31 protein-coding genes and 1 pseudogene (2 of these 32 running past the window's edge) are annotated in these 57,671 nt (G+C 51.0%); 9 read left to right on the top strand and 23 right to left on the bottom strand.

Annotated features, from left to right (window positions below; all coding sequences use genetic code 11):
* Positions 1 to 1,127: the 5' portion of a VapE domain-containing protein gene (locus E0E47_RS01575; RefSeq protein ID WP_130892688.1), read on the bottom strand. The gene continues 193 nt to the left of window position 1, outside the view; the window shows 1,127 of its 1,320 coding nt (coding positions 1-1,127); the start codon lies at positions 1,125 to 1,127; its stop codon lies beyond the left edge, outside the window.
* Positions 1,128 to 1,504: 377 nt separating this feature from the next.
* Here E0E47_RS01575 and E0E47_RS01570 point away from each other — a divergent pair, with 377 nt between their 5' ends.
* From E0E47_RS01570 to E0E47_RS01545, 6 genes are all read left to right on the top strand, one after another.
* Positions 1,505 to 1,762 carry a hypothetical protein gene (locus E0E47_RS01570; RefSeq protein WP_040602684.1) on the top strand — a complete coding sequence of 86 codons (258 nt, stop codon included), beginning with the start codon at positions 1,505 to 1,507 and terminating at the stop codon, positions 1,760 to 1,762.
* Positions 1,759 to 2,223, top strand: a complete 465-nt coding sequence (locus tag E0E47_RS01565) for a MaoC family dehydratase (RefSeq protein WP_008626352.1) — start codon at positions 1,759 to 1,761, stop codon at positions 2,221 to 2,223. Before E0E47_RS01570 ends, E0E47_RS01565 begins: the two co-directional genes overlap by 4 nt.
* 161 nt (positions 2,224 to 2,384) lie before the next feature.
* Entirely contained in the window at positions 2,385 to 2,909 is a 525-nt protein-coding gene (locus tag E0E47_RS01560; RefSeq protein WP_008626351.1) for an RNA polymerase sigma factor, read from the top strand.
* On the top strand, positions 2,887 to 3,378 hold the full coding sequence (locus E0E47_RS01555; RefSeq protein WP_008626349.1) for a hypothetical protein: 492 nt from the start codon (positions 2,887 to 2,889) through the stop codon (positions 3,376 to 3,378). The genes E0E47_RS01560 and E0E47_RS01555 overlap by 23 nt, the downstream gene beginning before the upstream one ends.
* Positions 3,375 to 3,812: a DUF4252 domain-containing protein gene (locus tag E0E47_RS01550; RefSeq protein WP_008626347.1), complete on the top strand. Its 438-nt coding sequence runs from the start codon at positions 3,375 to 3,377 to the stop codon at positions 3,810 to 3,812. The genes E0E47_RS01555 and E0E47_RS01550 overlap by 4 nt, the downstream gene beginning before the upstream one ends.
* Before the next feature lie 12 nt (positions 3,813 to 3,824).
* Complete coding sequence (locus tag E0E47_RS01545) at positions 3,825 to 4,289, top strand: DUF4252 domain-containing protein (RefSeq protein WP_130892687.1); 465 nt, start codon at positions 3,825 to 3,827, stop codon at positions 4,287 to 4,289.
* A gap of 105 nt (positions 4,290 to 4,394) precedes the next feature.
* Here E0E47_RS01545 and E0E47_RS01540 read toward each other — a convergent pair whose 3' ends face one another.
* The 4 genes from E0E47_RS01540 to purL all read right to left on the bottom strand — a co-directional run bounded on the left by E0E47_RS01540 (position 4,395) and on the right by purL (position 9,979).
* Entirely contained in the window at positions 4,395 to 5,033 is a 639-nt protein-coding gene (locus tag E0E47_RS01540) for a MarC family protein (protein ID WP_130894302.1), read from the bottom strand.
* Positions 5,034 to 5,054: 21 nt separating this feature from the next.
* Positions 5,055 to 5,630 (bottom strand): chromate transporter, encoded by a 576-nt coding sequence (locus tag E0E47_RS01535; protein WP_008626338.1) that lies wholly within the window; start codon positions 5,628 to 5,630, stop codon positions 5,055 to 5,057.
* 7 nt (positions 5,631 to 5,637) lie between these two features.
* Positions 5,638 to 6,186 (bottom strand): chromate transporter, encoded by a 549-nt coding sequence (locus E0E47_RS01530; RefSeq protein WP_008626337.1) that lies wholly within the window; start codon positions 6,184 to 6,186, stop codon positions 5,638 to 5,640.
* Between the two features lie 88 nt (positions 6,187 to 6,274).
* Positions 6,275 to 9,979, bottom strand: coding sequence for a phosphoribosylformylglycinamidine synthase (gene purL, locus E0E47_RS01525; protein WP_008626336.1), 3,705 nt, complete (start codon positions 9,977 to 9,979; stop codon positions 6,275 to 6,277).
* Between the two features lie 276 nt (positions 9,980 to 10,255).
* Between purL and E0E47_RS01520 the strand changes: the two genes are divergently transcribed.
* Entirely contained in the window at positions 10,256 to 12,052 is a 1,797-nt protein-coding gene (locus E0E47_RS01520) for a hypothetical protein (RefSeq protein WP_130892686.1), read from the top strand.
* Positions 12,053 to 12,080: 28 nt separating this feature from the next.
* Positions 12,081 to 13,538 (top strand): DUF5723 family protein, encoded by a 1,458-nt coding sequence (locus E0E47_RS01515; protein WP_130892685.1) that lies wholly within the window; start codon positions 12,081 to 12,083, stop codon positions 13,536 to 13,538.
* Positions 13,539 to 13,659: 121 nt separating this feature from the next.
* Here E0E47_RS01515 and E0E47_RS01510 read toward each other — a convergent pair whose 3' ends face one another.
* Positions 13,660 to 16,515: a glycoside hydrolase family 2 protein gene (locus E0E47_RS01510; protein WP_130892684.1), complete on the bottom strand. Its 2,856-nt coding sequence runs from the start codon at positions 16,513 to 16,515 to the stop codon at positions 13,660 to 13,662.
* Positions 16,516 to 16,595: 80 nt separating this feature from the next.
* Positions 16,596 to 19,010, bottom strand: a complete 2,415-nt coding sequence (locus E0E47_RS01505; RefSeq protein ID WP_420873305.1) for a glycoside hydrolase family 2 TIM barrel-domain containing protein — start codon at positions 19,008 to 19,010, stop codon at positions 16,596 to 16,598.
* Between the two features lie 283 nt (positions 19,011 to 19,293).
* Here E0E47_RS01505 and E0E47_RS01495 point away from each other — a divergent pair, with 283 nt between their 5' ends.
* The gene (locus E0E47_RS01495; RefSeq protein WP_130892682.1) at positions 19,294 to 22,194 is read left to right on the top strand and encodes a family 43 glycosylhydrolase; all 2,901 of its coding nucleotides are present in this window, start codon (positions 19,294 to 19,296) and stop codon (positions 22,192 to 22,194) included.
* Positions 22,195 to 22,290: 96 nt separating this feature from the next.
* Here E0E47_RS01495 and E0E47_RS01490 read toward each other — a convergent pair whose 3' ends face one another.
* From E0E47_RS01490 to E0E47_RS01415, 16 genes and pseudogenes are all read right to left on the bottom strand, one after another.
* Entirely contained in the window at positions 22,291 to 24,408 is a 2,118-nt protein-coding gene (locus E0E47_RS01490) for a hypothetical protein (protein WP_130892681.1), read from the bottom strand.
* Positions 24,409 to 24,483: 75 nt separating this feature from the next.
* Positions 24,484 to 28,533: a glycoside hydrolase family 98 domain-containing protein gene (locus E0E47_RS01485; protein WP_130892680.1), complete on the bottom strand. Its 4,050-nt coding sequence runs from the start codon at positions 28,531 to 28,533 to the stop codon at positions 24,484 to 24,486.
* Between the two features lie 33 nt (positions 28,534 to 28,566).
* Positions 28,567 to 30,399 carry a sialate O-acetylesterase gene (locus E0E47_RS01480; RefSeq protein ID WP_232038512.1) on the bottom strand — a complete coding sequence of 611 codons (1,833 nt, stop codon included), beginning with the start codon at positions 30,397 to 30,399 and terminating at the stop codon, positions 28,567 to 28,569.
* Between the two features lie 82 nt (positions 30,400 to 30,481).
* Positions 30,482 to 33,079, bottom strand: coding sequence for a glycosyl hydrolase 115 family protein (locus tag E0E47_RS01475; protein ID WP_172604627.1), 2,598 nt, complete (start codon positions 33,077 to 33,079; stop codon positions 30,482 to 30,484).
* A 483-nt stretch (positions 33,080 to 33,562) separates the two neighbouring features.
* Entirely contained in the window at positions 33,563 to 35,923 is a 2,361-nt protein-coding gene (locus E0E47_RS01470; RefSeq protein ID WP_130892678.1) for a glycoside hydrolase family 127 protein, read from the bottom strand.
* Positions 35,924 to 36,363: 440 nt separating this feature from the next.
* The gene (locus E0E47_RS01465; RefSeq protein ID WP_130892677.1) at positions 36,364 to 38,955 is read right to left on the bottom strand and encodes a glycoside hydrolase family 2 protein; all 2,592 of its coding nucleotides are present in this window, start codon (positions 38,953 to 38,955) and stop codon (positions 36,364 to 36,366) included.
* 29 nt (positions 38,956 to 38,984) lie between these two features.
* Positions 38,985 to 41,414, bottom strand: a complete 2,430-nt coding sequence (locus tag E0E47_RS01460) for a glycoside hydrolase family 95 protein (protein ID WP_130892676.1) — start codon at positions 41,412 to 41,414, stop codon at positions 38,985 to 38,987.
* A gap of 65 nt (positions 41,415 to 41,479) precedes the next feature.
* On the bottom strand, positions 41,480 to 43,813 hold the full coding sequence (locus E0E47_RS17480) for a CE1 family esterase (RefSeq protein ID WP_232038289.1): 2,334 nt from the start codon (positions 43,811 to 43,813) through the stop codon (positions 41,480 to 41,482).
* A 32-nt stretch (positions 43,814 to 43,845) separates the two neighbouring features.
* Positions 43,846 to 44,691, bottom strand: a pseudogene (locus E0E47_RS01450) (sialate O-acetylesterase); the annotation flags it as partial.
* Positions 44,692 to 44,805: 114 nt separating this feature from the next.
* Entirely contained in the window at positions 44,806 to 46,434 is a 1,629-nt protein-coding gene (locus E0E47_RS01445; RefSeq protein WP_130892675.1) for a glycoside hydrolase family 43 protein, read from the bottom strand.
* 41 nt (positions 46,435 to 46,475) lie between these two features.
* A complete protein-coding gene (locus tag E0E47_RS01440; protein ID WP_172604742.1) occupies positions 46,476 to 47,786 on the bottom strand; it encodes a glycoside hydrolase family 43 protein in 1,311 nt (436 codons plus the stop codon).
* A gap of 61 nt (positions 47,787 to 47,847) precedes the next feature.
* Positions 47,848 to 49,218 carry a glycoside hydrolase family 43 protein gene (locus E0E47_RS01435; RefSeq protein ID WP_130892673.1) on the bottom strand — a complete coding sequence of 457 codons (1,371 nt, stop codon included), beginning with the start codon at positions 49,216 to 49,218 and terminating at the stop codon, positions 47,848 to 47,850.
* A 15-nt stretch (positions 49,219 to 49,233) separates the two neighbouring features.
* Positions 49,234 to 50,286, bottom strand: a complete 1,053-nt coding sequence (locus E0E47_RS01430; protein WP_130894299.1) for a glycoside hydrolase family 43 protein — start codon at positions 50,284 to 50,286, stop codon at positions 49,234 to 49,236.
* A gap of 105 nt (positions 50,287 to 50,391) precedes the next feature.
* Positions 50,392 to 51,558, bottom strand: coding sequence for an alpha/beta hydrolase-fold protein (locus tag E0E47_RS01425; protein WP_130892672.1), 1,167 nt, complete (start codon positions 51,556 to 51,558; stop codon positions 50,392 to 50,394).
* Between the two features lie 68 nt (positions 51,559 to 51,626).
* A complete protein-coding gene (locus E0E47_RS01420) occupies positions 51,627 to 54,569 on the bottom strand; it encodes a glycosyl hydrolase 115 family protein (protein WP_130892671.1) in 2,943 nt (980 codons plus the stop codon).
* A gap of 379 nt (positions 54,570 to 54,948) precedes the next feature.
* Positions 54,949 to 57,671 carry the 3' portion of an ATP-binding protein gene (locus E0E47_RS01415; RefSeq protein ID WP_232038288.1) on the bottom strand. The gene runs 1,318 nt beyond the window's last position, so the window shows 2,723 of its 4,041 coding nt (coding positions 1,319-4,041); its start codon lies beyond the right edge, outside the window — the gene reads right to left on this strand; its stop codon occupies positions 54,949 to 54,951.

Raw genomic sequence — 57,671 nt, 5'->3', positions numbered from 1 at the left:
GACAGGGCCTCTTCACCCGGACGGGCGGCACGGAAATGACGGGCGAATGCTTCTTCCGCAGGGCAAGTGCGGTAGAAGGCCACGTTGGCACGTTGGATTTCCGCCTCTTCTTCCGCCGTGAACCAGTAACGCTCGCCGCCGAGGAGCATGGCCTTCAGTTGAGCGTAGATCTGGGCATGGTCGATGCCCGTGCTGTCAATGGGACGCTCCACCTCCACGCAGAGGAAGCGGCGGCTGCCAGAAGGGTCGGAAAGCAGTTCGTGGCTGTTGGACGTGGTGATGAAGGAGGCGATGCGCGGCAGGCGGAGCGTGTCGCGCCGGTAAGCCTTGCGCACTTGCAGGGAGGTGAGCTGCATCACGTTCTTCAAGGCCGGATGGCGGCGGACGGGGATGCGGTCGAACTCGTCCAGGTTGATGAGCCCCATTTCCACCAAGAGCTGTTCCATACGGGCGGTGTTCGCCACGTCAGCGCTGTCGGTGTAATAGGCGGACAGTTCGGGTGGCAGGAGGTTGCGGCAGAACGTGGATTTTCCCAGTCCTTGCCGACCGCTCACCAATACCGGGGCCACACTGTTGGCATGGCCGTCGCCCATCCCCATCCACTGCGCGGCCACGGCCAACATCCACCGGCGGAACCCGCGCACCCACGGCGCACTGTCCGACACGCGCCGGGCCAACGCGTCGAGGCGCTCCTTGCCGTCCCACGGCGGCAGGCGGTCGAAATAATCGCGGAAGGGATGGTGGTCGGGCAGACGGTCAGAGGCCACGAAACGCGACACGTCGCGGTCCCAGCACGGGATGCCTGCCTCGTGGGCGGAGAGGCAGAGGGAGTTGAGGTCGCGTGCCGTGAGGGGGAGGAAGGAGGCCGCATCCTGTCCCTTGGGGCGGAACTCCGCCTGCCCCGTCAGCAGGTTGTGGCGCAGGTCGTAACGCGCCTCCGCGAAAGCGGCCAACCGACGCTCAAGGGTGGCAGACGTGCGGTCTTTCGTGCTGTATGCTTCCGCCTTCCTTTTTAATAAATCGCTCCCACTCGGCAAAGCCAAGCGAGCTTGCCTCTGCGCCCGCTTACTCGCGATTTTCTCCACCCACCGGCGTACCGCCCTCTTTACGATCTGTTTCAGTTCCATGTGCTTCGGTTTTACGGCAAAGTTAGGGGGCCGCACGGCGGAGGTTGCACATTTGTGCGCGTTTCCGCTCGTTTGCGCACATTTCTGCACATTAGTGCACGTTTCTGCGCTCTCCGTGTCGTCCTTCCTCAAAGAAACCGGATAGCCGTCGGACTCGATACTCCCCATGCCTTTTCTCCTCCTCCATACTTTTTCGGAAAATACCTTTCATCTTTCAGGATACACTGTAACTACCTCAATACAAATCGGATACACCCTGAACTTTCAACCTGTAGTCTTTCAGCCCATGTCAGCTACGAGCTGAGCCGAATGCCGCTTTCCGTTTGGCGCACATCCGAAAATCGTTCGGCTTAGATCGAAAAATCGTTCGGCTTAGATTGATTTTTGGTTTGGCGCACAACGGTAGCAGTCCGTCACCTGAAGAACGGCTGAAAGATGGCACTTCCATCCTTCAGGATACTAATATGCTTAAAGCAAGATATTTACAGCGTATCCTGAAAGATGAAAGGCTTTTTTCTAAAATTTCCGGAGAAGAAAAAACAAAAAAACAGCCGGATTATTGTCCGGAAACACTTTATTCTGTATATTTGCTTACAAATAACAAATTACATAAACTTAAATCTCAGGGAACATGAGTAAATTAGTAATTAATTCTTTCGAAGATTTTGAAAAATATGTAGGGCAGCCTTTGGGCGAATCGGAATATTTGCAGGTGGATCAAGAACGTATCAACCTCTTTGCCGATGCCACTTTGGATCATCAATGGATTCACACGGATGTGGAGCGTGCCCAAAAGGAAAGCCCGTTCAAGAGCACCATCGTACACGGCTATCTGACCCTCTCCCTCCTACCCTACTTATGGAACCAAATCATTGAGGTGAACAATCTGAAGATGATGATTAATTACGGTATCGACAAGATGAAATTCGGCCAAGCCGTCCTCAGCGGACAAAGCGTGCGTTTGAGTACAAAACTCCAGTCTTTAGCCAATCTGCGCGGTGCCGTCAAGGCCGAAATCAGATTCACGATGGACATCAAAGAAACCGGAAAAAAAGCATTGGAGGGTACGGCTATCTTCATTTATTATTTCAACTGATACGACAAAGATAGCCAGACGCTTTTTAGCGGATACATTACCGGCACACATTCTAAAAACTGCGGCACTCGTCTTTTTAAATAGACTACCGCAGTTTTTTTTATTTCCTTTGTTGCAAAAACGCTTCCCTTGCGTCTTCTTTATAAAAACATAGCCCTCGCATGAACAAAGAAACCTTCAAACAGACCTATTTACCGTTGTCTGCCTCCATGTATCGCACCGCCTACCGGATATTGGGAAATCCGGAAGACGCAGAAGACATGGTGCAGGAAGCCTATATGAAATTATGGAAACAACGGGATACACTGGACGGAATCCTTGATGCCAGGGCGTACGCCGTAACAAGCGTCAAGAACCTGTGTCTCGACACCATACGGAAACGACACCTCTCATACGAAAACTACGAAAAAACAGAACGTACCATAGCTGCGGCATCCACTCCTTATTCAGAGACCATCCACTCGGAAGAAGCCGCACTGCTGCACCGATATATTGATAGTTTGGAAGAGCCCCAACACACAGTCATCGTCATGAGGGACATTGGCGGATACAGTTTTGAAGAAATTGCAGCCGCCGTACAGTTGAAAGAAGCCCACATCCGGATGATACTCTCCCGCGCCCGTCGAAAATTACGAGAACTATATATAAAAACAAAGCACCACCATGAACAGAAAAAATACAGTTGATTACCAGGAACTCTTGAAGCGGTATTACGAAGGAAAAACCACTTTGGAAGAAGAGAACCTGCTCCGGACCCACTTCCTTTCCCATACGGAAGAGAGCCATGCCGACGCTACCCTCTTCCGCATCTTGGCGGAAGAAAGCCAAGCCCTCCCGCCTGACGGAATGGAACAACGTCTGGAAGCTTGGATAGACCGGCAATCTGTCGTCCCCTCCCGTAAAAGGCGCTTTCTTTTTTGGGGACCAGTGGCCGTGGCAGCCGCCTTGCTTTGCTACGTGGGTATCACGCATGTCCTGCAACAGCATAACGAACTCACTCCCCAAGAAACCCTCATTGCCAAAAAAGCACTGGGAAGTACGCTCAAATGTATAGAAACGGGCGAACAAAGCGTCCTGCGCACCCACGAAAGATTAAAATACATCAAAAGAGACATCCATAAGAATATTCACGAACTTAAAGACATTGCCTTATGAAAAGACGACTTATAGTACTATTGGCCGGACTGGCATACATCATGCCGGCCGTAGCCCAACAAACGCTTTTCGACCGTTATGCCGAAAAGCAAGGAGTGACTTACGTCAACATAAACGGCGAAATCATCAAAACCTTATTGCCAGACATGTCGAACATATCCATTAAGGAAATCAACATACTGGACATAGACAACCGAGAACTCCTCCAGTCCATCGACAGAGACTTGCAGCAATGCATCAAGGACGAAAAGTACAAACAACTCATCAAAACGGTAGACTCCGATGAAAAGGTCTGTATCTTAAAGAAAGAAAAATCCTCTGACAGCCCAAGCGCATTTCTAATCACCGTCCAAAGCAAAGATGACACGCAGTTGATTTGGATTATAGGAAACATGCGGAAAGAAGAACTGGAAAAACTATTAAAAAACCTCTAAAAAACAAATATCATGAAACATTTCATCCTTATCCTTGCATGCCTTTGCGCCATGTCGTGCAGCAGGCAGACCACCGGAATAGACGCATTCGTCAACCAATACGACCAAGCATCCGTACGTATGCCGGGCATACTCATGCCTTTGGTGAAAAAGAAACTCCACAAGGCGGGCATCAACGTGAGAAGCATAAAAGTACTCACGCCCGAGAAACTGCAAAACGACTCTGCTCTTCTCAAACGTTACCTCGCTGATTTGGAAATGTTGGACTTTAAGGACTATTCCAAAATGGTAGAAGTAAAGGAGGACGATGAACACATCCGGGTATTTTTCAAAAAAGACAAGGAAGTCATTCACCAAATCGTAGTCGTCATTCGTTCAACAGAAGACTCGGAAGAAGACGGCATACTCGTACTCCTCAAAGGTGAATTCAATATAAAAGACATACACAAAATCATCAAAAACGGCACCTTTAAATAAGGGATACCCTTTCTCTCATAACCCACTGACCAAAAGACGGCAAAGGATTATGCCCGATTTGCCACTATCCTTTGCCGCCTTTTTTCTTTTACCTCCAGGCAGGCTCTAACTTCCATGCAGGATCTCCGTCAGGATGGGGCGCGCCCCACTTACGAAACATTCCACTGCAATCACCATCAGGATCAACCCCATCAGACGCATCATCACATTATTTCCTGTCTCACCGATGAACTTCACTAAAACCCCTGCCCAACGTAAAAGAACGAACGTAATCAGATAAACCAAAATAATGGCTACTATCACCGCCGTCTTCATCTCAAAGGAATAGGCTTCCTGCATCAGCACGATAGCATTGGCTATTGCCCCCGGCCCGCATAACAAAGGAATTCCCAAAGGAGCCACGGATACATCGTTGGCATACTCCTTGATTTCTTCCTTCCGCAAGTTCATCGGAGTGTACTTGGCTTGCAACATGTCGAAACCGATACGAAAAATAATAATTCCACCCACAATGCGGAAACCGTTGGTGGAAATACCAAAAAACTTGAATAAGAACTGACCTGCCAATACAAACAGCAACAATGCACAACAAGCCACCAAAGTGGCGCGTATGGCCACTGCACGCCGTTCTTTCTCATCCAAAGACTGTGTCATCGTCAAAAACACCGGCATCGTACTCAAAGGACTGGTGATGGTAAACAACGAAGTGAAACACAACAACGCAAAAGGAATTACCGTATCCATCATACTCATATTATTTAACGGTTAAAACAGAATCCATCCCGCCAACCCGCAAAAGCAAATCAACTTGATAGGATTCATCTTATACACCAGACTGCCGATAAAAGCAAAGGCAAAAAGGAAAATACTGATATAGAACTGCCACGGATTGTCCGGTGTACTGAAATTCTCAGGTGTGAGCAACAGCAAGGCTGCCGCCGCCAACAGCCCGACCACAGCCGGACGCAAACCCTGGAACACATGTTCCACCACAGGATGGTTCTTGAACTTCATCAGGAACTTACTGATAAGCAACATCAGGATAAACGACGGAAGCACCACGGCAAAAGTTGCCGTTACACTACCCAATACCGCCCAACCATGCCCGTAACCGGCATTGACCACACTGGTATAGCCCACATACGTAGCCGAATTGATGCCTATCGGCCCCGGTGTCATCTGGCTGATAGCCACGATATCCGTAAACTGCCCGCTCGTCAACCAATGATAACGGTTGACCACTTCCCCTTGAATCAAGGAAATCATGGCATAGCCTCCCCCAAAACCGAACAAGCCGATTTTGAAGAAGCTATAGAAAAGCTTTATATATAACCACCACATATCTTTATCATTTACTTTCCGACGGTTTGACATAACGGCCGTACAGGTAACCTCCCAAACCGGCCATTATAATAATGTATATAGGAGAAACACCCAACAGCCAAATCAACAAGGCACTCACCACCGGTATCCACACATTGGTCATCCCGATTTTGGCACTCTTCCCCATTTTAAACGTAGGGGCGGCTATCAGTGCCACCACTGCCGGACGGATACCCTTGAAAATGCTCTGCACGGTCTCATTATCCCGAAACTGTTGGAAAAACAAGGCTATGCCGAGAATAATCAAGAAAGAGGGCAAGATGGTACCCAAAGCACAAACCACGCTACCGGGTACGCCTTTCAGCTTATAGCCGATAAAAATGCTCATGTTAACCGCAAAAATCCCGGGGCAACTTTGGGCTATGGCCATCAAGTCCAGAAAGTCTTCACGGCTCACCCATCTGTTTTTGTCCACCACATCCGCTTCAATCAACGGTATCATGGCATATCCCCCGCCTATGGTAAACAAACCTATGCGGAAAAACGTACGGAAACTGTTCCAATAAATATTCATATTCCAACTCTTACACGGGATGCACAGACAGCACACGGGGCTGCGCCATGACATAGGCACAGCCCCTTTGCATGCCGTCCGGACATGATTATTTCTTATGAGCCTCCACCCACTTACGGGCATTGACAAAAGCTTCCATCCAAGGCGTGACCTCATCCGCACGGCGGTCTGCCGGATACCAGGCGTTCTGCCACGGGAAGATGGCACGCTCCAAGTGGGGCATCATGGCCAAATGGCGCCCGTCGGCACTGCATATACCGGCCACACTGTAATCCGACCCGTTCGGATTACCGGGATACTCATCATAGCTGTATTTGGCAATCACATTATACTTATCTTCAGGATAAGGCAACGAGAACTTGCCTTCGCCATGAGCTACCCAGATGCCCAACTTGTTCCCGCTCAGCGAACCGAACATCACGCTCCGGTTCATCGGGATGGTCAACCCTACGAACTCCGATTCAAACTTATGAGAGTCATTGTGCAACATGTGCGCCTTCTTCGTAAATTCCGGATTAATCAAATCCAGTTCCACCATCAACTGGCAACCGTTGCAAATACCCAAAGACAGCGTGTCTTCACGGGCATAGAAATTGTCGAGTGCCGCCTTGGCCTTCGGATTATACAAGAAAGCACCGGCCCAACCTTTGGCAGAACCCAACACATCCGAATTGGAGAACCCGCCACAGAAGACAATCATATTGATATCTTCCAACGTCTCCCGTCCGCTTATCAGGTCGGTCATCATGACATCCTTCACGTCGAATCCCGCCAAATAGAGCGAATAAGCCATTTCGCGCTCACCGTTCGTTCCCTTTTCACGGATAATGGCGGCCTTGATGCCCGACGGGGTACGACGGTCAGGGTTCAACCCGTACTGCGCCAACTTGCCCGTGAAATCCTTATTAAACACCATTTCGAGCGGCTGCATCTTATAATTCTCAAAACGAGCCTTGGCGCGTCCGTTCATACTCTGCTTCCGGTCGAGCAAGTAGGAAGTGCTATACCATACGTCACGCAGATAATCTATGCCGAACTGGTACTCCGCACCGTCCTTTGTCACTTGAACAAGGCGTTCGTCCGTAGGATGTCCCAACTTGAGATAACCCACACCGGCATCGTCCATGATTTTCTTGAATTCCGCCTTATGTTTGTCGGCAATTTGCACCACCACACCCGGATTCTCAGCCAAGAGAATCTTCACGATGTCATGATGTCCGAATTTGTCCAAAGAGATTTCCATACCGCCTTCCATATTCGCGAAACACATTTCAAGCAAAGTGGTAATCAAACCTCCGGCCGAAATGTCATGACCGGCCAAAACCAAGCCTTTGTTTACCAACGTCTGCACGGCATTGAAAGCATCACGGAAATATTCAGGATTCTTGCAGGTCGGCACGTCCGAACCCACCTTATTTAAAGATTGGGCAAAAGCCGAACCACCCAAACGCAAATCGTCGAAGCTGAAATCGATATGATAGAAAGTGGTCTTTTCCTTATTGACCATCACCGGCGAAACTACCTTTTTCACGTCGCTTACCTCACCACCGGCACTCACGATGACCGTACCCGGCGAGATGATTTTCTCGCCGCCGGGATACTGCTGGCTCATGGACAAGGAATCTTTTCCGGTAGGCACGTTGATTTCCAAAGCACAACAGAAATCGGACAAAGCCTGTACACCTTGGTACAAACGGGCATCTTCGCCTTCCTGAGAGCGGCACGGCCACATCCAGTTGGCAGAGAGAGACACGCTGTCCAACCCTTCGGCCAGCGGTGCCCATACGATATTAGTCAACGATTCGGCCACCGAAAGCACGGAACCTGCGGCCGGATCGGCCAAACCGGCTTGGGGCGCATGCCCGATAGCGGTAGCGATACCGGCCTTTCCACGGTAATCCAAAGCCACGACACCGCAGTCGCTCAACGGCAACTGGATTTCACCTTGGCATTGCTGTCGCGCCACTTTGCCCGTCACGGAACGGTCTACTTTATTGGTCAGCCAATCCTTACAAGCCACGGCCTCCAAACGCAACACACGAGCCACGTATTCATTCAACTTAGCTTCATCATACGTCACGTCCTCATACTTACGCTCCACCGTATTGTCGCGCATGTACGTCTTAGGACTGTGACCGAACATCTGCGACACATCCAAATCAAACGGACGCACGCCATCGGCCTGCTGGAAAGCAAAGTGCGCGTCGCCGGTCGTTTCACCGACCACGTACATCGGTGCACGCTCGCGTTCGGCTATCTTACGCACGTGTTCGATATGTTCTTCCTGAATCAACAATCCCATGCGTTCCTGCGATTCGTTGGCTATGATTTCCTTAGAAGACAAAGTCTTGTCACCAATCGGCAATTTGGACATATCTATCAATCCACCGCACTCCTCCACCAACTCGGAAAGACAGTTCACATGTCCGGCCGAACCGTGGTCGTGTATGGAAACCACCGGATTCACGTCCTCTTCGCACAATGCACGCACCAAATTGTTGGCACGCTTCTGCATCTCGGGATTCGCACGCTGCACGGCATTCAGTTCGATGCCGGAAGAATAGCGTCCCGTATCCACCGACGAAACAGAACCGCCGCCCAAACCGATACGGTAGTTGTCACCGCCGACCACTACGACCTTGTTGCCTTTCTGCGGCGTTCCTTTCAAACAGTCGCGCTTTGTGCCGTATCCCACGCCTCCGGCCAACATAATCACCTTGTCATAACCGTAACGTTCGCCGTTCTCCTGATGTTCAAATGTCAGTACGGAACCGGTAATCAGCGGTTGCCCGAACTTGTTACCGAAGTCGGAAGCCCCGTTCGATGCCTTGATCAAAATCTGTTCCGGAGTCTGGTATAACCAACGGCGTACCGGCAGGATGTCCTCCCAATCACGACCCTCATCTGTACGCGGATAAGAGGTCATGTAGACCGCCGTCCCGGCTATCGGCCATGAACCGACACCTCCGCCCATACGGTCACGTATCTCACCGCCCGTTCCCGTGGAAGCTCCATTGAAAGGTTCCACCGTGGTCGGGAAGTTGTGTGTCTCCGCCTTGATGGAAATCACAGACTCGATATCCTTGATTACAAAATAGTCGGACGTGGAATGGTCTTTCGGCGCAAACTGTTCCACCACCGGCCCTTGTGCAAAAGCCACATTGTCCTTGTATGCCGAAATGATTTTATGCGGATTTTCCTGTGTAGTTTTCTTAATCATCTGGAACAAAGAAGACTCCATTTCCTTCCCGTCGATGATGAACGTACCGCCGAAAATCTTATGACGGCAATGCTCGGAATTGATTTGTGCGAAACCGAACACCTCCGAATCCGTCAGCTTACGCCCCAACTGGCCTTCCACCTGATGCAGGTATTCGATTTCCTCTGGCGAAAGAGCCAATCCTTCCTGTTCGTTATATTCTTCCAGATTCTCTATATACACGATGGGAGCCGGTTGGATATCAACCGTAAAAATATCCTGGTCCAAACCCTTATACATACGTTGCAGCATCGGATCGTGCCCGGCATGTTCATCTTCCACTGGGAAATACTCTTCTATACGAGAAATACCGCTGAGGCTCATGTTTTGAGTAATCTCAACGGCATTCGTACTCCACGGAGTAATCATCTCACGACGCGGACCTACGAAACAACCTTTCAGTCCGTCTTCGGTTTCCACGGTGGCACCACCGTAAAGCCAACATAATTTTTCGATTTCCTCCGCATTGAGACGATGGTCCGCCTCTGTAGCGATGACGCTCCCGCCGGGAGTTCTAAAAAATGAAATAGACATAACTACTATTTGTAACAGATTAGAATAAATACTTGTGCTGCAAAGTTAAGCAAAAAAGCCCGATTGCACGTCCTGACATCTTAGAAAAGTAATCTTGATAATATAAAATAAAGAATCTCTGCCTATAAAAATAAAACTTCTTCCAAAATATTTCATGAAATATACTTATATTATATTTATTTTAAATATCTTTGTGGTCGATTAAGCTAAACAAATGGTCAAAAAGACGTATTGGCATTATTTAGATTCAGAAATAACTTCAAAACATTATTAATTATGAACAAACGAAGACTCATCAAGGCATCGTTATGGACAACCGCCTTATCTCCGTTCTTCTTCGCATCTTGCGTGGATGACAGTTATGACCTCACCAAGGACATTGACATGACTATCACCGTGGGCGGAGACCTCAGCATTCCGGGTAGCGGAACGGAAGAATTCACGTTGGAAGAAATTATGGATTTGGAAGACAACAGTGTCGTAAAAGCTGACGCACAAGGGAATTATGCCCTGAACAAAGCCGATACCACAGAAACCGACGTGGAAATAGACCCCGTACATATCAACGCCCCGGCAAGTAACCCGACGACGACAACACTGTACTTCAACACACCGGCAGCCACAAGCGAAGAAGTGGAGGCCCAAGTAAACGATGTGACCACGGACTTCCTTTTCTCGAAAGACGACGTAACAACGGACATCGTGTCGCTCACTTCCACCGATGTGGATTTCACGGCCTATCTGACCCTTAGTTTCAGCCAGACAAGCCAAAACGTGGAGGTCATCACCCTGAAAAAGGGATTCTCCATAGAAATGGAATTGGAAGGCCAGACACAACCCAACGGTTTCGTTTTTGAATTGGACAATACGGGAAATTATGGTATCAAAGAAGGAGAAGACCAGACCATAGAATTCCTGCAGGATCAAGAAATCCGCAAAGGTATGACACTGAAAATTCCTGTATATTTCAAGCGCATCCAAAATTTCCCCGACGGCCAAGGAATATACGAACCGGGACATTTCAAACTGCAAACGCATGTCATAGCTAACGGTACGGCCACAACCCCCGGAGTTCCGGCCGGAAACATCCAAGTAGACCTGATTACCGACACGGAAGTGCCCGACATCACGTTGCAGAGTGTAACGGGTATCGTTGACCCGAAAATTGACATCAACGTAGACCCGATCACCGTAGAAGGTGTACCTGATTTCTTGAAGGATGACGTAAACTTAGACCTGACGAACCCGTACATCAAACTGAGGCTTGAGAACGGAAGCCCGGCTGACGTAAATTTGAAGGCACGCATGACATGGACCAAAGACGGTGTCTTCAACGAAGGTTTCCAAATCGGTACGGACTTGGGCAGTACACCTACGGACCAAACCATCACACTTGCAGGAAGTGCAACTTCGGAATATTATCTCTCACGTATCAATATGGAGAATTTGCCCGCAGGCGCCAAGAATATTGTATTAGGTGACAACCTGTATGAACTGATACGCACCATTCCTGATGAAATCAAACTTACGGACGTAGAAGCCAAGGCACTGCAACATGACACGGAAGTGGAACTCGGCAACGATGGTGCCTATTACGAAGTAAACACCATTTACGAACTGAATGCCCCGCTGCAATTCGGAAACGAACTGAACATAGTTTATAAAGATACCATTAACGATTGGGGCGGTGACCTGGAAGACATCACCATCAAAAAAGCCATCGTAGAAATGGATGCCTTGAACGGTATTCCACTCAATTTCAAGCTTAATGCACAAGCCATAGACCGGAACGGCAACGTATATCCCAACGTAACGGTTAATCCGGTCAAAAACACGATTGCCCCGGGTCTGAAACTGACAGGCGAAAATGGTGAAACAGCTACCGAGAGTCCCATACAATTGGAGATCGTATGCGAAAGCGGAGACATGAAAGACCTTGACGGACTGATTGTCAATTTCACGGCCGACATGGAAGGTGTCAACCAAAATGCCACGCTGAACAAAGGCATGACCCTGAAGCTTTCCAATATCCGCATCCGCATCAAAGACGGAGTAACGGTAGACTTGAACTAATATCTCATTTTTATAACGGAATAAAATTATGAAAAGAAGAAATAAAATCGCAGCAGCCCTGCTTTTTGCGGTGTCCTTACCCACGGTATCTACTTTGGCACAAAACAGTTTGCGTTCGGCCTATTTCCTTGAAGGCTACACCTACCGCCACCAGATGAACCCGGCATTCGCCAATGAACGTAACTACATAAGTATGCCCCTCATCCCATTAGGTAATTTCAACGTAGGCCTACAATCCACTGTCGGAGTGAAGGATTTCATCCATAAACTCCCCGACGGAAGCCTCACCACGTTCCTCAACGACCACGTGGATGCCGGAGAGTTCTTAGATGGATTGAAAAACCGCAACCGCCTGAACTTAGACCTCGATATGACCATTCTGTCTTTCGGTTTCCATAAATGGGGAGGATTCAACACATTCGACCTTTCCGTAAAGAGCGGTACGCGTATGAACCTTCCCAAGGATTTATTCGAATTCGCTAAGGTAGGCATGGCTAATGGGAACAGCGAATATACTCTCGAAGACATGGGTATCTATTCTAACAACTATGCGGAAATCGCTTTCGGACACTCACGTAAAATCATGGACAAACTGACAGTGGGAGCCAAAGTAAAATTCCTTTTGGGCATATATAACGCAGACTTCCACGTCAACGACATGAAACTGACCTTGACCGATGACAAATGGGCCGTGTCTGGAAATGGTGAATTTTCTTCCGCCGGCATCGTGGACATTCCGACCAAAACTAAACTCAAGGATGTAGTAGACGAGAACACGGGAGCCGTAGTAGGACAGAAAGAGGAAGAAGAACTCGACTTTGACAACATCGAAACGGGCAACGCCATCGGTGGTTTCGGCATGGCATTCGACTTCGGTGCCACATACCAATTACGCGAAGATTTGGAATTGTCCATGGCCGTACTCGACTTAGGATGGATAAGTTACAAGAATGCCACACAGGCTACCATGGCCGCCGAGCCTTGGGAGTTCGACGGTTTCCATGACATTCCGTTCGATTCGGACAAAGCGGCTCCGGGTATGTCTATCGAAGACCAAATAGACAATCTGACAGATGATTTGGAAGACTTGTTCCAAATGAAGGCGCAAGGTACAAAAAAGCATACGCGTGCTTTGGGAGCCACACTGAACATAGGTGCACTTTACACTTTCCCTTACTACGACAAACTGAAATTCGGCTTCTTGGAATCCACCCGTATCAATGGACGTTATTCTTGGTCTGAAGGCCGTTTCTCAGCCAACGTGGCCCCGGTAAAATGCTTCGATGCCTCCATCAGCTACGCCATTTCATCTTTCGGTTCATCTTTCGGATGGGTAGCCAACTACCATGGAAAAGGTTTCAGCCTCTTCTTGGGTAGCAACCACCAGTTCTTCAAGGTGACTCCGCAATTCATTCCGGTGGGAAATGCCAATATGAACATCAGCATCGGTATTAATTTCCCGTTTGGAGACATCAAGTCCTTGTAACTTCCGATAAAAATCCTTTATAAAAGCCTGCCCGTGCCTTTCGTTACCAGTATGGGCAGGCTTTCTTCTCTTCTCCGCAACCTCAAGAGCTAAGTTCTGGACAACAGTCCCACAAACAATACTATTCAAAAGATATATTCCTCAACTCTTCCCGCTTTGTTTCCTCAGGCCTCATTTGGAGTAACCGAAGCAATTCACCGCTACTTACAGCGGTCTTCGGATTGAAATCACCGGATGCCATATAATCCAACATGCTGCGATACAACTGACGTACTTCAGGCTTGTCATCCACCGCCTCAAGATCCGACATGCACACCAGCAATTTCCCTTTCCCTACCGCCAATTCGAATATCAGCCCCAACTTATGGTTCCGCTCGATATTGTCGATAACCTGTACGATGGGACGGTAGCCCTTCGGAAAAAGATCCAGAATCAAGGGATAACTCTGCTTCACAATAGGGAACCATTGCCAATTCGTATGGAAATCCGTAGGAAAGGAACGGAACAACGGATGGCTGGGGTCGGTCAGCATCCCCATCGTCCCAGGAGAGACCGGTTTCCGGTTGTTGCGGCTGATGGTCTCAAACATCCTGTAATTCCAATAGTCGGTCTGGAACAACCCGCCTACCGTTTGGGAGGCATAGCAACCCCGTTCGGGAAACCATAATACCTTCCCGCCGTTTTCCAATGCCGAAAGCACGTGGCCGTCCAACCGTTTGGCCACCGTGATGCCCGGATGGCTTTCTTTCGTGCTCCGGTCCTCGGGATAGAACCAAAGCAGATAAGTATTTTTATAGTCCGTACCTTCTATGGCCAATTCCAGATTCAACCTCCTCGCCTTGCCGGTCACAGGAATCGGTTGCCGGATATCTCCGACCTCCAGCAATCCCCGTCCGGAAGAAACTATGGGGCATATGCCCTTCCCGATAACGTGTCCTTGTTCGTCCCTCAACGTCCATGCCAGTCCGGTTCCCTGCAAAGAACGTGCGGCGTAATGGGCAACCTTCACCCGGGCAGTCAACGTCTCTCCCTCCGTCCAACAGAATTTTTCCGTCAGCAGCAAGGGAACCACTTCGTTGCAGAATCCCTTCCAACGCTCAGGCGAAACCAGTCCCTTGCTGTCCATAAAAGCATCCAAGATACCGACATAAGCTGAACCCTGCCCCGGATAATCCTGCAAATCCAACAACTGGAAGCCGGCCAGTCCTTCCGTGCGCAAGTCCATTTCGATGTCGGCCTTATAAAGCTCTGCTGCCCACCGCCCAGAAGCGAGAAAGAAATCTTCCGCCTGTTCTGACATCCCGGCACGGGCCAACCTGTCCCTGAAGACTTCCATATTATAAGGGTACAAGACACCCGTGTACTTGGCCATCTCGCGATAATCGGGATATACCTGAAACTGTCCCGTCTCATGGCTCACCACTGGAACATCCGCCCGCGCCACGGCTCTGGAAAAGTCCATCACCGTATTGGGATAGGTATGGTTGAGATATCCTCCGTCGTATGCATCGGCAAATGAAAACGAGCCACGGACATGCGTGTCGAGGCTCTGCGGCTTTTCACCTCCGATACGGCACGTCACCAAATAGTCCTCACCCGGAAGCTGCCCTTTGAAACCCAAGTAATTATTGGAACCGTAAGCATACAAATGCCGGCGGTCTGCCTGCCGAAAAGTATCGACCAAAGATTGCATGACTTCAAAATCTCCGGACAGTTCATTGCCCAACGCAAACATGACGAAAGAAGCATGATGGCCGTATTCCTGCTGAATGCGCAAACCCTCTTCGCGCAGATACGAAATCAAACGGGTGTTGTCCTTCCCCATCCATCCCCAGAACGGCAGTTCGGCCTGCAAATATATTCCTTCGATGTCGGCGGCTTCAAAGCAGGCTTCGGGCGGACACCAGGAATGGAAACGATAGTGGTTGATACCGTAAGATTTGGCCACCCGGAAATAATGCCGCCACGTCTCCACATCCATGGCCGTATGTCCTGTCAAAGGAAACACACAGGCGTCATGTTTTCCGCGCAGGAAAGTGGTCATACCGTTAATCGCGAAATGCTTTCCCTCTGCACGGAAGTCCCGCAAACCGAAATCGACGGATAGCCGGTCATACCCGGGCAGTTCGACCTCCAACCGATACAGCGCAGGATCGTACTCGCTCCACAACAAAGCTTCTTCGCCCAACGGGAAATCGAAGTCGTACTCTGCCTGCCCTTTTCTCAAACCGAATTTAAGCGGACGGGCGCGATGCGCCTTCTCCGTATTCCATGCCGTAGCGCGCACTTCCAACCGCATGCGGTTCCGAATGTCTTCGGGCGAAGCCAACCTCACTTTCAGCCGGACCGACTTTTTCTCCGCATCGGGATAAACCTGCACACCGGCCAAATGCAACGGTTCTTTCGCTTCCAGGAAAATGTCGCCGATGATACCGTTCCAATTCGTTTGTGTGGATTCCGTATAGGCATGTGAAGACCCGAGCAATTCCGGCGGCACGGACTCGCCATTGTCCACCCTGACGGCTATTTCATGCCGGCCGGACGTGAGAAAACGGCAGAGGTCGTACACTTGGCGCACGGAAATGCCGTCCCGGCTTCCGGCTTCCTTGCCGTCCACCCACACGCGAGTGGGCTTCGTGCGTTCCAAAGTCAGTGTCACGACTTTATTTTTCCAACTTTCCGGTATGTCCACCACTTTCTTATACCAAGCCCTGCCCACATAAGCGTGCAACCGTGTGAGATAAGTGGTTTCGTCCGTCCTTGTGGGCCGGAATCCTTTTCGATTCGTGTCTGTCGTACCCGGAAGCATCACTTCCTCAGCAAACGGTGCTGTGGCAAAACCGCTTTCTTCCCCTTTTCCCCTGACATCCAACTTGAATGCCCATTTGCCTTGCAAGTCCATCCGTTGGCGTTGGGGAAACATCGCGCACGAAAAAAGCACGGCCCATACCCATGCACACATCCTTTTCTTCATCATGTCTTTTTAATGGTTTAGGTTTATCGTAAGGCAAAGGTAAGAAAATCCAAATTGTCCAGTTATATCCCACCCTGCACTTTTTACCGAAAACTCGGGATGTCGGATACGTAATCCTTAGGTAAGGCTTCCGAAGTCAGCTCTACCCACACAGGTTCATCCCATCCTTCCACGTCGAAGCGTAAACGGATTGTCCCTACCTTCCGGGTAGACTGCACAATGGCCATGGCACGCCCGAAATACGTCTTGTCTTCATGGGAAGTGAAAGGAGTCTTACGCCGCAAGTCACTGCTGATGAATCCCACTAAACGGCCCTCGCCCTCAATGGAGGCTTTCACCCGGCGGTCTGCATGCTGCACGAGTGTTCCGTCTTGGTCCAACAACTCCACCTGCACATAACTCAAATCTTGCCCGTCGGCCATCAATTTTCCACGGTCGGCTATGGCTTTCAACCTCACGGCATCACCTGCCGTACGTATTTCATGCACAGCCACCGTATCCGTCCCGTTAATGCCTTTAGCCACAAGCGTCCCACGCCGGTAAGGCAGGCACCACGTTATCGTATGGTTCGGGTAATCCGTCGTCCGGCGTACGCCCATCTCGTTGCCGTTGTGGAACAGAGCCACACGCTCGCAGTTGGTCGTGGTGTTTACTTCGATGACCAAACCCTCGTAAGCTCGGGGGAAATTCCATATCGCCGCCATGTTCGGCCATTGCCAAAGGTCACGCCCGTGGTCGATGTCGAGCGCATTGTCTCGTACGGCGATACGCACCATTGGTTCGTCGTTCCACATCGCCCGATGGAAAGCCGCACGCGGCTTTTCCACCATGCAAATATCGAAAAGTCCCGCAGGCCAACCGTGGCTCGGCCAACCGGCTTCACCGATGTAGTCCGTACCGGTCCAAAGGAAACCGCCCGCGATAAAATCGTTCTCGGCAATGATGTTCCACGGATTGTTCGTGTCGTAACTACGGATATTCCCTTCCGCCCCGCAGTAATAAGGCAACTCCTCCGTCACTAAAAAGCGACGCTCGGGAAATTTCTTATGGTCGGAAAGCATACGTGCCTCCAGATAATTGTAGCCCACGACATCGGTCACTCCTGAAAACTTCTCGTTATGGCGGTTCTGTGCCGCAAGGCAAACCTGCCGCGACGGTTCGAACCCGTGCACGAAGTCCTGCAACATAGCCGCCCGTCGGCATCCCGTATCCGACCCGTCCCATGCTTCCTGCAATTCATTGCCGATGCTCCATAATACGACACAGGGATGGTTGCGATCGCGCACCAGCATGTTCTTCAAGTCCTCCTGCCACCACGCATCGAAATACTGCGCATAATAGCCGGACTTCCACTTGTCGAACGCCTCGTCGATAACCACAAACCCCATGCGGTCGCAAAGGTCGAGAAACTCCGGCGAGGGTTGGTTGTGGCTGCACCGGATGGCATTCACTCCGTACTCCTTGCAAATCTCCAATTTGCGTTCCATGGAACGCAAAGGCAGTGCCGTCCCCAAAGAGGCATCGTCTTGGTGCAAACAGAAACCTTTCAACTTCAAGGGCTTCCCGTTAAGCAGGAAACCACGGTCGGGAGTGAACTCGCACGTACGCACGCCGAATACCGTTTCGTAGGTATCGACCAGTTTGCGCCCGTCATATACAGCAGTATGCAAAGTATAAAGATAAGGATGTTCCGTGTCCCACAACTGCGGACAGGGGATTTTGAGCGTATGCTCTGTGTCAGCCGTCTGCCCGGCAGCCACTTGCAAGGGTTGTTTACCGGATTGCACCACTGTACGTCCCTCTCCGTCCGTAATCTGTTGGCAGACGGACAAAGTCTTGGTACGCTCCGCCTCGTTCGCAACCGACGTACGGACACGAACCTCCGCCCGTTCCGCCGTCACCACCGGAGTCGTGACGTAAGTCCCGTAGGAAGCCACATGAACTTTGGCTGTTTTCACCAACCAGGCATGGCGGTAAATCCCCGCACCGGTGTACCAACGTGCCACACTGTCGTGTTCCAATGGATTGTTCACCCGGACTGCCAACACGTTTTCAGCTCCATAAATTAAATAAGGTGTAAGATTGTACTCCTGATAACAGAAACCGTAGGGACGGAATCCCAAATGATGCCCGTTCACATACACGTCGCTACGGCTGTATATGCCGTCAAACAGCACGGCGATACGCCTTCCTTTGTCCTCTTTGTCCACCCGAAACGTCTTCCGGTACCAACCGATGCCGCCAGGCAAATGCCCGTTGCCTCCGCTCAATTTCGGATCGAAATCCTGCGAGATGCTCCAGTCGTGCGGCAACTGTACGTCCTGCCATCCGGTTTCCGACACTTGCATACCGGCATTTGCCCGGTCGTCGGCATTCAGGATGAACTTCCAATCGAAATCAAAATTCTCTTTTTCCCTCACACGGTCGTGGGCTGCGGCCATGAATGGCCAAACCACCGCTAACGCCAGTATCCACCGGCTCCATAATCTCTTCTTCATCATACGTTTTCAAGTTTTTCATGATTCTCGCAGCAAAGTTAGGAAAATCCCAAGCAAGGGACTTTATCGCATGTTACCAATCTTTGCCCTGAAAAAGCTTTTTCAAGGTCTATGTTACATACGCAAAAATATATGTTATACAAAAGAAAAGGATGTTACTTGTACGAAAGTATCCGCTATTGGAGCGAAAATGCGACAGGCTGAAAATCCGTAACTTTGCTTGTCGTCATGAAAAAAGGATGAGCCATGGGCTTTATCCTGCAAACTTTAAAACAAAAAACACATGAAAAGAATGATTACCCTCTTGTATGCAACGGCCCTCACGGGATGCATACCGCTCTGCGCACAGCGCACGGCCAGCGTAAGCCTCGACCCCGAAACGAAATTCCAAAAGATAGACGGATTCGGAGGCTGCGGAATGAACGGACAATGGGCTGACGTCTACACCCAAGAACAAGTGGACCGGTTGTGGGGACCGGACGGAATGGGCTATAACATCATGCGTATCCGTATCAACCCCGACGAAAGTAACTGGAAGAGTTACGTGAACGCTGTCAAATGGGCCAAGGCACACGGTGCCATCGTTTTTGCCAGCCCGTGGACACCTCCCTTCCGTTTCAAGGTCGGTGCCGAACAGACGTGGGGAGAATCCTCTAACCACGGACATATCAATACGGACAGCATCGACTCATACGCCCGATGGTTGGAACGCTACCGCCAGTTCATGGAAGACCAGGGAGCGGCCATAGACATCCTATCCGTCCAAAACGAAAGCGACTACGACCCGGAAGGATACGAAGGCTGCCTCTACACCGTCGACGAAATGACCCGCATGGTAACCGCCCTGCACCAACACCTTTCCCCGGAATGCAAGGTCATGGCACCGGAATGCTTCGGATGGGACAGCCACAAATACAACCGGGAATTGGTAAAATCGGCGGCCATGCGCAACAGCATCGACATCTGGGGTAACCATATCTACGGTGTCAATGACATGACCTACGTGGACTACGTGCGCAACCTGACGAAGCGCCCCATGTGGATGACTGAATATATATTCGATGAAGACAAGGTGGGCACATGGGAAAGTGCCTGCGATTTCCAAGAACAGATAGACAGTTGCATGCGGGCCGGCTTCAGTGCCTATGTTTACTACAATATGATAAACCACATGTTCGGCGACGGGAAAGGAGGTGGCAACGCTTCGGAATTAAGTACTTTCGCCTACGTGCTAGGGCATTATGCCCGATATGCAACCGGAATGACGCGCATCAAATCCTCATTCTCCGACAAAGGAAAAACTCCGGTCAACGGTTCGGCATACGTCAGTGAGAACGGCGACACCCTCAGTCTGTTCGTCCTCAACCGCTCTTCCGAACCAGTAAAGTTGAAAGCAAACCTCCCGTTTGAAAGCCGGCAGGTATACGCCGTTCTGACGAACGCCACGCGCAACCGCTTCGTGCAAGATGTTAGTACGCAATATGCGGGAACGGCCTCACCGGAAATCGACCTACTCGGAAACGCTTTCTATACCCTGCAATTTATCCGGACGGAAGCAGAGACACCCGAACCGAGTGAACCTACCGTCATGGAAGCCTACAAGAAAACAACCGAGGTGAACCCGCTCAACCCCTACCGTTTCTGTGCCGACCCGACATCCGTCGAATATGAAGGGCGCCTCTATGTGTACGGAACGAACGACCAACAGGAATTCGACGCGACAGGAGGCCTGACCTCCAACACTTACGGAAAGATCCGTTCCTTGGTCGTGATGTCTACGGAGGATTTGGTCAACTGGACTTACCACGGCACCATAGATATGACGGCCGTCTGCGGACAATGGCTGAACGCTTCGTGGGCACCTTCTATCGTCTCCCGTGAAGAAGCCGACGGGAAAACCCATTTCTATCTATATTTCTCCAATAGCGGAGGAGGCGTAGGCGTCATTACCTCTACTTCTCCTCTGGGGCCATGGGCCGACCCGCTCGGCAAAAACCTCATTTCCGGCAGCACACCCGGACTCGGCCTTTGCAGTACACCTTTCGACCCAGGTGTCGTCATCGACAACGACGGTACGGGGTGGTTGGCCTTCGGCGGCGGAAACCCGAACGCGGAAGGAACGGAACTCATGCCGGGCAATGCCCGTATCGTACGCCTCGGTAAGGACATGATTTCGCTTGACAGTGACATCATGCCGATTCCTGCGCCTTATCATTTCGAAGCCAACGAACTGAACGTGATGGGCGAAAAACTGGTCTATTCCTATTGTACCAGTTGGCGCGAACGTACGAACTGGCCTTCATACGGCGGTATCTCTGAAGCTCCTTCGGCATGCAGTATATGTTACATGACGACCGACACGCCCCTTGCCCCGGACAGTTGGACCTACAAAGGAGAATACTTCGCCAACCCCGGCACATTCGGCTACCCGTACGGTAACAACCATTCACACCTGCAAAAATTCAGTAATGCTTATTACCTTCTTTACCACACGCAAGGATTGGAACAACAAATGGCCATCAACGGAGGTTACCGTAGCATAGCCATGAACAGATGTACCGTAGTGGAACGCTCGCAACGCATCAATGCCGTGACGGCTTCTCCGACCGGCGTTATGCAACTCACGGCCAAACGTGTAAACCCGTTCATCCTCCAACAAGCGGAAAACTTGTGCACGGCAGCCGGAGTGAGTGCCGAAAGCTACGGGAAAACGGGCAATACCCGTATCACTATCCCACAATCCGGAGGTTGGACTATGGTAAAAGGTGTCATGTTCGGCACGGAGGGCATCAAAAAGTTCACGGCAAACCTGCAAGGGGAAGGCACGTTGGAAATCCGTCTGGACGACATAGAAGCCGAACCCGTGGCCACCCTCGACTTCTCCACACCGGAGGCCACAGAAGTATCCGTCGACTGTCCCATATCTATTACCGGGTCGCATGACGTGTATTTCCTTTTCACGGAAACACGGGGCGAAGTGAAGTTCGACACATGGCAGTTTGCCGGGAAAGGTTCCGATGCCATCACAAATACCGAAATGGAAGACAGAACTCCCGTACGGTATGAATATTACCACCCCAACGGTATGCGTCTTACAGAACAACCCGCCACAGGCATGTATTTCCGTAAGACGTATTACAGTGACGGAAGCGTGAAAACCGACAAGAAACTCTCCGAACATTAAAAAAGGAATGCAGATGCAAAAATAACGGGTGCGCCGCTAACGCACCCGTTATTTTTGCACTTAAGAAACCGGAAACGGTATCCGGAAGCAAACACCTTATTTATTCCCCATTACCACAAAAGAACGGGAGAATACCACGTTATAGGTCTTGACCATCCCCTGATAGTCGAACGTCACCACGGCTGTCTCTGCATCCGGACGAGCCTGCTTGACTTCCACTTTCACGTCCTTATTATCGGAAGATGCCGACACCTTAGGCAGACGGGCAGTCTCGGAAGGAAGCACGTATACCACTTCATACGTCCCATAGCCGGTTATGCCATTGGCATTGGTGGAACGTACCGGAGTCTTAGGCAATTCAATAGCCTTCCCGTCCACCGATATGCTGACAGAAGGTACGACCGGACGGGCTATCTTCTTCCCGACCGAACTGAATCCCAACCCTGTCAAGTCGAAAAGTTCCTCTCCACTGCCTCCTTCTGCCACCAAATAAATAGCATGCTTCCGACCCAGTCCGTCCACATGGGCCGAGACATCCACAGTAAACTGTGTGACTTCCTGCGCCGAACCGGCTGGTACCTGGATTTCTCCTATCTTCTTGCCTTTCCACGTAGCGTTGTCCCAAGGACCATCCATCCATACGTTTACTTTGAAAGCTTTGGACGTTCTTGGGGTCAGGAAAAGATTGAAAGCCGTCTGGTTTCCTTTCTTCGTCCCCTCAAAGGCTTTCAAACCCAACTGGTCCTTTTTCAAACCTCCGAAACCAAAATATTTATATCCGATGATATTTCCGTTTTTCACACCGACAATCGGGGCATGGTTGTCCCAAATGTCCCAAGCATCTTGCTGAAGACGTATATCCGACAAGTAACAGGCGATACCGGCAGAATAGTATTGGTAAGGGTCAAGCCCGAAGATGTGGAAACCTTCCGACGTGACTTCCGCCCCTTTGTATTCGTTACCTTGTTTGTCCTTGGCCGTCCACACATGGTTCTTGGCATACGGGTCGTAAGCCCGGATGGAGACTTTGCCTCCCTTGGCTACCGGCTTCTCATCCCATTCCACCTGAATGGGGGCTACCATGGCCTGACGCGCAAAACCGAATCCGCGCGGCGGACGGTGGTAGAACACGTACCATTGTCCGTTAATTTGCTCAATACTCCCATGCGTATTGTGCCCGGCATTGGTGGTCTGCAAACGTGAACCGTCTTCGTTCAGCACCGGAGCGCGGGAATCTACCAAGACCCCACCGCTCTTCCAAGGTCCCAACGGGCTATCCCCATAAGCATAACGCAAAGTGGAATTGGAATTTCCTATGCCGTAATCAGGGCCGGAATATCCGCTATATATCGTCACATATTTGTTTCCCACCTTACGAATGGAAGAAGCCTCGAAGAAGTTGAAAGCCTTGGGATCCTGCCCTTCAAAAAGACAAGGATATTCAGTACCTTCCGGATCACGGACACCTCCCTGCGGAGTACCGGCAGGCATGAAATACGGAATCACCTCCGTACCCGGCCGCACGGAATACATCGTATTCGGGTCAAGCTGTGCTGCCGACGAACGTTGGAAGCCCCAATAACCGTATGCACGGAAGCCGATTTCGTAGTCGGGGTCTTTCGGGTCGGTGATTTGCTCCACATAAATAGACGGGTCGAAACCCAAGATGCTGCCCGGTAAAGTCTTGGTGCCGTCGGCATTCAAATTTATAGGTTTGAAAGGCCCGTCGGGACGGTCGCTCTTAGTCACCATCGCTTCCCGGTTACGCCCACGGCTGTGCGGATACAGGTAGTATTCCTTCTTTCCATCCCGGCGGCGCACTTCCACCAAGTCAGGCGCATACATCACGTCCCACTGTCCTTCAATGGGATAAGTAAAGATAGGGCCTTCGTCACGCCAACTGGACAAATCCTCTACCGGTGCCGACCACATCCGGATGTCCGGCCCACAATAACTGTTCATCCGCAAATCGTGGGAACCAATGATGTAAGCGCGGTATTTCCCGGGATTGTCCGGATCTTCAAACACGCGCGGCTCACCATCGGGCAAATGTTCCCACAACGGCAAATAAGGGTTTCCCGCCCCATGAAACACATACTCCTGTACATCCGGTTGCCCGAACGCATCCACACCTACGGTCAAAGAACAGCATGCGGCAGCACACCACAATGCCACCCAATGTCCTCTTCCCAAAATCATTTTCTTTTTTTCCATTGATTTTATCTTGTTTAATATCTGGAAAGAAAACGGCTAAACATCCTGTTTAGTACCGTTTCTTTCCAGAAAAATTCATCGTTTCAATATCTTATCCACCTTGACCGTGCCATCCGACAGGTAACTGCGGCGAATGATTACTCCTGTCGTGTTATCGCCCGGAAGTACCCTACGGCCTGACAAGTCGAAGAACTCTTCTCGCTCCACCGTTGCCGTAGTTTCCTCGGCCGAGTAAATTCCGTTCTCCACACCCTCGTCATACGTAATGCCCTCGAACGATATGTCATCTATGAGGAAATTACCTTGGGATGCCGCCAAGCCCCATACATATTGTGTGGCTCCCTGTTGGAATTCACCACCTTCATCCGTGGTGGAAGTCCCCAGATGCCAGGTTTCCCCGTCGGTAGAGTACTCTATTTTCAAAGTCACCTTGGAAGAACCCGAAACCGAAGCCCGGTACCAAATGCTTTTGCCCGAAGCCGCCTGCAAGGATACGCTCGCGCTGTTGAACATGTTCAATTGCTTGGAAGACGTGGACTTGTAAATGCGGAAGTCGGTAACCGTACCGTGGTTGTACACATTCATATAATAACCGGCCATGATACCCGGAGTATACCCCTGGTTGGCGTTCCCTATCGTGAGCGTGTCACCGCGAAGAAGCACTCCGTTCTTGTAATCGCCCGATGAAGTCACGACCTGCCGCCACGTCACGCTGTAATCCGTACTTTTGCGTGTAAACCGCTCCAAATCCAACACTCCGGTGCCGTTCGCACTCGGTGCCGTGTACACCCGTAACATCTTGCTCGTACGGTTCTCCGAATCCGTATAGTTCGACACCCCTGCCGTACAAAGGTTGCCCACGCCACGGGTAATCCCCTCGGCCGGTGGATTGGAAGCCCCGGAAGAAACGGCATCATCCTCGAAATCATAATACGTGACATAATTGGCAGGAGTCACGCTCCCTTTCAGGTTCACCTTGCGTTCTTCCATATAAGAAGTAGCGATGGTCATCACGTCCTCGTAGTCATCCACGGCCATCTCCGGTTTCAGACGGACGAATACACGCACGGCACCTTGCTCATTGGTCAAGCGGTTGGACTCAACAACCAGTGCGCCGGTATATTCACCCAAGGAGTCGAGCGAAAGCCCAAAGGCATTGCCTGCCAAAGAAATCTTCACATCACCCAACAAATCCGTTCCGCTGATTTCCAAACTGCGGATGACCGCATTCGTTCCACCATAAGTCATGTTTATGTCCTCCAAATCCGTCTGTGACATCGTAAGCCCGGTATTATGGAAACGGATGTCGTCTACCGTCATGGCTGCTTCCCAACAAAGACGTGTTTCACCACACGAGAACGTGGCATCTTCCGCAGACAGCATATTCTGCCATTGTACCCCGTCTACAGAACCGTCAAAGTATAATTTCCCATCAAGCAGCGTGGCACGGTAATATGCCATCCCCTCGGCCTTGTCTCCCTCGGCTAAAGTTTTGCCCACACGCAAAGTCCCGTCTTCGTCTTCTTCCATCACAACGAGCGATACTTTACCACCTTGCACGCGGAACAGATAACCGCCACGGAGCAACATGCCTGCATCGCCTTCCAACTGGTGCCATGACACACTATAATCCACGGCATCACGCGGGAACAACTCCAACAGGGCTTGCCCCATTCCGTCCGTACCGGCAGCATAGGCATGCAATGCCTGATTGTCTTCAATGGCAACCACGCCGGCTTCGCCTCCCATCAGGGTCAGCATTTCAGCCGCCGGGTCTGTAGCAGACGTGCCCGATTTATCATCTTCAAAATCGTAAACATAAGCATTATCACGATTTATCTTGATACAATCCACCAATACGTTTACAGGCGTTGAAACAAACTTCAATTCCACTTCGTTCTCCCCGGCCTCCAACTCTGCCTCGACAGATGTCTCTGCCCAAACACCATTGGTGGCACGCATCGTCAGAGAATTTCGTTTGCCATTTACAATCAAATACATACGTGCACTACCATTCGGAACCTGATAACGGACGCTTATGGTATAAGTTCCATTCCGAAGCACTCTTACCGTGTCACGGATGGAAGCCGAACGGTTCGTGCCCATTTCCACGAACCCTTGGCCTTGGTAGCCCGGATAGCCATTATAATAAGCATTGGTACGGCAAGCCCCGATATTCTTGTAATCGAAAAATTCGGCTTCATACTGCAACGTACCGGCATATACGGACGGACGCTCGGGCACTTCTATCCGTGCCGGTGTCCATTCCGTCAGACGTCCGGTAGCTTTTCCCTTACACTTGATGCTCAGTTCCACCGGACCGTTATGGCCTACTACCAATGTCAGCACACCGTCTTCCCAAATCTGTTTCACTTCGCTGGCACGATGGTCGGCACGGTCATACCACTCCACGACCGGTTCCTCCGAGGCACCATAGATGCGTACCGTGTCGTTGGCATTTTCGGCTTCAGCAAAAGTTCCTCCGTTGTTATTACCCGTCTTGGAATTCCGATAATTGGTCATATAAAGCATCACACTATCGGAAAACTCTTTCATCACCGCCATGGAATAGGGCGAGATATCCAATGAAATGCTGTCTGCCGTATTATAAAGAAAAGGTATGCAACCCTCTGCGCGACGTTCGGATATGTGGCGTGAACGCACGCCACCCACCACCTTGTCCTCATATTGATAGGGATTATACGTCATCCATGTATTTTCTGCATGAGCTGCATAAATGTCTCCCGTATATTCCTGTGGAAAAAGTTTATTGAATTCGGCCACTTTCGCTGATTCATCCGGCCAACGGGTATCGTACTCCGACACCTTAACCACCTGAAGTTTGCGTGCCGTTTCATCTAATAAGTCGTACACTTGTGGGATAGATGGATAACGGCCGGTGGATTTCAGCCACCACTTATTTTCCAACCAAGAATTATTGTATTTTCCATCGTTTCTATCTCGGTCACAATTCGGACGATACAATCCGTCATAGAGTGTAGACGGAGTCAGATAATCGTCAAAAGTCCCGGTACTCTTGTCATTTTGCAGACAGATTTTCGTCCGTTCTACAACCTCCTCACGCGAAAGGATACGTACTGTACCATCTAAAATTTTTCGGAACTCATCAATATTGATATTGACGAAATGTGGAAACCATCCCCAATTTCGCCGTGTATACCCGTCAGGAGTCACAGAAGTGTTGATTTCTCGTGAGACTTCCACCGGAATTGTTTCCGGCCCGTCAATGACAGTCTGTCCCGTCAGCATAACATGTTCCATGATAGGCATCGCGCCCGAAGCTTTTACAAAAGGTTCTATCTCCTGATCATTCTCCGTGGCCGAATTACCATCGTCAGTACTCCACCCACACGCATCAAAACGGATGCCATATTGTCCGGCATATCCTCCGAGCCATGCCCCAAGGCAGTTACTTTCAATGTCGAAAAAGCCATTTTGCATCGTGTACTTCTCACAACAGATGAAATGCTCTGGGTGTTCCGTCAGCAGACGGTTCACTTCCGGATTTCGTTTCATATAGGCTATTGGCATCATATCAGCCGAATAGTAAGCCTGTGTAAAACTTACAACAAGATATCCCCCGTATCTATGGCAAATCTTCAAAATGTCACCAAAAAGAGATAAACGCTCTAAAAAAGAGGGCGTTCCTTCCTCCCCGAATCCCCAAAATTGCTCAGCGAAATTCCAACCGATAAAATTCGGGTACTTGCGGAAATAATCTTCGTACACACTCAAATCATGGTCGGAGAATCGGCTATGCCCACCACTGGCACATTGTACCATAGACCATACACGTTTCTGTGCACAGGCCTTCAACCAAGAATCACACACAGCAAAACCATCATTACAAATGGCATCTGTGGCAGACAATGAAAGGCTGAACACCACATAAGGACGAATATCTTCCGGTACCATCTCTATAATCCTTTCTGGATCCGGCGTATTCCACGTATCCACATGTACAATCCACAACGGCCGTTCCGGCGAGATAGGCCGTCGCAAGGGTGCATCGGCCTTGGCTTCCACCAAGCCTGCCCCAACCATCAAGACAAACGAAACGCCCGCCAAGAACGCCCGTTTGCATTTCAAATAAAATTGTTTCATAAAAGTAATTGTTTGATTTTTAATTATAATGATTTACCAATTATCCGTACGGAAAGGAGAAGCCAAAAGCCCGTCCTTGTTACATAAGTTCGCCTCTTCGGGGTTGTTGCTCCAAGCATAACGCACGGCCACAGGATGTTCTACCTCCGGACTGCTCACCACCACCTTGCCGCCTTTGATTACGGCATCTGCCCATACGAACTTACGGTCTTCACCCGCAATGGCAAAATGCTTCAGCCTTCCGCCCCGGCACGACAATCCCCGTCCGGCATCGTCGAATGAAAGGATAATGCGGTTGCCTTTCGTCTCCATACCTTTATATATAGGACCCGAGGCCGCCACCTTTTCGCCATACACGATTTTGCGTGCCCCAAGGAACAACCGCCGGGCCACCGTTTTCTTGTCCAAAGGATGGATGTCGTTCCATTCCCCGGCATCGTATGTCACGGCCAAAGCCGTATGGGGAACGTTTCGGGATACTTGGAACTGTGCCTCGCGCAGGCGTGCCCACCCGCTGTCGGAAGGCTTGTCTTGCTTTGCCATATAGTTAGGCAACTGCACCAAGAGGAAAGGCATCTCCGGCCACCCCCATGTCTCGCGCCAGTCCGCTATCAGGGAAGTCAGCAACGGGGCATACTCTCCTGCCCGTCCCGCATTATTCTCTCCTTGGTACCATATCGCTGCCTTCACTTTCCAGTTACGCACAGGGTAAATCATGCCATTGTACAATCCGGAACCGGCATGCCTCAGGTTGGCCAGACGTTGCTCGTAAGGTTCTGCCTCGGCACGGTCGAATCCGACCTTGTATTTCCACACCCCGGACAATTCCACTTCGTCGTCATCCCCCTTCAACTTATACACCTTGTCACGCACGATTTCTCCATTGCCGTTCAATGCCGTCAGCTTCAGGGTCACGTTGTTCACACCTTCCACCAATACGCCTGCCGGAACATCATACTTGCGCGGCGGTCCGAAATACGCCGTCGTACCTACGAAAGTGCCGTTCACGAACACCGAGTCACAATCGGACATGCGCCCCATATAGAGTTTCGCATGCCGTCCCACCATGGAAGACGGAAGACGGAAGTTCTTCCTGTACCATACGCTTCCCTTTACCCGGATACCCGTCTCGCGCCAAGTGCCCGGCACGTCCACTGAGTCCCAAGCGGAATCGTCGAAATCCCTCCGGTTCCATTTCCCGGTACCCTTGTCGCGCTTGGCTTCGGCTGCGGCCTCTAATGCCTCGCGGTCTACCCGCAGCTTGGGGAAGTCCTTCAGATGTTCCTGGCTGATCCAAGATTCTATGTCCATCCCCCCCTTGCTGGAAACTAACATGCCCACCGGCACTTTATAGCGGTTGTACACTTCCGTGGCAAAGAAATAAGCCAAAGAAGTCCAGTTCATCACTTCGGAAGCCGTAGCCGAATGCCATACCCCACTTCCGGCCAGATTCTCCTTCACGCCTCTCACGTCGTCCTGATAAGGCACTTTGAAATGGCGGATCATGTGATTGTTCGACACCGGTATTTCAGGAAATTTCTCCACCAACCGTTCTATCGGATTCTCTTGGTTCGATTGTCCCCCGCACAAGAAAACGTCGCCCACGAGCACGTCACGTATCACCTTTTCGTTCACCTCCATGAGGAAAGGCCCTCCCGGCAGCTGCGGAGGCAGCATCACGTGCCACCGCCCTTGGCCGTCAGCCTCGGTATAATAATGCGCCCCCCGGAAACGCACAGTCACCTTCTCGCCCGGATCGGCCCATCCCCATATTTTCAAATCCGTCTCGCGTTGGAGCACCATGCGGTCACCCACCAGACTGGGCAGTTTTACTACAGCCCCGGCTTCATTGCCGACACAGGACATCCCCCCAAAAAGCAAGCCGAGACATAGCCGCCTTGCCACTTTTCCCATTTCCATTCTTATTTTATCTATATTGTTATTCCATTCATTCTCCACGAACCAAAGACAAGGCCGGCCCCACATACGTATCTTGCAGTCCGCCCCAATCCACCACGACCCGTTGTACCATTACACCCGGATCGCCACATACCACGGCCAGTTTGTGCCGCCTCCGTTTGGCATCTATGGGAAAACGGAATGTAGCCACAGCACCGTTACGCAACACCTGGTCTTTCCACACCTTGGAAAACTCCTTGGGTAGGTTTTGAGCCACCTGGACGGGATGGCCGTCCACGGAAATCCCGAAACGTGTTCCCTTTCCTTTATATATAGGAAAAAACGGTAAAGTATATACATGCACGGTCACGCTATCGGCAGCCATGTCCGGAAGTGCATATTCCACATGCGGACACCTTGGGTCTTCAGGATTGACAGAGGCCTCCACAGCCTCGCCCAACTGCAAAACGCACCCGTCGTAACCGATGCCTTCCACCACTTTCAGACTATGAGTCCCCTCACCGTCCATCCGGGTATATCCGGCCAAATCCACCACGGTACAACCTTCCAAACGCCCTTGCTCCTCACAAGGCATAATATCCACTTCTTTTTCCCCCACTTCATCCGACAAGGCCAAGCGAGGCATGTTTTGGTATTTGGCCACCCACCCCGGTGCCAACATCATCATGTGGTTCCACTTTCCATCCAACAACCGATTGTAACGGTCGTTCAAGCGGTTTATGCTGTCGTAAGCCTCCCGAGACTGTCGGGCCGCCCAATTAGCCTCTTCCATCCGCCCCTGTTCAGCACGTTCGTGGTTAAGTTGCGCCATCAGAAACTTCCGGTTCATCTGGTAAGAGGCCATGGCTGGATAGCCCAACATCTCAAAAAAGGACGCACGGTAGGATTCCGGCAATCCGGCCATGGTTTTCTCCGCCCAATCGGAAATACGCCGGTAATCGGCCAACCGTTGACGTGCGTCATTATACACCTCAAAAGAATATTCCGTGTCTGCCAACTCCTTATATTCAGGGGCATCCCATTCACGTTCCCACCCCATGAACTCCGGCTTACGACTCCAAGCCAGCCGATAGTAAGTATCGAGTGCGTCCTGGAACTCGTCCTGATAACGGTTGCCGAACATCCCGGCCATGAATTCGGCCTGATGCCGGTGAACCCGCCCATAGTCATACGCGTCCAAGTCCCAAGCCAAATCGAAAAAAGTCTTGATGCCCAATTCCATCGGTTTGATGTCGCCCACATTCAGCAACCAATACCGGTCGGCTCCCGTATCATACGCTTTTTTCAATTCCTCATACATCAACACCGGCGGCGTGGTACACAGCCACAGGTAATCATGAGGGCCACCTAAATAAGAAAGGTGGTAATACACACCGGAACCACCCGTGCGCTTCTGCTCCTCAGGATTACTGAGCCGCTTCAAGTAACCATAGTTATCGTCCGGCCACACCAATGTCACATCCTCCGGCACTTCCAACCCTTTCTCATAGAGTTCCAACGCTTCTTTATAAGGAACGAATATCTGGGGAATCTCCTCTAACGGTTTCCTCACGTACTTCGACAGGATGCCACGTTGGTCGGTAATGGCCTCATGCAGCAAAGCCACCTTGCCTTCTTCCGTCAGGTCACCCTGCATCCCGGCATCGTGCAAACCGCGCATGGCCAACGTATATACATTCTCATAAGGGGCAGCCTCACATACCCGTTTGTCCAACTTCCCTAAAATGGTCTCCTTGTTTCGCGTATAATCCCATGCCCCGTCTTTCTTCGTGTCCCACTCTTTATTGGAAGCGTTGTTGAACAGAAGCGGCTCACAATGCGAAGTGGTCACCATGATGCCGTATTCATCTGCCACGCGTTTGTTCTCCGGATGAAAATAAAAAGGGTCGGAACAACCATGCATGGCTGGGGCGAGCATGTTCCCTTTCAAGCGCAAGACAAGTTCGCACACCCTCGCATAGGTTTTCGGACCGATATTACCCAATTCTTTCTCGAATGTCTTTGCCGCCCAAGGATTCAGCCCCCATCCCTCATCGTTCAGGAAAATGCCGCGATAACGGACGGATGGTTTGTCCGAAACATAATCTGCCTTGACCCACAAACGCGCACGGCGTTCCACTGGCACGTCGGCCCACCAGTAGAAAGGAGAAACGCCCATGGCCTCGCTGAGCGTAAAGGCACCGTAAGCCACCCCACGACGGTCGCTGCCCACGATAACCAAAGCATCTTTCACTCCGGGCAATGGATTTTCCACCCGCCGGATAATGAATTGCTCGCATCCGCCTTCAAGCGATGAAACATCCAACCGTCCCTCTTCCACCATACGGCTTATAAGTCCGTTACCCTTCCCATGTATACCAAGAATCACCGGATGCCCCCCGGCTACCTCCGTACGTATGCCGACTTTTTTCCCCGTGACCCTGAAGATGTCTTCCGACAATAGCCCAGTCACTTTCTCTACAGTCTTCCCGTCTTCGGGGGCATATACCAAATAAGCTTCGGATATAGGAAAACTTCCTTTCCGGGGTTCTCCAAAGACACGTAACGTATTCGCTTTCGCATACACGGCAAAGGACATCGCCCATGCCATGATTCCCAGACACAACATCCTTATTCTTCTTCTCATCACCTTCATATATACTATCTTGTTCTTTACACGCAAAGATACGGCATTCTGCATGTAACCCATTTTTGCCTATGTAACATATTTATTCTCCTATGTTTCATTTACCAAAAAAAATTCCATCACGTTTCATAAAACAAAATATATGCTACTTATTCAAAAATGAAAAAGGAAATATAACCTTATCTTTGCACTATAAGGATAAAGGCAAAGCAAAATAGGTTTCATAATATAATGATTAGGTTAATGTTGGTTTTTCAGGTGGTTTTGCCTCAAGGTAAAGATTGCACAGGATGGTTTTTCATAATTGGAAATTAGGTTAATGATTGGTTCTTAGGTGTTGGTATTGTTTAAGGAAGGAAGATTGTTATCATGGAAACACAAACAGCTGGAAAAATAACCGGCTATGTATCAAAAACCGCTGGAAGAGTTCCTCCTCCAGCGGTTTTGCATTTTACTTGCAGGACAAGCCCTGACACTCTTGTTTTACTCGTCAGCCACCAACAATCTTATTTCATAGACACGCGGTGTCGAACTTTTCCCGGAAGGGGCAAACCGCACGGTCAACACGTCTTTCCCGGACACACCTTCCGGCAAATCAAGGAAAACCGTCTGCATACCCTTGCCATCCGGCTGTCCCAATATGCCTGCCGCCTGCCCGTCCACCGAGACTGTAGCAGCCACGTCTTTACCTTCTGCCGCATAAGTCACCCGCAAACGGGCCACTTCGCGCCCATTCGTTTTCATACGGTACGAAAACCAACCTGCCCCGTCCGCAGCACGCCAATGGCGATTGCCCTGGCTTCCCGTACGCGACTGCTCCGACTGGATGAAATGGTCGCTCTCCGGCTGCTGTTCCCCACAGATGACCTTATCTGCCGTCGCAGCCTCCAAAGCATTCCGTTCACGCTCCACACGTGCCAGTTCCTCCTGTTGGGCTTTCAGTTTTTCGGGAGAAATCACCGGCCAGTACACCATATAACGGCATTCATACAAGCGATTGAACGGTTCCAACACCATCCCTTCATAACGTTCGGGACGCACACCGCGAAGCTTGAATTCCAATGGTTTCCCTTCCACCTTTTCGATATGTGACAGAAGTTCGTCCTTGTCGCCCACAATCACCGGCATGTCCTGCAAAGGCCACTGCGGCCCGCCCGCGATATGGCCGCCCCGGCTGTCATCGGCGAACAATCCGACCTGCTCCTGTTTACCCATACGGGAAGCCAAGACCACCGGACCATACATGAACGAATAGTTGTCCGACCCGTCAGGCAAAACCACAGCCCGGAGCGACATCGGCAAAGTCAACCGCACCTCGTCCCCGTCCGTCCATTTACGGCTGACCGCCACATAACCGCCGGAAACCGAAACAGGTTGGGCCGTCCCGTTCACCGTCAACTCCATCCGGGAAGCGTCCGTCCACTCCGGCACACGGAATTTCACTGTAAACGTCTTAGCCTTGCTACACGACAGGCGAAGGGTGGTCGCTTCTTCATAAGGAAAAGACGTCCGTTGCTCTACACGCACCTTTCCCCACTGCAACACCGAGGGTATGAACAGGTTCACATACAAATCATCCCCGCCATGGGCATAAATCATCTCCCCGTATTTCGCATGGTTCTCCATTCCGGAACCTACGCAACACCAAAAGCTTGTTTGTGGTTGGGAATACACCCGGTAATGCCCCGAACGCATCGGCGTGAAATATACGAAGCCTCCTTGCACAGGATCGATGGTAGACAAAATGTGATTGTACAACGCCCGTTCGTAATAGTCCATGTAATGTGCGTCCGCACTGGTCTGATACAACATCTTGGTCAACCGCAACATATTATAGGTATTGCAGGTCTCCGGTCCCTGTTCGCTCGTCAGCATGCTGGAAAAGTCTTCCGAGGGATGGAAATGCTCACGCACGCTGTTGCCACCTATGGAGATACTGCGCTGATCCACCACCGTCTTCCAGAAGAAACGTGCCGCATCGTCCCAACTTTCGTCCCCTTCCAAGTCCGCAATACGCTTGTAACCGATGACTTTCGGGATTTGGGTATTGGCATGCTTGCCCGTCAGTTGGTCTTCCTGCTTCAACAAAGGGTCGAGAATCTCACGGTGCGAGAAACGGCGGGCCAGTTGCATATAGCCGTCCTTTCCCGTCAGGTCGGCCACATCGGCAAACACTTCGTTCAATCCCCCGTGTTCGCTACGCAACATATCTTGTATTTGTTCATCGCTCAGGTCTTTCGTCAGGTTCATCATCCAATCGGTCAACTTCACCAACATGTCCTTGGCTTGCGCACAGCCTGCCACCACGTAGGCGTCACGCAAACCGGCATACGTCTTATGGATATTGTACAAAGGCACCCACCCTCCGTTCAGTCCGAAAGAAGAAGCCTGTATGTCCCCCTTAGACACGGCATCCCATATCTTGCGCCCGTTCGGCGCACCACAAAGGTATCCGTCACCGGCAGCGTCCTGCGCCCTTTTCCATTCGGACAACATGTAGTCTAACCGTTGTTTGATTTCCTCGTTCCCGGTGGCAGCGTACATATAGGCAAGTGCCGAAACGTAATGCCCCCCGATATGGCCGTCCAGACCGGTATTTTCCCAGTTGGTATAATTGTCGGCTTTCGGTTCCAAGCCCGCACCTTTCAGATAAGGTGCCAACAGGCGGTCGGGATCCAACCCGAGCAGATAACGGATATCCAAATCCTCCGCATGCTTAAACGGACTCTGCATCAGTCTCACGTCACTCAACGGGAAAGTCTCCACTTTCACCGGAATCCGGGCATCTGCCGAAGCCATCACCACCAGCAATGATGCCGAACATAATGTTTTCAATACATTCATATCTCTTATATCATTTTCTAATTTTAATCCGACCTCACCCACTCTCTCACGGATGGGTGTCATTCTTACACGCACAAATATACGAATTTACTCCAACCGGCGCAACCATAACCGTCCACATCTTACTTATTTTCCCGGAATGCCATCCCTTTCGTCCATGCGACTCCCAGACACCGATTCGCACCGGGATAAATATCCATGACATGTACCCTTTCGTAACGCCTTGATTACCCCAAGTATTACACATTCTATTTCAACAACTTACATTGTTCCGCAGAATCGAAAATCATTCTCAGGAGAACGATTTTTCATTCTCAGGAGAATGATTTTCCAATCTGCGCCAAACAAATCCGTAATCTCAGCCGAATAAACCCGGAATGAATAAATATTTACTTTCCAAAGATTTCCACCTACGGCACGCCCCTGCATATCCCGTCCACTCAACGGGCATCCACTTTGCCATGTACTTCTATCTCGGCCACGGCCGACCGCTGTCCGTTCCCTTCCGACGGGAAAGAGAAACGTACGAAACGGGCTTTTTGCGGATGCGCCAACGTCTTCTCCCATGATGTCCCTTCTGCCACAACTCCATCCGAAACCAGAACCCATTCCACGTTGTCCACAGAGAACTCTACATTGAAACCCTGACGGGTTTCCGGAGGAAACTGGGCTTTCACAGAATGCACCTCCAATGTCCGCTCCATATCGAGCGTCAGATAAGGAGACGCGTCGCTTTCAGCAGGCTTCCAATAAGTCTTCCGGTCGCCATCTGCCGCAAAACCGGGAGAATGGCCCTCAGACGAGCTACTGGCAAAGGTGGGACTGTCCGGACCGTAAACCTGAAGCACGGACTCCACATGGCCGGGAGTGAAACGCACGTAAGGGCGCGAAAGCACTTGGACCGACTTGCCTTCCTCATATTCCGGCGCACCCGTAAATTCAAGCTGCACCCGGGCGGATTCCAATCCGGACGAAGAGGCCTCCACCACCGTACGGCCTGCATAATAAGATCTCAGTGCCATGGCAGCCTTGCCGTCCGCAATCCGTATGTCGCTGTCGGCCGAGAACGTGATGGAACGCCCGGTCGGGAACTCTCCCGGACCGGAAATGACGGAAAGCGTCACATCCGGACTATTGCTTAACTCGCGGTCTTCCTTATCCAATACCGTGAGCACCAACTGTACATCGTCCGTACCGTCGGCCAAGATGCCTCCTGTCTTCGAAGCTTCCAGACGTAGACGCGCAGACACGCCTTCTTGCGGCCACGACGGAGGCAACCGGTGCCCGTATTCGTTACGATACCAATACCACGAACGCTTGGGCAGGCGGAAATAGTCCACAATGCCCAACCGCGCCATGCTCTCTCCGAAAATGCTGCCATGGTCGAACCCGCACCAAATAGCCTGTCCGCTCCGCCATTCACGTCCTTTCCAACCTTCGTCACGGGCCAAATCGCCCCATCCGGCCATGTATTTGCCGGGACGCTCGGCCAACGTGCTGCCGTATTCCGTCACGACACTGGGAATGCCGGGCCGTTGGAAGTCGACAATATTGGCCCCGTCGCCATTATACCCGGCCACATCGCCTATCTTGTCTATACGGTCGTCTCCTAACGGGCGTTGTGCCCCTCCGACGGCCGCCATGCGCGTAGGGTCGAGGCGGTGCACCGTGTCCACCATCTTTTTCAACAGGGCCTTCACAGCCGGAATCGTCTTCCCGTCGGTAAAGAACGGTTCGTTGCTCACGCTCCACACAAATACGGAAGGATGGTTACGGTGGATACGTATCATTTCTTCCAATTGCGCAAGCACGTTGCTCTCGAATCCCGCAACGTCACTCTCCTTCACGGGATAGGCACTGGCGGTCCAACTTCCGTCCTTTTTCGGCCCCGCCGTACCCCAAAACGGGGTTTCGGACCAGAAGAGCATCCCCTCCCGGTCACATGCCTCTGCAAAAGCTAGAGCATGGGGATAGTGGCTGCCACGAATCATGTCGAAGCCGGCTTCCTTCATCATCCGCACGTCTCGCCGCATGGCCTCTTCGGTCACGGCATCGCCCCAACCAGCCTGGTCCTGGTGGACATTCGCCCCCCGGAAGAAGAAATGTTCCCCGTTAAGGAAAAAACCTTTGTCGGCTGTCCACTCGAACCACCGGAAGCCGAACGCCACTTCTTCGCTGTCCAATAACTTGCGCCCTTTGTACAGGCTGCACACCACCGAATACAAATGAGGATGCGACGGATGCCACAAGGCCACGCCCTCTATTTCATCAGTAGACAAATCGAACCGAGCCATACTTTGCGCTTCCACGCGCCGGACAGCCCTTTGTCCGGACACGACACGCCGGTTTTCATCCAATACCTGTATCTGCAATTCATACGTTCCCACTTGGTCCGTCAGGTTGCGCACGTCGGTTTGTACACGGACGGAGGACGAACGTCCCTTATGCGCAGCCAAGGTCGGCGTGGTCACAAACGTGCCATACCAATCGATGTGCACGGGGTTCTTCTTCACCAGACGCACGTTACGGTAGATACCTCCACTAAACACATGTTCACCTCCACGCGGAGCCACGTCGCCCCGCCACGAGTTGTCCACCCGTACGGCGATTTGGTTCTCTCCCTTTCTCATGTATGGCGTGAGACGGACGTTGAAACCGGTGTAGCCCCCTTTATGCGTCGCGGCCAAACGGCCATTCATATATACTTCTGCCACTTGGAACACTCCGTCGAACTCCAAAAAGATTTCCCGCTTCAGGTCAGCCTTGTCCAACACTATTGTCTTGCGATACCAACCGTAACCGGTATAAAAGTCCTTCCACATGAAATAGGGAATGCTGAACGAATGGGGCAAGCCGACGTGCTCCCATCCTGAATCGTCATAATCTGCCTGTTCGGCTCCCGGATAATCGCCACGCTGATAAGTCCACTCACGGTTCAAATTCACCACCTCGCGGTTATCCGTCTTCTTGGCCTGTACCCCCAACGTGATACAGCTAAGCCAACACCAACATATCCATACAACCTGTTTCATCCTTATGTGATTATTTTTTTAGGGGAAACCTACAAATTCCCTATGCGGAATTTATAAGTCTTCCCGGGTTGGGTTTGCACATCATATTCATACACTTCGGGAACGGAAACCGACGGACGTGCCTTCAGTTCGGACGAGTACAAAGGTTCCTTGATTGTGGCTGGAGCCAACAAGCTATTGGGACACACGCCCGAAGCTTTCTTCAAGCCCTTGCCTTTCAACGGTACGTAAGAACGCAAACGCAACGTACCCCCTACGGTGGAACGCACGGTGGCAGACGACAGACGGCCATCGGCCCACTCCATGTCCACTTCGTATCCCCCGCGTGCCCGCAAACCTTTCACACGGCCTTCTCTCCACACATCGGGCAAGGCAGGCAACAGATGCACCGCCCCGTCGTGGCTTTGCAACAGCATCTCTGCAATACCGGCCGCAGCCCCGAAGTTGCCGTCAATCTGGAAAGGCGGATGGGCATCGAACATATTAGGATATGTACGGCCTTCTGGGTATTCCCCCGCCACGGCATCACTGGGCAGTAACTGAAGCATGTTGCTGATCAAACGATAAGCATGGTTGCCATCCAACATGCGCGCCCAGAAGTTTATCTTCCACCCGATGCTCCACCCCGTAGCCTTGTCGCCACGCTGCTCCAACGTAGTACGGGCAGCCCGGAAAAGTCCGGGGTGCGAAAACGGGGAAACCTGGTTACTCGGATAAAGGCCATAAAGGTGGGAAATATGGCGGTGCTCGTCCTTAGGATCGTCCACGTCTTGCAACCACTCCTGCAACTGGCCGTACCGTCCGACTTGCATGGGCGGCAACCGGTCGAGCATCTGCGCCAAAGAATCGCGGAAAGCGGCATCATCGCCCACAATCTCAGAAGCCTGCAAAGTATTGTACAAGGCATCAAACACTATTTGGTTGTCCATCGTACAACCTGCCGTTACCGGACCGTGCTCGGGCGACACCGACGGAGCCACCACCCACCATTTGTAAGAAGGATGCTCGGTCAGGAAATCCAAAAAGAAACGGGCCGTGCCTTTCAATACCGGATAATAAGCTTTCAGGAACTTTTTGTCGGCAGTGAACAGGTAGTGCTGCCACAGATGCTGGGCCAACCATGCCCCTCCACTCGGCCACATGCCGGCCGCTGCAAAATCCACCACGCCGCTGATGCGCCACAAGTCGGTATTGTGATGGGCCACCCATCCTCCGCAATTGTACATGTCACGAGCTGTCTTCGCCCCCGTCACGGACAAGTCTTCCAACATGGAGAACAAGGGTTGGTGCATCTCACTCAAGTTGGCCACCTCGGCCAACCAATAATTCATCTCAGTGTTGATATTGATGGTGTATTTGCTGTCCCAAGGAGCATTCGTACTGCGGTTCCAAATGCCTTGCAAATTAGCCGGTTGCCCGCCGGGTTGGGAAGAGGAAATCAACAAATAACGGCCATACTGGAACAAAAGCGCAGCCAACGACGGATCTCCACCTTGACTGAAATCGCGGATACGTAAAGGGGTCTCACGCGCCGCAGCCTCTGTCTCACCCAAATCCAACTCCACCCGTCCGAACAATTCCCGGTAATAAGCCACATGTTTTTCCAAAGCTTTCTTATAAGGAATCTGGACAGCACGTTGCAGGCAACGGTCGGCACGGGCAGCCGCATCACCGCTCACATCGTGGTAGTCCACGTAATTCGTAGCCGCCGACAGGTAAAGCGTAGCTTTCGTTGCACCGACCACCTCCAGTTTTTTCCCGTCGGCGGTTGTCTTGCCGTCGCTCACCACTTTCACGCGACACTCGACACGCAAGGCTGCTTTTACACCTTCCTGGTCTTTGCCCTCACAAGCGATGGAAAGCATGTCTCCATCGGCACTGACTTCGTGCTTTAAAGGAGCGTCGTAGCCCACCGTGAAAGCCAAAGCCCCGGCCTTGTCGGCCTGCAGGCGCACCACAATCACGCTATCCGTGAAAGAGGCAAACACAGTGCGGGCATAAGCCACGCCGTCCACCTTATAGCGGGTAGTGGCCGTAGCATTCCCGATATCCAAGTCACGATAAAAATCCGTAGCTTTATCATGCCCCGGGAAATCCAGAAAAAGGCTTCCCATCGTCAAATAGCTCATGCCATCCTTGCGTGCAAAAAAATTGGCATCGACCAACCGTTGGGCTTCGCGTGTCTTATCCTGAAATATCAGATTCCGAACTACCGGCAGGACGTACAACGCATTCGGATTGTTATTGTCGTAAGGACCGCCGGCCCAGAATGTCTCTTCATTCAACTGCAGTTCCTCACGCCCGGTGCCGCCATAGACCATGGCACCCAATTTGGAATTGCCCACGGGCAAAGCCTCCGTCCAATCCTTGGCTGGCTTGCCATACCAAAGTTTCAAATCCCCCGCCCATGCCATGCAGCTACAAAGCAAAAGCAAGGCTCCCAATAACTTCTTTTTCATCGTACTCGATTTTTTCAATATTTCCTAACCTCCTACAAAGATATACAAATAAAAAGTCTTCGCCTTTACAAAGAAGAAAAAACATTCAACCTTTTTTGCACACGGACACTGCCGTCACGGTAAAGTTCACGCACCACCGTCACGCCCCGGCAACCGGGCTTTATCCTACGGCCACTCAAATCATAATGCTCCACACTTACAGGACGCCCCGACACCGTCACGCCGTCCACCGTCAAGGCTTCCTCCCGCAACTTCTGCACATAGCCGGACAAACTTTCCGCCGCATCCCGCATCCGCAAGTTGTCTGTCATGTCCACCTGCCCGAATGCGCAGTCCCGCACGGCCTCCTTCAAATCCAAATAAGCCTGTGCTGTCAAGTCAAACCCGTCCTTCTCCCATCCGGATAAAGCTTCCTGTGCCGTTTCCAAAGCATTCACATACACGTCTACGCTTTCTTTCCGGTCAGCCAAAGGTAGCCATACAGCCTCTACCGCCTCCATCGCTTCTTCATACTCCGAAGGAGCTGTGGAAACGAAACCTTCATATTGATCCAACACGATTTTCAAAGCTGCGCGTAAATCTTCCGAAGCGGCATAACAATCCGATGCCGTTGCCTCGTATCCCCGCGCCGCTTCTTTCATCAATCTCAGGAAGCCACCTTTGTACACGTCGGCCACAGAAGGCTGAGTCGTCATCCTTATCCCACCAAGAATGATGGAATTCCACCCCTGAGACATCGTAAAATGCAATTCATAATTACCTTCGGATGTTATGGAAAACACATATTCATGCGCTTTGGAACCTTTTACTTTTTCCGTGGAGACCTCGTCCATACATCCAGAAGAAAGCAGCCCGACCTGCGACCACACGCCCTTGCCTGTCCCATCGGTCACTTGCACATCAAAGGTGGCCTTTCCTTCTTCCGACCCCGCACTCCAATATACGGAATTGAATGACAATACGTATTGTCCGGGCAACAAGTGCAGACGATACCCATCGTAACTCCCAAAATAAAAGTCACATACATCGTAATCACGGGCACTCAAATAGAACCCCGCATCGAAATCACCTCCTTCAGGGAAGTATTTCAGCCGGGCACCGCCTGTATTGGCGGCCCCCGATCCTTTCTCATCCTTCGTGCCGTCCTTACGGCTGTTCACACGCTTCCAACCGGTAGGTATGCCTTCGCCCACCACCGCTTGCTCTTCTCTCCAAACAGGTGAAAGCAACGTCTCTATGGCAAGTTCATCGCCGACCTCAACCACTCCTATCGTATAAGTGAACACGCACGACTGCAAGACACCTCCCGCTTCGTTCTCCAAATGTTCCACTCTCAGCGTATAATCCCCATCAGGCAACTGTACCCCGTCCGGCAAACGGAATGTCAAGCGTTTGCTAAAACCACTCTCAGATAACACAAGCGGATATTCCATGCCTTCGCCGGAAAGAATAGCCTTGGCTTCTCCACCATCTACCGCTTCATCGAAGGTGTAAACAAAAGCCAAATCCTGCGAAGGCAAGTCAAAAGAATGGTTTTCCGGCTCAGCCGACACCAACGCAGGAGGTTCCGGTTCCTCTGGTCCCAACGAATATCGCTTGCAAAAATTCCAGATTTCTTCCGTCGTCATGACACTGGCCGGATCATTGGAGTGCCAATGTCCTTTGCCCTCTATTGAAATGAGCACGACTTCCACTCCGTCCTTTCCTCCGGAATACCGGGTATATGTAGCCGATGACCCCGGTTTACCGGCAGGATAGGGTTTGATGACTTCGGGATTCATGTCGCAACCGTCGAACGCAGCCCACTTCTTCACATATTCCGGTATACTTCCATACCCTCCGGCCGGATGGTTGGCATCCCCGTTGTAGTATACGACGTTGTCAGCTGTGCCGTGCGTATGGATGATGGGCACTGCACGTCTGCCTGAAGGATTACGGTAGTCCACCGGAATACCGCTCACCGGGCCGAAGGCCGCAATTTTATCACCCATCCGCGCCATGGCATGGTACGTCATCATACCGCCCATGGAAAAACCGGAGAGATATACCCGGTTACGGTTGATGTGGTAACGGTTGTACATCGTGTCGATAATCGTCTCCAGAAACTTTATATCCGTATCTCCGGATATATCCCAAGCCTTATTGATACCATTGGGGTAAACCACCACAAACTTGGCCGTATCGGCCACGGCTTCCCAATTCGCCTGTCCTTTTTGGTAATTGGCATCCTGATTCATTCCATGTAACGAAATGACCAAAGGCGGATTATAAGGCAATCCCTCGGGGGCGTATGTAATCATGTTACGGGTTGTATTACCCACTTTGATGCTCTCTTGCGCGTTTGCCTGCATTCCCCATACCCAAGCGCAGAGCAGACAAGTTCCTATAAGTTTATTCATTTGCATATAGATTCAGGTTTTCAACGACTGTTCTTTCCTAAAAGGTATAACATTTTTTCAGCATAACGCCGTCCCAACTCACGGTAACCGGCCGCATCGAAATGTAACGAGTCCGTAGCGCACGTGCATCCGGCGGAAGATACCACAGCAGCTGTCGGAACGACTTGCGGAAGAGTACGGATGATATTATTCATCGAAGCGCATACGCCACCTTGGTCGGCATTGACCACTTCCCCCGCCAAGAGGGGCACGTCCTTGGCTTTTAGCCCAAGGTCTTTCAACAGGCTTTCATAGACTGTTTTCACCTTTTTCGGCCATGCCTTGTCGCCCGTGTTGGATTCGCCCTGATGAACCAGGATACCTTTTATCACGCCATCCTTCTGGGCCAAACGGGCCATCTCCACCAAACGGGCATAAGGGTCATTGCCGTAATCCTTCAACATGCCTTTCATCCAACCCGGAGCACGGTGGGCCACATACGTTGCAATACTATCCTCCATGAACGTCTCGATATGACAGCCTCCGATAGCCACGTTGATAACACCGACCTTGACATTCTCCGGAAGCGTGGCCACCAATGTCCGACCAAAGTAATCCACCGGAGTAAGTCCATCCCCCGGCCGGCAAAGCGGAGGCACCGCCGTGTACCATTTCCCTTTTTCACGTTTCCGCCCTGAATCATCCACTGCCGCCATCATCCGGAACCGCTCATCCACGTCTCGCAAATCCCGGTTCTCGACACGGGCATTGCCCGCCATGTTCGACTGTCCGAAACAGAGGAACACGTAAAAGTCCGGATCGGGTTTTCCCCCATCCTTTTGCGCCCATCCTCCCACGGATGCGCACAACATACATACACTTAATATAATCTTCTTCATCATTCAGTTTCCCTTTCTGCCATTTTATTCTTCAATTCCACGTACTTTTTGCATAAATCGCTCCCGCTCGGCAGAGGCAAGCAAGCTTTCCTCTGCCGAGCTTAATCGCGATTTTCACTTTTCAACCTTTTCATACCGGAAATAGTCTACATCCACGTAACCTCCACCCGTCTTCGTGGCATAATTGAATATGCCGAACTTCGTGCCCATGAAGAGCTTACGGAAGTCAAAACGCATCTTGAAATCAGAACCTATTTTCGTCCATTCCTCACCGTCCAGACTGTAATAGAACACGGCTATATCCCGTTTCAAACGGAAATCCGCATCTATACGCAGGTAAACATTCTTGGTACGAGGAAGCTTGACACGGGCGCATTCTTTCCGTTCCACCCCTGTGACTTTCTTCTCCTTGTCGGTCAATGACACAACCTCCTCAGTCATCACCAAGAACAAGTCCTTCCCGTCTTTCTCCACGGTCAGGATACCGGAATGGCCGTTAAAGGCGGCGAATCCGGCACGGTCACCATCCTTCATCCCCTTGACATCCAGACCTATGCGTCCGCTGCATTCCGGCCCTTCCATCCGTTGGGTAAGCGTGTTACGGGCTTCATACAGATTCTGTACTATCTTATTGGTTTTCAAACGTAGGAATCCTTTGTGTTCCTTCAGTGTCCAAGCCTCATCCACAGGGTTATGGTTCCACTGCCATTCCATCTTCAGCTTATCCCCATCGAACTCATCGCTTACGACCAAGGGGATGACCGGTCCGCCTTTCACCGGCACTTCCATCACTTCCGGCACACGACCGTTTTCATCGCCCAACATAGGCCAGCCGTCTATCCAACGGCAAGGGGACAATGTCAGCACACGCCCCACGCCGCCACGGTCTTGGAATATCACACCATACCAGTTTCCTTCGGCATCGTCCACAATCGTCCCTTGTCCTACGTAAGGGAAGCCCGCAAAATTATCGCACAAGATGACCTTCTTTTCGTACGGACCGTCAATCTTGTCGGCCCGGTAGCACAACTGCCGGCGTTTCCCCCCATTGGGCCAGGAAATCATCAGGAGATAATATTTCCCGTCATGTTTCAACATACGGCTACCTTCAAGCAGTCCCTTTTCCTCCTCATCCCTCACCGGCAAGGTGACGTTCAAACCACCTTCTTTCACACCGGACAAATCCGGTTCCAATTCAGTAACCTGCCCCGTACCATAAAAGGCATAGGCACGTCCGTCATCATCGAAGAACAAAGAACAGTCGTGGAAATGCTTCATACGACTGTGCAAAGTCCAACCCTTAGCCGGGTCGTCCGTAGTATAAATAAAAGAACGGTACGGCACATCGTTTGGAGAGAACAAGGCATAAAACTTACCGTCATGATAACGGATGGATGTAGCCCATTGTCCCCGTCCGTATACCGTACCTTCCTCCATATCGTATTTCGGAGTCTCATGCAACTTATCGAAAAGATAACTGACCGTCTCCCAGTTCACCAAATCTTTGGAACGCATGACCGGTGCCCCGGGCATCAGGTGCATGGTCGTGCTGACCATATAGAAATAATCCCCCACACGAATCACATCCGGGTCGGGCACATCGGCCCAGACCACCGGATTCTTAAATGTGGCGGGCTGTACCTCCGTAAGTCGCATTTCAGGAGATGCGGCAAACACCGGAGCATGCCATGAAAGCGCAACCGCACAAGCAAACGACCATCCCCAAAAGCTGTTTTTTTTCATTATCCTTCTCATTTTCCTATTATAATGAAGACATTAAACCATTATTTTGAAAACATCCAATAATCGAAGTACATCAACCTGCCGGGTTTGTTCCCCTTGCAAATAAAATACAGGTCATGCACGCCGGTTATCCGTTCTATTTCGGAAGAAACCAATGCCCAACGGTTGTCTCCTCCGGTCATAGGCACCTTCAATGTGGCCAACAACCGTCCCTCACGACCGTCGGCACGTACTTCCATCGTCACGCCGCCGTTGTGCGTCGTGCCCACACGAGCTGTGATACGGGACGCGCCTCCTTCACGGAAATCCACGTCCCTCACCTTGATGTAAGCCCCGTCCTTCATGGCATTGACAAACACGCCCACTTTCTCATTCTGGGAAGCTTTCATCCCTTCGGAGAAAGCGATGGTTTCCGCTTCCGTCTTCCGGAAAGGATTCAGCGTCTCCAACCCTTTCTCTATCCCGGCGGTCATTTTCAACGGGACAATCGACCCGTCTTTATTGAATTCCGCCTGTTCCACGCATACCGAACGGGTAAAACCTCCGCCACCGGGCAACGCCCCGTTGTGATAAAACAGGTAAGTGTTTCCCTTATAGTCCACCATACCGGGATGGTTGGTAAAGCTCCGTCCTTCGGTAGGCATCAACACACCACCGTACTTCCACGGGCCTGTCGGGCTTTTGCTCATGGAATAACCGAGGTGCTCCGATATGGGGCCTCCCGCCCACAGCAAATAATACAAATCCTTGCGCTTGTACAACCAAGGCCCTTCTTCATAGAGCGTCGGACGCTCGGCCACGTTGCCCTCACGTTTGCCAAACGCCTCCTCCACCATCGGGACACGGACGATGTCACCACTGTAGGAAATCATGTCTTCGTTCAGTTTCACATAATAACAAAAAGGATTTCCCCAATAGAGATAAGCCTGCCCGTCGTCATCCACAAGGACCGTGGGGTCGATGTCTCCCCGTTTGCTTTGCGCCAACGGCTTTCCCAACGGGTCGTGGAACGGGCCATAAGGACTGTCTGCCACGGCTACTCCGATAGCACCTCCCCCCGATTTCATCGTCACGGGCACGTAAGCATAGAACTTGCCTCCGCGCTCCACGCATTGCATGGCCCAAGCATCACCTTTCGCCCACGAGAATGTCTCGTAAGACAATACCGCTCCGTGGTCGGTCCAGTTCACCATGTCGGTCGTCGTATAAAGCTTCCAGTCATTCATCACGAACCATGTGGAAGCGTCTTCGTCGTGACTGGTGTACAAAAACAACTTACCATCGTGCACCATCGGTGCCGGGTCTGCCGTGTACATGGTCTGCACGATAGGATTCTGTGCCGCCAACGCCATTGGCCATAAAGCCAATCCCCCGATACAATGTTTCAATCTACTTATTTTCATACCTTTTATTTCATTTAAAATACCAATAATCAAAATTAAACAACTCATGAGGCTTCTTTCCCCTGCATACGAAATACAAATCATGTATTCCCGTAACGGCTTTCACATCCGTAGCAAACTCCCCCCACTTATCCCACTCGCCAGTATAAGGAATGCGGACCTTGCCTATGATTTCACCGTCACGCCCATCTATGCGCAACTCCATCTCCCCGCCATGGTAACGGCTTGAAGCAGCTGCCACGAACTTCGTCGGACCGGATTCCCCGAAATCCACATCGCGCACTTTGATATAATCCCCGTCGTGTATTCCGGTGATATATACCCCTTTCTCGGCCGAAACGGCAGAAGTCACCCCTTCCGACCAAGCGATAGTCTCGGCTTCCGTTCGACGGTAAGGGTCTAACGTGCCGACACCTTGCTTCACCCCCTCGTATGTCATGTGCAACTCCGGAATCGTCCCGTCGGCACCGTAAGCAAACTCTTCCACACACACCGAACGGCAATAGCTGTGCCCACCGGGCAAGGCATCGTTATGATAGAAAAAGTAGGAATGTCCCTTAAAATCCACGATACCCGGATGGTTGGTGTTGCTTCCTTTCTCCGTCGGCATGACCACACCTTGTGCCTCCCACTTTCCACCGGCAGACTTTGCCATGGAATAATGGATGGATTCGGGGAATCCGGACGCATAAACCAGATAATAACGCCCTTGCCTTTCATAAATCCACGGTGCCTCCGTGAAGCCTCCAGAAAAGGACGAAGCATCCTTCCGGTCGATGGCCTCGATACCTCCGTCCAACGACACCATGTCCTCCTTCAACTTGGCACGGTAACACACGCCATTTCCCCAATACAACCATGCTTGCCCGCCATCGTCCACAAACACGGACGGGTCGAGATCATCCCAACTGTGCTTGGCGTATGTGGTCATGTCATTCGTCACCAACGCATGTCCCAAAGCGTCCTTGAAAGGACCGTAAGGGGTATCACCTACGGCTACACCGATGGACGAGCCGGGCTTAAACCGGTTCTGCGAAGAAATATACCAATAGAACTTGCCATTCCGCCCGATACACTGCGCCGCACTGGCATCGCCCGCCGACCAACCGAAAGCGCTCGTACGGAGCACCGCACCGTGGTCGGTCCAATTCACCATATCCGTAGTCGTATACAAGCGATACTCCCGCATCAAGTAGGCATTCCGGGGTGCGTCCTTTTCGTCACACCCTACATATAAATACAAGGTGTCCCGGTACACCATCGGTGCCGGATCGGCCGTATAATGGGTCTGCACTATCGGATTTTGAGCAGACAAGTCCATGAAAAACAATCCTAAAGACAAGGCCGACAAGACTTTCATAACTTCCACTTGCTTCATCATATCATCGTATAATGATTACTTCACCGCACCATCGGTGTTTACCGCACGCTTCTTCACTTCCTTCGGTTCCTCCGGATAAGGATTAGCTATCCGCGATACGTCTTCAGCCGTTTTGGGAGGTTGCGTCAGTCCGGCTTTCGTCTGTTCCACGTATGCCATGGAACCATCCGGCAAATAATACAGATAGTCCGCACAAACACTTCTGCGCCCTGTGGCACCGGCCTGATTCCCGATGACAAGCGAAGCATTGTGATAGAACAGATACCACTGTCCTTTGAATTCTATGATTCCGGGATGTATCGTGAAACTGTTTTCCGCCATGCCGGTCAAAGCCCCCCGGTAAGTCCACGTCCCGCCTATGGATTCCGCTGTGGCATAGTGTATCATCTCACGCCCTTTTCCCATAGAAGCATAGGTCAAGTAATACAAATTCCCCCGTTTATGCAACCAAGGCCCTTCCACGTAATGGGGCAATTCCAATATTTGTATCTCTCCATCCAATTCCGTCATATTGGATTTTAGTTTGGCCAAGAAACATGTCCCGTTTCCCCAACTCAACCAAGGAGTTCCCTCATCGTCTATGAAAACCGTTGGATCGATATCGTTCCACCATCCCCTTTTTCCATTCGGGGTCATGGCATCCGTAATCAACGGTTTCCCGATGGCATCCTTAAAAGGGCCCGTAGGACTGTCTCCCACAGCCACACCTACCGCCTTGCCCGTGTAAGGCTCGCCAGCCTGCACTGTGGTATAATAATAGAACTTCCCGCCTTTTTCTACCACCTGGGATGCCCAAGCCTCGCCTACGGCCCAAGAAAAATCAGTAGGTTTCAATACAGCTCCATGGTCTGTCCACGTCTTCATGTCCTTCGTGGAATAGCACAGCCATTCCGTAATGTTAAACATCTCTCCGTTGCGTGCCTCATCGTGTCCGACATACAAATACAATGTTCCGTCGTGAACCATAGGAGCCGGATCAGCCGTAAACTTATCCGTCACAATGGGATTGCCCTTCATCTCAAATGTCTTCACAGTCGGTAGTTGACCATGCCCCCATAATGAACACATCATAACCATCCCGAATATCAAGTTCTTCCTCATGTGTATAACTTCTTTAACTCATGTCCTTACTTACGTTTTATACTCTCTCCTTATCAGTTCCTTCCTATCCTCTCACTCCTTGAACAACAAAGGCAGGAACTCATTCAAGCAACGCCGCCACGTCAGCCATTCATGATGTGTGCCGGGCGAGGCATAATACACATGATTTATACCTGCTTCCTTAAGCGATCGGCTCATACGGTCACTCCCCATGCCTTCTTCTGTTCCTTGACCTATAAAAAGTGTATGTACTTGGCTGTTGAACTTCTCCGCATCGGCAAACACACCTCCGTACACGCCTTTTATATCCTGTCCCGGAGCCATCAATATGGCTCCACTGAAAGCTCCGATATGTGCAAAGCGGTCCAAATGTGTCAACGTGATTTGGAAAGTCTGATGTCCTCCCCACGAAAGTCCGGCCATTGCACGATGGTCACGGTCGGTTTCCACACGGAACGTCTTCTCCACAAACGGAATGATGTCTTTCAACATGATGTCACCAAACGATGCACCGAATTCATCCCGCGTCTCTCCTCTTTTTGCCCCATGGATATATCCGCAATTACCGTAATCCATCACCACAATCATAGGCTTACATTTCCCACTCGCAATTTGTCCGTCCAGAATATTGGCCATGTGTCCCTGTTCATGCCAACCACGTTCATCTTCTCCCATGCCATGTTGTAAGTAAAGCACCGGATATTTCTTCTTTGGCGAAGTCTCGTATTCCGCAGGAGTATAAACAAAACAGCGACGTGCACGTCCTTCTACCTCAGAATAATACTGGCATTCACGCACCTGCCCATGGGCAATGCCACGGTTAAACGTGTAGTATGCGGACTCTTCCGGAGTTTCCGGTATCTCTATTCCGCTTGCCATACGGCCGCAACCGTAAAAACAATCCGAAGCCGGATCTGTCACCTGCACGCCATCTACAATGAAAAAATAATAGTGGAAACCTACCACCAACGGGTCGGTCGTTACCGTCCACATTCCGTCACTGCCTTTTTTCATCGGATATTTCTTTCCACAAATATCGGCTTGCACAGAAAGTGCTTCCGGGGCACGCAACCGGAAAATGGCCCGTCGCTGCCCGTCCACTTTCGGATACTCTGCCATCGGCACATTGTAGATGGAACTTTCCGCGCCTTGCGCCCACAAGCCTTGGCCCCCACCGACCGTAAGGGTTCCCCATACGAAAGCCCATATCATTCTCGAATTCCGCATTCCTGTTTTCATATTCCAATCTTATTTTAATGAATACCAATTAAATTTCCAAAACACCATACGTTCCACCGCTCCCGCTCTCACTGATGCCTGACCGGTGGTGCACCGAAATAGCTCGGATGCGTATTGTCGGGATTGAACACCAACTGCTCTAATACGATTTCCGGATCAACCATATAAACCTTGAACGTATGCAATCCCGGTTGGTCCACCTTGAATTCCGCCGTCAGCCAACGCAGGTTGTCAAACACCTCATTGCGCCTCTTTCCCGTCCCGTTAATGAGTTTCAGCGTCCGGTTACGAGAAGGAAGTGGTTTGAGGTTCGGTGAGTTTTTCAAATTCTTTGAAGTATATTCACCGAAAGTATCCACAAATCCCTGACGAGCATCCAACGTATGAATACTCCCATCATCCAGACCAAAAGCCAACCGCAAACCCCGTTCGGGTGCCACATCCTGCGTGGGAAGGATACCGAGACAAACTGTCTGCATCCCCGTATTCGGAAAATAAACCTGATATTCCAGACATGGAGCATCCTGGAACGCCTCAACCGAAGGTGCCGTGACCGGTGTCAGTCCCATGCAGCCCTTACCCCGGCCCAAACCGGGCAGGAAAGTCCACTTTGCATATCGTCCGGGCCAACAAGCGTTGAACTGCCATGCAGGTACGGAGAACTCATTTCCGCAAGCATTTCCGAACCAGTGCCCCTCTACCTGAACGGGCCTCTCAGCTTTTACCACACGGAGTTTCACCGGCACACGCTCCCTTCCCCGACAAATATAAAGCATGCCTTCCGTCTTTCCGACCTTTACTTTCGTCCAATCTATACCGACCCAAAGACGGGTTTCTGTTTCCACTGTCCCTTTCCTAAGGCTCACGTCCATCCATGGCTCGCCGGCCTTGACCTTGAAATCGAACGCCCTCGTCCCCCGATTGAAGATGTCGATGTAATACTTACGGTTCTCAAAATTATCAAAAACCGGGAGTTCCAAATCTCCTTCCGGCGATGCCGCCTCGCTTCCTTCCACGGCCACGCCCATCACGGGCTTCGACAAAGGCTCCACACGTACCACCTGCGGAACGGAATCTTTTTTAGGCATCGACCATTGGGTATATCCCAAATGAATATCGCTCATCATCTTCTCCCATTTTCCTCCGGCCAACACCTTATTATAATAGGCGGTCATGGCCGTATCCGCCATATACAAATCCTCCACCCGCCGCGCATAATCGTTTGCCGTCACACGTCCTTGCCGCGCATAAAGTTGGTTCTTTGCCGCAGCTAAATAGATTTCTGCCACTCCGGCCGAAGCTTTGGCCGGATAAAGCACCAACTGGTAATAAGCGTCTTTGTATGCCTGAGGCATAAGTTGTCCTACAGAATCCGCATCATGTACCAATGCACGCCATAACTCCGTCACACGGTCGGCTTCACGGTGATTTACGACGCTGAATATATCGGTGGACTGCACTTCGGGTTTCCGCCACAGGTTATATTGGGAATAACGGGACACAATGCCGGCAATGGCATCCGCATGCGCCCCGCTGAAATTCTGCCGTGCCCACCCCCTCAGGTAATCATCCGTTTCATCCGCTTGTATGGCATCTGGATTCCAAGCATAACGCATAATAAAATCAATAGGCAATTCCTTTGGCTTCAGGTCTCCCACATTCACAATCCATAAGTCGTCTATGCCCGATTGGTAAGCCAAATTGAACTGTTCGCGCAACTTAGGGATGGTCGTAGTGTTAATCCATCGGTCATTCCACGGTCCGCCGTTCATGTCGATGTGGTAGTACAACCCCATGCCTCCTTTGCGCCGCTGTTCCCGCCACGGTCCTACCCTGCGGATATATCCCCAGTTGTTATCACAGAAAAGCAGCATCACATCGTCCGGCACTTTGAAACCTTTGTCGTAGTAACGTTGTACCTCCGTAAACACCGCCCAAAGTTGCGGTATTCCGGCAGGGTCTTTCCCATGTACACGTCCGAGAATTTCACGTTGTCCTTTAATCACATCCGACAACACAGCCATGTTCTCCTCATCCGTGCCGCCTCCCATGGCCACATCCCCGTCACCGCGCATTCCGATGGTCACGATACTTTCGTACTTACGGCTCCGTTCCGCCCCTTCGACGAAGAAAGAATCAATGCCTTCTTTATTAGTGGCGTAATCCCAAGGCCCTACTTCTTTCCGCCGCTTGGTATAATCCTTATGCGGACGCATCATCGGCTCATGATGGGAAGTGCCCATCACGATGCCCATATCGTCTGCCAACTGTCCGTTCGCCGGGTCATCCTCATAAAACGAACTGGCCCACATGGCCGGCCACATGTAGTTGGCTTTCAACCGGAGCAACAGTTCGAACACATGGGCATAAAAGCGGCTGTTGAACCCACCGAACTTCGTGGATGCCCAACCGCCAAGGCTCGGCCATTCGTCGTTCAGGAAAATGCCACGGTATTTCACTTTCGGTGAACCCTGTACATACCGCCCCGGATTCACAAACAATACTTCGTGCCGCTGTACTGGAACGTCGGCAAAATAGTGCCACGGCGAAACACCTATCTTTTCCGAAAGGTCATATATGCCAAAGATTGTACCACGCTTATCACTCCCCGCAATCACGAGGTTCCCCTCCACCGTTTGAACCAGGAAGCTCTCCCATTTCCCTTCGATGGCAGACACGTCAATTTTCCCCTGTTTCACCCATTCGTCTATCCGTCGGTTCCGGCCGAGCGTCCCGGCTATCACAGTTCCCTGCCCCATGGGCAAAGCCGTAGAGACATCGGCTTTCGTTCCGGTCACTTTTCCGATGTCCGTCCCCAAATTTAGGGCGGCAAGATACACACCTTTATAATCTGCCGTATCCACATGGATGGTAGCGGCACGCCCGTGCCCGGCAAGACAAAAAGCACCGCGCAATGGCGAGAAGGCCACATGACCTGCCCCCCATGCACTCACTATCCCTTCCACAAAGAAGAAAGTACAAACCCATATTTTCAAGAAGTTACTTTTCATGGTTCACCTTTTATTGTTTCTCGCAAAGTTACACGAAAAAGGCATTGCTTAATTTCGCCTATGTAACATTATTTTTTGATAAAGTAACAAAAGCGCTTTTTTATCCCATAAACGGAAAAAAAGTGCGCCGGGAATCACTTCCCAACGCACTCCGCATTCTAAATCTAACTAACATTATATGAAAAGACTTGTACCTTTTACCAAAATCCCAATGCCCATCAAACATGCGAATCAGACATCCACAGGACAAAAGAAATTACCAGATACAAAATTACGCAGAAACAAACCATTCCTGTTTATTCCTGCGTAACGGATTTTTGCTATTTTGTAACAAATGCCCGGATATTACATTTCACATAGCATCCTGTTACATCAGAAGCTACTGTTCATGTCCGTCTTCTGCCACATTCCCGCCCTCATTATTTTCCGGTCCATCTTCCGACTTGGAATTCTTGTGGGCATATTCAGTAGGCGACATACCATAATAAGCCTTAAAGCATGTAGAAAACGTAGATGCCGACCTGAACCCGGTGGCCACCGACACGCCGGTCACATCGGTATCCGTCCTTGAAAGCAGCTTTGCAGCCTGCATAAGGCGGATATTCCGCACAAAGTCGCGCGGAGTCAGTCCCGTCGCGTTTTTCAATCTCCGATGGAAATGTACCCGGCTGATACCTATTTTATCGGCAATGAATTCCACACCCAAATCCGGATTGGAAATATTCTCGTTGATCACCTTCATCACCCGTTCCATCATCTGGTCGTTCGGAGACATCCATTCTATCTTGTCTATTTTTCCTTCCTGTTGAGCCACGCTATATTTGCCCTGAAGCCTCCGCTTGTTTTTCAACAGGTTTTCCGCAGTCTGCCGCAAGACATCCATATTAAAAGGTTTGGACATATAGGCATCAGCTCCTATGGACAATCCTTCCAACCGGTCGGCATCATCGCTTTTTGCCGTCAAAAGAATCACCGGTATATGGTTCGTGTTGAAACTTCCCTTGATGTTGCGGCAAAGCGCAATACCGTCCATGACCGGCATCATGACATCGCTCACGACCAAATCCACTTTTTCAACGTTCTGGACAATGTAGTCCCATGCCTCTTGCCCGTTGCTGCATTCACAGACATGATATTCCCCGGAAAACTCACCATGCAGATAACGCCGTATAGCCGTCTCGTCCTCCACGACCAATATACGTCCGTGCTTGCTTCCGCCTTTCTTTTCTTCCGGCAATTCGGCTACCGTCTCTGCCACATGCTCTGCCTCCAACGGTGCGGAATAAACAGCCCGGGGCATCTTGTCATCCGAAATGTCTTCCAACAATTCCAACGCCTGAGGCATCTGCACGATGAAACGCGTGCCCTTGCCCTTAGGATTATTCTCTGCCCAAATATGCCCCTCATGCAGCTCTACCAGCAACTTTGTCAGGTTCAGCCCTATGCCTGTACCGACGTAATCGCCTCCCCACTTGCCTGAATAGAAACGCTCGAACACCCGCTTCTTCTCCTGGTCGGGGATTCCCACCCCACTGTCCGTCACCGAAAGCCTGAAGTCCCGTTCGCCCGAGACATTGCCGTCCACCTCCTTCAGTTCGATGGTAATGTCCCCCCCGTCGGGAGTAAACTTGAACGCATTCGACAGCAAATTCATGATTACTTTGTCGAAATTCTGCGGATCCACACAAACATCCATCCGTTCCATGTCGTGCACAAAGCAGAACGTAATGCCCCGGTTACGGGCCGTGGTTTCAAACAACTCATAGAGATTATTGACAAACCCCACCATTTCCACCTTATGGTATTTCAGACGGAACTGCCCTTTTTCTATCTTACGCGCATCCATCAACTGATTGATCAGCCGGAGGATACGCTGAGAGTTCTGATACATGAGCGAATAACTGCGTTGATGCGCTTCATCCTGATCTTGCTTCATCAATTTCATAAGCGGACTGAGGATAAGCGTCATCGGCGTACGTATTTCATGACTGATATTCATGAAAAACTGGATCCGGGCCTCATTCAATTCCTCTTCCTGGCGATGCTTTTCAAAAATCCGTTTGGTTTTGAAGTGCTCTTTGACTTGCAAAAATACCATATAGCAAATGAAAAGGAAAAGCACGCAATAGACCATGACAGCCAATGGAGACAGGTACCATACCGGATGCACCTTCACCGTCAGTTCCTTCACATCCGACGACTCCCCGTATGCCTCCGCCTTTATCCTTATGCGGTAGGTTCCCGCCTCCATGTTCACAAAAGATATGCGGTTCTGCCCATGTTCCAAGGCCATCCATTCACCATCATTGACACAATACCGATAGGTCACGCGAGAGTTGCTGAAAGACATCGTGGAAAGCTCTACACTGAAAGATTTGTCATGATGGGAAAGGTTTACTTCGTCCGTCAACGGAAGCCAACGGTCGATAATCGTATAATGTCCGGAACGGTCACCCGCATGAACCGCTTTACCGTTGACGTAGAAATCCACGATGCGTAAATCCATTTTTTCCAGGTTCACGCCATCCCTCTTTCCCACATCAGAAGGGCGGAAACAAGTCAGCCCGTTGATTCCTCCGAAATACAACAGACCGTTTTGGGCATACGAAGCCTTCGCACCGAACTCATTGCCTTGCAACCCGTCTTCGATACGATAATTGTCGAAAGTCTCCTTGGCCGGATTGAAGCAAGCAAGCCCGTCATCCGTACCCACCCACACCTTTCCGCCGGCATCCCTCTCTATGCTGCACAGAGAATTCGTGGGAAGCCCGTCTGCCGCCGTATAAGACTTCATACTGCCGTCCTTTACATCGAAACGTACCAGACCGGTAGACGTAGCCACCCAAAGCACCCCGTCTTCACCAATCTCCATATCCCGGACATTGGCTTTTGGCAAAAACCTCCCTTTCCTTTTAGGACCTTCCGGTGTCAACCGGAACACATCCATCCCGTCCGCCATCCCCACATAAAGGCAATCCCCCCATACCAATAACGCCGTAATATAAGAGTTATACAAAATCCTGTCAGGATAACGAACCTCGTCGCCCTCCCTCACTTGATAATGTTCCAATCCATGCGTCTTCGGCCGGTAACAGTACAACC

This window comes from Paraprevotella xylaniphila YIT 11841 (assembly GCF_900683745.1).
In the GTDB taxonomy this organism is placed as follows: Bacteria; Bacteroidota; Bacteroidia; order Bacteroidales; family Bacteroidaceae; genus Paraprevotella; species Paraprevotella xylaniphila.
The sequence above is the reverse complement of the archived record's forward strand: the minus strand, read 5'-3'. Positions and strand labels throughout refer to the sequence as shown.

Bases quoted from the DNA above. Each gene is read 5' to 3' on its own strand.
- E0E47_RS01435 (WP_130892673.1), bottom strand. From the start codon at position 49,218: ATGATGAAGCAAGTGGAAGTTATGAAAGTCTTGTCGGCCTTGTCTTTA.
- E0E47_RS17480 (WP_232038289.1), bottom strand. From the start codon at position 43,813: ATGAATAAACTTATAGGAACTTGTCTGCTCTGCGCTTGGGTATGGGGA.
- E0E47_RS01540 (WP_130894302.1), bottom strand. From the start codon at position 5,033: ATGGATACGGTAATTCCTTTTGCGTTGTTGTGTTTCACTTCGTTGTTT.
- E0E47_RS01505 (WP_420873305.1), bottom strand. From the start codon at position 19,010: ATGAAGAAGAGATTATGGAGCCGGTGGATACTGGCGTTAGCGGTGGTT.
- E0E47_RS01470 (WP_130892678.1), bottom strand. From the start codon at position 35,923: ATGAATGTATTGAAAACATTATGTTCGGCATCATTGCTGGTGGTGATG.
- E0E47_RS01565 (WP_008626352.1), top strand. From the start codon at position 1,759: ATGAGTAAATTAGTAATTAATTCTTTCGAAGATTTTGAAAAATATGTA.
- E0E47_RS01535 (WP_008626338.1), bottom strand. From the start codon at position 5,630: ATGTGGTGGTTATATATAAAGCTTTTCTATAGCTTCTTCAAAATCGGC.
- E0E47_RS01445 (WP_130892675.1), bottom strand. From the start codon at position 46,434: ATGAAAAAAAACAGCTTTTGGGGATGGTCGTTTGCTTGTGCGGTTGCG.
- E0E47_RS01425 (WP_130892672.1), bottom strand. From the start codon at position 51,558: ATGAAAACAGGAATGCGGAATTCGAGAATGATATGGGCTTTCGTATGG.
- E0E47_RS01465 (WP_130892677.1), bottom strand. From the start codon at position 38,955: ATGAAACAGGTTGTATGGATATGTTGGTGTTGGCTTAGCTGTATCACG.
- E0E47_RS01510 (WP_130892684.1), bottom strand. From the start codon at position 16,515: ATGATGAAGAAAAGGATGTGTGCATGGGTATGGGCCGTGCTTTTTTCG.
- E0E47_RS01420 (WP_130892671.1), bottom strand. From the start codon at position 54,569: ATGAAAAGTAACTTCTTGAAAATATGGGTTTGTACTTTCTTCTTTGTG.
- E0E47_RS01515 (WP_130892685.1), top strand. From the start codon at position 12,081: ATGAAAAGAAGAAATAAAATCGCAGCAGCCCTGCTTTTTGCGGTGTCC.
- E0E47_RS01555 (WP_008626349.1), top strand. From the start codon at position 2,887: ATGAACAGAAAAAATACAGTTGATTACCAGGAACTCTTGAAGCGGTAT.
- E0E47_RS01480 (WP_232038512.1), bottom strand. From the start codon at position 30,399: ATGTCCTGTGTCGGCAATGAAGCCGGGGCTGTAGTAAAACTGCCCAGT.
- E0E47_RS01475 (WP_172604627.1), bottom strand. From the start codon at position 33,079: ATGAGAAGAAGAATAAGGATGTTGTGTCTGGGAATCATGGCATGGGCG.
- E0E47_RS01520 (WP_130892686.1), top strand. From the start codon at position 10,256: ATGAACAAACGAAGACTCATCAAGGCATCGTTATGGACAACCGCCTTA.
- E0E47_RS01430 (WP_130894299.1), bottom strand. From the start codon at position 50,286: ATGTGTTCATTATGGGGGCATGGTCAACTACCGACTGTGAAGACATTT.
- E0E47_RS01550 (WP_008626347.1), top strand. From the start codon at position 3,375: ATGAAAAGACGACTTATAGTACTATTGGCCGGACTGGCATACATCATG.
- E0E47_RS01545 (WP_130892687.1), top strand. From the start codon at position 3,825: ATGAAACATTTCATCCTTATCCTTGCATGCCTTTGCGCCATGTCGTGC.
- E0E47_RS01440 (WP_172604742.1), bottom strand. From the start codon at position 47,786: ATGGCGTTGGCGGCACAGAATCCTATCGTGCAGACCATGTACACGGCA.
- E0E47_RS01560 (WP_008626351.1), top strand. From the start codon at position 2,385: ATGAACAAAGAAACCTTCAAACAGACCTATTTACCGTTGTCTGCCTCC.
- purL (WP_008626336.1), bottom strand. From the start codon at position 9,979: ATGTCTATTTCATTTTTTAGAACTCCCGGCGGGAGCGTCATCGCTACA.
- E0E47_RS01460 (WP_130892676.1), bottom strand. From the start codon at position 41,414: ATGAAAAAGAAGTTATTGGGAGCCTTGCTTTTGCTTTGTAGCTGCATG.
- E0E47_RS01530 (WP_008626337.1), bottom strand. From the start codon at position 6,186: ATGAATATTTATTGGAACAGTTTCCGTACGTTTTTCCGCATAGGTTTG.
- E0E47_RS01485 (WP_130892680.1), bottom strand. From the start codon at position 28,533: ATGAAACAATTTTATTTGAAATGCAAACGGGCGTTCTTGGCGGGCGTT.
- E0E47_RS01495 (WP_130892682.1), top strand. From the start codon at position 19,294: ATGAAAAGAATGATTACCCTCTTGTATGCAACGGCCCTCACGGGATGC.
- E0E47_RS01490 (WP_130892681.1), bottom strand. From the start codon at position 24,408: ATGGAAAAAAAGAAAATGATTTTGGGAAGAGGACATTGGGTGGCATTG.